This is a genomic window from Adhaeribacter sp. (genome assembly GCF_057359045.1).
Genome location: NZ_JBMQUD010000012.1, coordinates 1 through 57,671, shown reverse-complemented (window position 1 = coordinate 57,671; position 57,671 = coordinate 1). Strand labels below are relative to the sequence as shown.

50 protein-coding genes and 2 tRNA genes (1 of these 52 running past the window's edge) are annotated in these 57,671 nt (G+C 43.0%); 29 read left to right on the top strand and 23 right to left on the bottom strand.

Translation table 11 applies throughout. From position 1 onward, the window contains the following. The 4 genes from ACO1R6_RS02550 to ACO1R6_RS02535 form a co-directional block, all read left to right on the top strand. On the top strand, positions 1 to 1,476 hold the 3' portion of the coding sequence (locus ACO1R6_RS02550; protein ID WP_486261907.1) for an ABC transporter ATP-binding protein. Its footprint begins 294 nt before the window's first position; the window shows 1,476 of its 1,770 coding nt (coding positions 295–1,770); its start codon lies off the left edge, out of view; the stop codon is at positions 1,474 to 1,476. A gap of 59 nt (positions 1,477 to 1,535) precedes the next feature. Next, on the top strand, positions 1,536 to 2,057 hold the full coding sequence (locus ACO1R6_RS02545) for a GyrI-like domain-containing protein (protein ID WP_486261905.1): 522 nt from the start codon (positions 1,536 to 1,538) through the stop codon (positions 2,055 to 2,057). A gap of 211 nt (positions 2,058 to 2,268) precedes the next feature. Next, on the top strand, positions 2,269 to 2,901 hold the full coding sequence (locus ACO1R6_RS02540) for a LuxR C-terminal-related transcriptional regulator (protein ID WP_486261903.1): 633 nt from the start codon (positions 2,269 to 2,271) through the stop codon (positions 2,899 to 2,901). 178 nt (positions 2,902 to 3,079) lie between these two features. Next, positions 3,080 to 3,253 carry a hypothetical protein gene (locus ACO1R6_RS02535; protein WP_486261902.1) on the top strand — a complete coding sequence of 58 codons (174 nt, stop codon included), beginning with the start codon at positions 3,080 to 3,082 and terminating at the stop codon, positions 3,251 to 3,253. Positions 3,254 to 3,718: 465 nt separating this feature from the next. On the opposite strand, the gene ACO1R6_RS02530 is transcribed toward ACO1R6_RS02535, so the two are convergent. The 6 genes from ACO1R6_RS02530 to ACO1R6_RS02505 form a co-directional block, all read right to left on the bottom strand. Further along, positions 3,719 to 4,120, bottom strand: coding sequence for a hypothetical protein (locus tag ACO1R6_RS02530; protein WP_486261900.1), 402 nt, complete (start codon positions 4,118 to 4,120; stop codon positions 3,719 to 3,721). Between the two features lie 268 nt (positions 4,121 to 4,388). Further along, positions 4,389 to 4,559, bottom strand: a complete 171-nt coding sequence (locus ACO1R6_RS02525; protein ID WP_486261898.1) for a hypothetical protein — start codon at positions 4,557 to 4,559, stop codon at positions 4,389 to 4,391. 221 nt (positions 4,560 to 4,780) lie between these two features. Further along, entirely contained in the window at positions 4,781 to 5,311 is a 531-nt protein-coding gene (locus ACO1R6_RS02520; RefSeq protein ID WP_486261896.1) for a GNAT family N-acetyltransferase, read from the bottom strand. Between the two features lie 277 nt (positions 5,312 to 5,588). Continuing rightward, positions 5,589 to 6,011, bottom strand: a complete 423-nt coding sequence (locus tag ACO1R6_RS02515; RefSeq protein ID WP_486261894.1) for a hypothetical protein — start codon at positions 6,009 to 6,011, stop codon at positions 5,589 to 5,591. A 133-nt stretch (positions 6,012 to 6,144) separates the two neighbouring features. Continuing rightward, positions 6,145 to 6,465, bottom strand: a complete 321-nt coding sequence (locus tag ACO1R6_RS02510; RefSeq protein WP_486261893.1) for a hypothetical protein — start codon at positions 6,463 to 6,465, stop codon at positions 6,145 to 6,147. Between the two features lie 334 nt (positions 6,466 to 6,799). Then, entirely contained in the window at positions 6,800 to 6,994 is a 195-nt protein-coding gene (locus ACO1R6_RS02505) for a hypothetical protein (RefSeq protein ID WP_486261891.1), read from the bottom strand. A 703-nt stretch (positions 6,995 to 7,697) separates the two neighbouring features. Here ACO1R6_RS02505 and ACO1R6_RS02500 point away from each other — a divergent pair. The 5 genes from ACO1R6_RS02500 (at position 7,698) to ACO1R6_RS02480 (ending at position 11,326) form a co-directional block, all read left to right on the top strand. Continuing rightward, positions 7,698 to 8,576, top strand: coding sequence for an SRPBCC family protein (locus ACO1R6_RS02500; RefSeq protein ID WP_486261889.1), 879 nt, complete (start codon positions 7,698 to 7,700; stop codon positions 8,574 to 8,576). A gap of 35 nt (positions 8,577 to 8,611) precedes the next feature. Next, positions 8,612 to 9,049, top strand: coding sequence for a VOC family protein (locus tag ACO1R6_RS02495; RefSeq protein WP_486261888.1), 438 nt, complete (start codon positions 8,612 to 8,614; stop codon positions 9,047 to 9,049). After that, entirely contained in the window at positions 9,049 to 9,348 is a 300-nt protein-coding gene (locus ACO1R6_RS02490) for a DNA-directed RNA polymerase subunit alpha C-terminal domain-containing protein (RefSeq protein ID WP_486261887.1), read from the top strand. Before ACO1R6_RS02495 ends, ACO1R6_RS02490 begins: the two co-directional genes overlap by 1 nt. 6 nt (positions 9,349 to 9,354) lie before the next feature. Continuing rightward, positions 9,355 to 10,194, top strand: a complete 840-nt coding sequence (locus ACO1R6_RS02485) for a VOC family protein (RefSeq protein WP_486261886.1) — start codon at positions 9,355 to 9,357, stop codon at positions 10,192 to 10,194. Positions 10,195 to 10,519: 325 nt separating this feature from the next. Next, entirely contained in the window at positions 10,520 to 11,326 is an 807-nt protein-coding gene (locus ACO1R6_RS02480; RefSeq protein ID WP_486261885.1) for a YncE family protein, read from the top strand. A gap of 258 nt (positions 11,327 to 11,584) precedes the next feature. Here ACO1R6_RS02480 and ACO1R6_RS02475 read toward each other — a convergent pair whose 3' ends face one another. The 4 genes from ACO1R6_RS02475 to ACO1R6_RS02460 form a co-directional block, all read right to left on the bottom strand. Continuing rightward, positions 11,585 to 12,385 carry an NIPSNAP family protein gene (locus tag ACO1R6_RS02475; protein WP_486261883.1) on the bottom strand — a complete coding sequence of 267 codons (801 nt, stop codon included), beginning with the start codon at positions 12,383 to 12,385 and terminating at the stop codon, positions 11,585 to 11,587. Between the two features lie 540 nt (positions 12,386 to 12,925). Then, positions 12,926 to 14,068: a Fic family protein gene (locus tag ACO1R6_RS02470; RefSeq protein ID WP_486261882.1), complete on the bottom strand. Its 1,143-nt coding sequence runs from the start codon at positions 14,066 to 14,068 to the stop codon at positions 12,926 to 12,928. Between the two features lie 446 nt (positions 14,069 to 14,514). Further along, positions 14,515 to 14,588: transfer RNA gene (locus ACO1R6_RS02465), tRNA-Pro, on the bottom strand. A gap of 112 nt (positions 14,589 to 14,700) precedes the next feature. Beyond that, on the bottom strand, positions 14,701 to 16,485 hold the full coding sequence (locus tag ACO1R6_RS02460; RefSeq protein WP_486261880.1) for an ABC transporter ATP-binding protein: 1,785 nt from the start codon (positions 16,483 to 16,485) through the stop codon (positions 14,701 to 14,703). A gap of 285 nt (positions 16,486 to 16,770) precedes the next feature. Here ACO1R6_RS02460 and nusB point away from each other — a divergent pair, with 285 nt between their 5' ends. From nusB to coaE, 7 genes are all read left to right on the top strand, one after another. Further along, positions 16,771 to 17,946, top strand: coding sequence for a transcription antitermination factor NusB (gene nusB, locus ACO1R6_RS02455; RefSeq protein ID WP_486261879.1), 1,176 nt, complete (start codon positions 16,771 to 16,773; stop codon positions 17,944 to 17,946). 100 nt (positions 17,947 to 18,046) lie between these two features. Then, on the top strand, positions 18,047 to 18,358 hold the full coding sequence (locus tag ACO1R6_RS02450; RefSeq protein ID WP_486261878.1) for a YtxH domain-containing protein: 312 nt from the start codon (positions 18,047 to 18,049) through the stop codon (positions 18,356 to 18,358). A gap of 147 nt (positions 18,359 to 18,505) precedes the next feature. Continuing rightward, on the top strand, positions 18,506 to 19,540 hold the full coding sequence (locus ACO1R6_RS02445) for an isocitrate/isopropylmalate dehydrogenase family protein (RefSeq protein ID WP_486261877.1): 1,035 nt from the start codon (positions 18,506 to 18,508) through the stop codon (positions 19,538 to 19,540). 114 nt (positions 19,541 to 19,654) lie between these two features. After that, positions 19,655 to 20,200 carry a DUF1573 domain-containing protein gene (locus tag ACO1R6_RS02440; protein WP_486261876.1) on the top strand — a complete coding sequence of 182 codons (546 nt, stop codon included), beginning with the start codon at positions 19,655 to 19,657 and terminating at the stop codon, positions 20,198 to 20,200. A gap of 12 nt (positions 20,201 to 20,212) precedes the next feature. Further along, complete coding sequence (gene yajC, locus ACO1R6_RS02435) at positions 20,213 to 20,533, top strand: preprotein translocase subunit YajC (RefSeq protein WP_486261875.1); 321 nt, start codon at positions 20,213 to 20,215, stop codon at positions 20,531 to 20,533. Between the two features lie 48 nt (positions 20,534 to 20,581). Beyond that, the gene (locus ACO1R6_RS02430) at positions 20,582 to 21,526 is read left to right on the top strand and encodes a hypothetical protein (RefSeq protein WP_486261874.1); all 945 of its coding nucleotides are present in this window, start codon (positions 20,582 to 20,584) and stop codon (positions 21,524 to 21,526) included. Between the two features lie 2 nt (positions 21,527 to 21,528). Next, positions 21,529 to 22,146 carry a dephospho-CoA kinase gene (coaE, locus tag ACO1R6_RS02425; RefSeq protein ID WP_486261873.1) on the top strand — a complete coding sequence of 206 codons (618 nt, stop codon included), beginning with the start codon at positions 21,529 to 21,531 and terminating at the stop codon, positions 22,144 to 22,146. Positions 22,147 to 22,498: 352 nt separating this feature from the next. Here the strand turns inward: coaE and ACO1R6_RS02420 are convergent, their stop codons facing one another. The 5 genes from ACO1R6_RS02420 to ACO1R6_RS02400 all read right to left on the bottom strand — a co-directional run bounded on the left by ACO1R6_RS02420 (position 22,499) and on the right by ACO1R6_RS02400 (position 30,112). Then, a complete protein-coding gene (locus tag ACO1R6_RS02420; RefSeq protein ID WP_486261872.1) occupies positions 22,499 to 24,877 on the bottom strand; it encodes an MG2 domain-containing protein in 2,379 nt (792 codons plus the stop codon). Positions 24,878 to 24,968: 91 nt separating this feature from the next. Next, positions 24,969 to 26,108, bottom strand: coding sequence for a DUF4249 domain-containing protein (locus ACO1R6_RS02415; protein ID WP_486261871.1), 1,140 nt, complete (start codon positions 26,106 to 26,108; stop codon positions 24,969 to 24,971). A gap of 5 nt (positions 26,109 to 26,113) precedes the next feature. After that, entirely contained in the window at positions 26,114 to 28,894 is a 2,781-nt protein-coding gene (locus ACO1R6_RS02410; protein ID WP_486261870.1) for a TonB-dependent receptor, read from the bottom strand. Between the two features lie 78 nt (positions 28,895 to 28,972). Continuing rightward, a complete protein-coding gene (locus tag ACO1R6_RS02405; RefSeq protein ID WP_486261869.1) occupies positions 28,973 to 29,707 on the bottom strand; it encodes a hypothetical protein in 735 nt (244 codons plus the stop codon). Between the two features lie 330 nt (positions 29,708 to 30,037). Continuing rightward, positions 30,038 to 30,112 (bottom strand) — tRNA-Val (locus tag ACO1R6_RS02400). Between the two features lie 190 nt (positions 30,113 to 30,302). On the opposite strand from ACO1R6_RS02400, the gene ACO1R6_RS02395 reads away from it, so the two are divergent. Together ACO1R6_RS02395 and ACO1R6_RS02390 are read left to right on the top strand one after the other, a co-directional pair. Continuing rightward, the gene (locus ACO1R6_RS02395) at positions 30,303 to 32,885 is read left to right on the top strand and encodes an AsmA-like C-terminal region-containing protein (protein WP_486261868.1); all 2,583 of its coding nucleotides are present in this window, start codon (positions 30,303 to 30,305) and stop codon (positions 32,883 to 32,885) included. A gap of 215 nt (positions 32,886 to 33,100) precedes the next feature. Further along, the gene (locus ACO1R6_RS02390; protein WP_486261867.1) at positions 33,101 to 33,952 is read left to right on the top strand and encodes a TerB family tellurite resistance protein; all 852 of its coding nucleotides are present in this window, start codon (positions 33,101 to 33,103) and stop codon (positions 33,950 to 33,952) included. Positions 33,953 to 34,054: 102 nt separating this feature from the next. Here ACO1R6_RS02390 and ACO1R6_RS02385 read toward each other — a convergent pair whose 3' ends face one another. Next, the gene (locus tag ACO1R6_RS02385) at positions 34,055 to 35,143 is read right to left on the bottom strand and encodes an anhydro-N-acetylmuramic acid kinase (protein WP_486261866.1); all 1,089 of its coding nucleotides are present in this window, start codon (positions 35,141 to 35,143) and stop codon (positions 34,055 to 34,057) included. Between the two features lie 141 nt (positions 35,144 to 35,284). On the opposite strand from ACO1R6_RS02385, the gene ACO1R6_RS02380 reads away from it, so the two are divergent. Further along, positions 35,285 to 35,581, top strand: coding sequence for an ArsR/SmtB family transcription factor (locus tag ACO1R6_RS02380; RefSeq protein WP_486261865.1), 297 nt, complete (start codon positions 35,285 to 35,287; stop codon positions 35,579 to 35,581). 92 nt (positions 35,582 to 35,673) lie between these two features. Here the strand turns inward: ACO1R6_RS02380 and ACO1R6_RS02375 are convergent, their stop codons facing one another. After that, on the bottom strand, positions 35,674 to 36,135 hold the full coding sequence (locus ACO1R6_RS02375; protein ID WP_486261864.1) for a tail fiber domain-containing protein: 462 nt from the start codon (positions 36,133 to 36,135) through the stop codon (positions 35,674 to 35,676). A gap of 124 nt (positions 36,136 to 36,259) precedes the next feature. Further along, positions 36,260 to 37,534 carry a glutamyl-tRNA reductase gene (hemA, locus tag ACO1R6_RS02370; protein ID WP_486261863.1) on the bottom strand — a complete coding sequence of 425 codons (1,275 nt, stop codon included), beginning with the start codon at positions 37,532 to 37,534 and terminating at the stop codon, positions 36,260 to 36,262. Between the two features lie 279 nt (positions 37,535 to 37,813). Between hemA and ACO1R6_RS02365 the strand changes: the two genes are divergently transcribed. The 7 genes from ACO1R6_RS02365 to ACO1R6_RS02335 all read left to right on the top strand — a co-directional run bounded on the left by ACO1R6_RS02365 (position 37,814) and on the right by ACO1R6_RS02335 (position 50,292). Beyond that, positions 37,814 to 38,998, top strand: coding sequence for an ATP-binding protein (locus tag ACO1R6_RS02365; RefSeq protein ID WP_486261862.1), 1,185 nt, complete (start codon positions 37,814 to 37,816; stop codon positions 38,996 to 38,998). A 152-nt stretch (positions 38,999 to 39,150) separates the two neighbouring features. Next, positions 39,151 to 40,905 (top strand): amino acid permease, encoded by a 1,755-nt coding sequence (locus ACO1R6_RS02360; RefSeq protein WP_486261861.1) that lies wholly within the window; start codon positions 39,151 to 39,153, stop codon positions 40,903 to 40,905. 820 nt (positions 40,906 to 41,725) lie between these two features. After that, positions 41,726 to 44,962, top strand: a complete 3,237-nt coding sequence (locus ACO1R6_RS02355; RefSeq protein ID WP_486261860.1) for a SusC/RagA family TonB-linked outer membrane protein — start codon at positions 41,726 to 41,728, stop codon at positions 44,960 to 44,962. Between the two features lie 104 nt (positions 44,963 to 45,066). Then, positions 45,067 to 46,845, top strand: a complete 1,779-nt coding sequence (locus ACO1R6_RS02350; RefSeq protein ID WP_486261859.1) for a RagB/SusD family nutrient uptake outer membrane protein — start codon at positions 45,067 to 45,069, stop codon at positions 46,843 to 46,845. Between the two features lie 116 nt (positions 46,846 to 46,961). Then, the gene (locus tag ACO1R6_RS02345) at positions 46,962 to 47,816 is read left to right on the top strand and encodes an endonuclease/exonuclease/phosphatase family protein (RefSeq protein ID WP_486261858.1); all 855 of its coding nucleotides are present in this window, start codon (positions 46,962 to 46,964) and stop codon (positions 47,814 to 47,816) included. Between the two features lie 199 nt (positions 47,817 to 48,015). Next, the gene (pafA, locus tag ACO1R6_RS02340; protein WP_486261857.1) at positions 48,016 to 49,668 is read left to right on the top strand and encodes an alkaline phosphatase PafA; all 1,653 of its coding nucleotides are present in this window, start codon (positions 48,016 to 48,018) and stop codon (positions 49,666 to 49,668) included. Between the two features lie 30 nt (positions 49,669 to 49,698). Further along, positions 49,699 to 50,292, top strand: coding sequence for a hypothetical protein (locus ACO1R6_RS02335; protein ID WP_486261856.1), 594 nt, complete (start codon positions 49,699 to 49,701; stop codon positions 50,290 to 50,292). 167 nt (positions 50,293 to 50,459) lie between these two features. Here ACO1R6_RS02335 and ACO1R6_RS02330 read toward each other — a convergent pair whose 3' ends face one another. The 3 genes from ACO1R6_RS02330 to dusB all read right to left on the bottom strand — a co-directional run bounded on the left by ACO1R6_RS02330 (position 50,460) and on the right by dusB (position 53,368). Continuing rightward, positions 50,460 to 51,302, bottom strand: a complete 843-nt coding sequence (locus ACO1R6_RS02330; RefSeq protein ID WP_486261993.1) for a DMT family transporter — start codon at positions 51,300 to 51,302, stop codon at positions 50,460 to 50,462. Between the two features lie 134 nt (positions 51,303 to 51,436). After that, positions 51,437 to 52,354 carry a DMT family transporter gene (locus ACO1R6_RS02325; RefSeq protein WP_486261855.1) on the bottom strand — a complete coding sequence of 306 codons (918 nt, stop codon included), beginning with the start codon at positions 52,352 to 52,354 and terminating at the stop codon, positions 51,437 to 51,439. 27 nt (positions 52,355 to 52,381) lie between these two features. Further along, the gene (gene dusB / locus ACO1R6_RS02320) at positions 52,382 to 53,368 is read right to left on the bottom strand and encodes a tRNA dihydrouridine synthase DusB (protein WP_486261854.1); all 987 of its coding nucleotides are present in this window, start codon (positions 53,366 to 53,368) and stop codon (positions 52,382 to 52,384) included. A 58-nt stretch (positions 53,369 to 53,426) separates the two neighbouring features. On the opposite strand from dusB, the gene ACO1R6_RS02315 reads away from it, so the two are divergent. The 3 genes from ACO1R6_RS02315 (at position 53,427) to ACO1R6_RS02305 (ending at position 56,340) form a co-directional block, all read left to right on the top strand. Next, a complete protein-coding gene (locus ACO1R6_RS02315; protein ID WP_486261853.1) occupies positions 53,427 to 54,389 on the top strand; it encodes a CPBP family intramembrane glutamic endopeptidase in 963 nt (320 codons plus the stop codon). A gap of 89 nt (positions 54,390 to 54,478) precedes the next feature. After that, complete coding sequence (locus ACO1R6_RS02310) at positions 54,479 to 55,309, top strand: phosphatidate cytidylyltransferase (RefSeq protein ID WP_486261852.1); 831 nt, start codon at positions 54,479 to 54,481, stop codon at positions 55,307 to 55,309. 347 nt (positions 55,310 to 55,656) lie between these two features. Continuing rightward, complete coding sequence (locus ACO1R6_RS02305; RefSeq protein ID WP_486261851.1) at positions 55,657 to 56,340, top strand: phosphatidylserine decarboxylase family protein; 684 nt, start codon at positions 55,657 to 55,659, stop codon at positions 56,338 to 56,340. 132 nt (positions 56,341 to 56,472) lie between these two features. On the opposite strand, the gene ACO1R6_RS02300 is transcribed toward ACO1R6_RS02305, so the two are convergent. Together ACO1R6_RS02300 and ACO1R6_RS02295 are read right to left on the bottom strand one after the other, a co-directional pair. Further along, positions 56,473 to 56,955, bottom strand: a complete 483-nt coding sequence (locus tag ACO1R6_RS02300) for a GAF domain-containing protein (protein ID WP_486261850.1) — start codon at positions 56,953 to 56,955, stop codon at positions 56,473 to 56,475. A 146-nt stretch (positions 56,956 to 57,101) separates the two neighbouring features. Further along, the coding region (locus tag ACO1R6_RS02295) for a RibD family protein (protein ID WP_486261849.1) at positions 57,102 to 57,671 on the bottom strand (570 nt) is incomplete at its 5' end.

Below are 57,671 nucleotides of genomic sequence, written 5' to 3'. Positions count from 1 at the left end.
CAGCACATTGTACGGGATATCCGGGTAATGTTGTATCGGCACGTGCTCAAACTGCGCCTCAAGTTCTACGACCGTACACCCATTGGTACGTTGGTAACCCGCAACGTATCGGATGTAGAGCAGCTTTCCGATGTGTTTTCCGAAGGTTTAGCCGCCATGTTGGGCGATATTCTGCAACTGGTATTTATCTTGGGCTATATGCTCTACATCGACTGGAAACTGACTCTGGTAAGCCTGGCTACTTTCCCGTTTTTATTTATCAGTACTTATATCTTTAAAGAAAAGGTAAAAGCCTCGTTTCAGGAGGTGCGAACGGCGGTGGCCAATTTAAATGCTTTTGTGCAGGAACACCTCACCGGCATGAACATTGTGCAAATATTTAACAACGAAGCCCGCGAAGAGAAAAAGTTTCAGAAAATAAACCAGGAGCATACCCGGGCCCAGATTAAATCGGTACTGTATTACTCTATTTATTTTCCGGTGGCCGAAGTAATTGGTGCTACTGGCACTGGTTTGCTGGTGTGGTACGGAGCCCGCGGGGTTATAAACGAACAGGTAACGCTGGGTACGCTCATTGCTTTTATCATGTACATTGCCATGTTTTTCCGGCCCATCCGGCAAATTGCCGACCGCTTTAACACCTTGCAACTGGGCGTGGTAAGTACCGAGCGTATTGTGCGCCTGCTCGACAGCAACGAATTAATTTCCGATACTGGTACCTATGCTCCTGAAACCATTAAAGGCGATGTAACTTTTGAGCACGTTTGGTTTGCTTACAACAACGAAGAGTACGTGCTGCGCGATATTTCTTTTGGGGTAAAAGCCGGCCAGACTGTGGCATTTGTGGGGGCTACCGGCGCTGGTAAAACCTCCATTATTAATTTGCTTAGTCGGTTCTACGAAATAAACAAAGGCACCATTCGGATAGACGGCGTAGATTTAAAAGAGTACGACCTGGATGTGGTAAGGCGAAGAATTGGCGTGGTATTGCAGGACGTGTTTTTATTCTCCGGTTCTATTGCCGATAATATTTCGCTGGGTAATCCGGATATTACCCGGGAGCAAATCTGGCATGCCGCCGAACTGGTGGGAGCCCGTAAGTTTATCGAGCGTTTGCCCGGCGGTTTAGATTATAAAGTAATGGAGCGGGGCGCTACTTTATCAGTAGGCCAGCGACAGCTTATTTCTTTTGTACGGGCCATGGTATACAACCCCCGTATTATTATTCTGGATGAGGCCACGTCATCGGTAGATTCCGAAACCGAAGAACTGATCCGCTATGCTATTGAGCAGTTGATGCAGGGCCGCACTTCTATTGTAATTGCCCACCGGTTGTCTACTATCCAGAAAGCCGATAAAATTATTGTATTGGATAAAGGCGAAATAAAAGAAGTTGGTAACCACGAAGAATTGTTACAGCGCCAAGGCTATTATGCCCAGCTTTACCAAATGCAGTACAAAGATGTACTGAGTTAAGCTAATTATACCAGACGAAATATTTAATTTATTTAGTAAGCATTAAAGTTTAAACCTAAGTGAGTAAAAAGTTTTTAATTATAATTTTAGTATTAGTTGGCGCCGGTTTTGGTTTGTACGGGTATTTAGGCGGCTTTAGTACCCCGCAGGTGCAGGTAACAACTTCTGATAGTCATTATATTGCCGGTCGTTATTTTGCCGGACCTTTAGAAGATAAAAACTTTGGCGAGTTATTCCGGCAAGCTTCCGAAAATTTAGATAAGAAAAAACTAAATGGGGTACTGGCCAATATTTATTATAACAATCCCGAAAAGCAACGCGATAGCATTAAAGCTTTTATCGGCATAAAAATAACCGATACTACTGCCAGTTTACCGGCCGGCTACGAGTTGCGCCGGGTACCCGGCGGTAAAAAAGTGGTACAGGCTACCGTAAATGCGCATTATATGCTATCGCCTAAAAAACTATACCCAGCCTTATTTAATTACCTGGAACAACATAAGCTGCAAACCCAAACGGCTTACCTCGAAATATTTCCGGATTCGCGCCGTGCCCTGGTACAAACCGAAATTATTCCTTAAACTGTACCTAAGTATATTTAACTACAGAAATACTAACTTTTAGGTATTTCTTTTTTGTTTTTTTGCATCTAACTTTGAACTGTTTGTAAAATTTCTAGTATAAGACCTATATAGAGGGTTCATTTTAGAAAATTTATAAAGAAATAAACATCTGTGTAGCTCAAGCAAGGAGAAAAGAATAGTCTTTAGCAGGTTTATACCTGTAAAACGTATGATTAAGGTGGCTGTTATTGATGGGGTTGAAAGTAGACAACAGCTCGTAAAAAGTTATGTAAATGCCCAGCCCCAATTGCGCTGCCAATGGGTTATACCTACAGTAGCTGAGTTTTGGAAGATACCAGATTTATCGTTAGTAAATGTAATACTTATATATGTTACCGACGAAGATGCAATTGAAATATTGCTGCCGCAGACACGCAAAATAAAAAACAGTTTACCTGAATCTGAAATAATTATTCTGTCGGATGGCCGCGACACGCAAAAGGTATTGGCTTTGTTGCGCGCGGGCGTGGTGGGATATTTACCTTTAAATACACCATTAGTACAATTAAAAGAAGCAATGGTGGGAGTTAAGCAAGACGGTGCTTATATAGTGCCATACATGGTGCGGCAAATGCTTACTTATTTTCGGTCGCGTGCTGCTGTAGAAGAAGTATTAACTATTCGGGAAAAGGAAATTGTCCAATGTCTGGTAGATGGTATGAGCTACAAAATGATTGCTGTAAAAGTGAGCATCCGGCTAGATACCGTACGGTATCATTTGCGTAATATCTATAAAAAACTGAAAGTAAATAGTAAATCGCAAGTAGTAAGTAAGGTGCTATCGGGCGAAATAAACCTGTAAAAAGTTGTTCTGAGACTAAATATTAAAGAATTTGAATATTTTTTTTACCCTACCCAAAAATGTAGTTGACTTTTACTGGAAATAAATATAATTTTAGTGCCTAATGAGTAAAATAAAAAAAAGAATAATTAAAAGCTGCTCCAAATAATTGTAATTAATCCACATAAACTTTAAACGTATGAAAACAAAAGGTAATTTTTTAAGCTACATTGCTACTGAAAAAAAGCAAAGAAAAGAAGAAGTAAAATCTCCTGTAAACCCTGCTTCTGGCAACGACTATGGTCGCATGAAACAAAAAGGCTCTTCCATGCTTGAGTATAAGAATGAAATGCAGAGCTACCAAATCTCATAATTAAACACCGTAAATTATCGATTACATTTACACACAATCATTCATAAACACCTGATCATCATACCGCGGGTAACACCAAATCTGGAAGAGGTACCGGCGCCATGACCAGTAGAAGATTTAACTAACTAAAATAATCCTTCCGGCTCTACTCCTACAGGAGCCATGTAATAATGCTACTGCCGGTATAGGTGGTAGTTTCCTTACAGAGAAGCCTGCTCCGTTATTACTCTAACCGGGCAGGCTTTTTATATTTACCGCCCCAGGTTTTTGCTAAATCAGCATAATAGAAACAAACTTGATATGGTTTTTAGCGGCAATAGGCTTTATTGTACGCTCGCTTAGGTTTAAATAGCGTTTGCTGGGGATATAGGATAGTAGAATTAAGCTGGTATTTTGGTATAGCGGTAAGTATTGCCTTGGGAGGTATACGCCAGCCCAGTGGTAAATAAGGGGGCAAATGCCGGGTTAAAGCTTTTTGGTGAGTTCGGTTATGCGGGCTTTCAGGTCATCAATCTGGGAGCGGTTTTTCTTCGATTGTTCTATGGCGTCTAGGGTTTCCAGGAGCTGTTGCATTTCCTGTAGGTGTTTCAGGCGGTTTTTGCTTAAAGTTGCGGTATCGGTATCGGCAGGGGTATGCTCGTTTTTAAAAATATTGCCTTCGCCGTAAATAACCCAATGCGGGTTTAGGTTTGGGATATTATTTAGTACAGACAGGAGTTCGTCCATACAGTAGTTTTTACCCGCAATAATATTCGAAATTAAAATGGCCGAAGTATTCGTAAACTCACCCAAAGCAAATATATCCATTCCTTTGATTTTCATGTAAAACCGCAGACGCGTACCTATCTGTTCTAAATTAGCAGCCATTTTAATTAAAGTTATGTGTTATGTATGGGGTAAGTTAAACCCAACTCTTATGTTTGCCAGATTTTTGTTTCTGAGCTTCTGATTAACTACAACTTCAGGAAAAACATAGTTCAGTTAATGGGCAAGTATTATACGGAACCCAGAGGCCTGGTGGTTTAAACAGATACTTAAATTGAAGCCAGGGTTTAACCCCTAAAAATTAAAAAGCCTGGCTCCAACCAGGCTGACTAATAAATAATAATTTTGGTAAGCTGAACAACAAACCTCTTTAATTGTCGGAAAACGCATAAAGTCCAAAGTCCGGAATGATAATGTAAGCGTAGAACCGGCTAGTATCGGTTGCTTTTACTTCTTTATTATATAAAACTTTGGCCATAAAATCATTTTTTAACCGGTTGTTGTAACTCAGCTCCGATGGTAGTCTAATTCCCTTTTTCATATTCTCCCGTTTTTAAATGAAACAAATGCCTGGTACTCTTTTGGTAAGAGAACAAGCCGGTTTTAAAACCATAACGTGTAATTAGCTGCTCCAGTACCAACAATATAGTAACTGTGGGTAACCAACCGCATTTTATACGGCCACTATGCTTATATAAACAGGATAATTTTAAGAAAATGATATAACTATAAAAATATTTTTATACTGCGCACATAAGTTGACTAATGTTGGTCTGGTTTGGGTGCCAGCAAGGAGTAAATAGCCGAGTCGAGGAATTGCCCCCGGAAATAATAATTTTCTTTAAAATGCGCTTCTTTTACAAAACCATATTTTTCCAGCAACTTTATAGAAGCCAGGTTTAATGGGTTTACGTTGGCTTCTATGCTGTGCAGTTTTAAAGTTTTAAAACCGTAGTGTAAAACGGCGGTCAGTGCTTCGGCCATATAGCCCTGTTGCCAGTACGTAGGGTGTAAACCATAACCAATTTCGGCGCGGTAGTGCTCTTTTATAAACCGCCACAAACCAATGGTGCCTATTATTTTATCCTGGCCCGTTAGGCAAATACCCCAGTTTATGCCTTCATTTTGGGCCTGCGAGTCGGCTATCATCCGGATAAAAGAAGCAGCTTCGGCCAGATCCGATATTTTTTCCCGGTCTTTAAATTGCATCACCCGATCATCAGACCGTAAAAACAATATTTCGGGCGCATCGGCTTCGGTAATCTGGCGAAGGGTGCAACGGGCTGTTTGCATTATTGGGAAAGAGCTAAAGTGTATTTGCAGCACAGTTTTATTATTAAAGCAAAATAAAGATATTATAAGCTCTTAGAAATTATTATTACTACAAAATGCCGCTACGGGCAAAACAGGCATTTAAGGACGGAATAACGTAAAAAAAGATGAGGCTTTTGTAATATGCCTAGTAATTTTTTGTTTAAGGACGAACTTGTGGGTTGGCCGGAAAGATGAAGGTAGAATAGCTGTTACGCATATAAACAATCTGGTAAACAAAAAACAAAGCGGTGCTGCTTTATTGGGCCGTTTCGAAAAGCCAGAATTTGGCCGAGTCAAATTCCATAAATATTTCCATGGCCATTACCGCTTGGAGTTCAGGGTCGGTTTGTACCAGGTTGTGCACCCGGATGCTGGTCATGAGTTCTAAACCAACCGAATTTACTACATAAGCAAAGGCGTGCTTCAGTTCGGGATTAAATATTTTAAATATTTCTTGTACCAGCCAGTTCTGGTCTTTTATTTCCAGGTACAGCATGAGGCGCATATCGCAAAGCCAGCGGGTAATATTATGCGCATTGGCATAGCTTACCGCATGGGTGTGTAAATCACGGAAATCGGCGCTTTGCGGATTTTTAAACCAGGTTACCTGTATGTATTTATGCGCATTGTTAACCTCAACGCGGCCATACTCGCTTATGTAAATTTGCTTTAATTCCATTTTTAGAATTACCCGAGACAAGTTTTACCCATTTACCGGCAAGTTGCCCGCAAAATGGGTAGGCAATAGCAAACGGAAAGGGTTTACATATACTAATATTTAAGTGGTATGGATTGGGTAATTAAATATAAATTTAGCGGTAGGCCAGGAGTAAAGTATCAATGGCTTGTACCAGGGTGGTGTTTATCTGGTTAAGCGCGGTGGGTTTTATTAAATAATGTTTGTCTATCTGCAGGTAAATAACATCTAGTTGTTGCAAAGCCTGGTTTACCAGGCCCAAAGCTGCTCTTTTGCAGGCCAGTTGGGGTGTCAGGTTTTCGGTATATTCAATCAGCAATAAAATATCGCTGCAAGCCAAAATTAAAACCGAAATGGTTTGATCGTGGGGCCAGGTGGCCTGGTGCAATAGTTTTTTTATATCAAGAAGTTCCTGCTCAATTGCTGCTCTTTCCATTAATTTAAACTCCTGGTAATTACGAATAAAAGTATCGTTTTTAATATTTAAAAACTTACGCTTACATAAATATTATTAGTTGGCGCTGGTTTAAATTTAGCGATAACACCAGTACGTAAAAAAAAGACCTTTAGAGATTGGGTTAGTAAACCAAGCAAATTTTAATTAAAAATTAGGCCTGAACCAAAATAGCTTTGTAGCCAGGGTATAAAAAAGGTAAAAGAAGAAAACCGACCAGCCAATGGATGCCAATTTTCTTCTTTTACCTATTAAGTAGGACAAGGTGCGGCACATGGCCGGCAACTAACAGCGGCTTAAAATAAGAACGTAAATTTTATTTACCGGCTTTGCCTGAAAACGGCGTATTGCGGCCTCGTCTGAGCTGGCTTTGCTCATAAGATATAATGGCGCAAATATGCTTCTTTAATTCAAAAGCGGCTGGGGTTTGCGGGTCGGCATTTACCAATTCTTCAATCCGGCTGGCAATGGCATTGTAATCGCGATTAGTTTTTATGTTGTGTGTGTGCATAACGCTGTAGGTTTAAGTTTGTGTGTTATTTTAGTAATTGGCGTTACTGCGCATAGGCAATAAACCGGCCATTATTTAAATGATTGTTTCTGATGATATTTTTGCCAATAGAACCTCCTTTTTTCTAGTGTTTTATTTTTTTTTGTCTTCTTGCTATTGATCCAGAACTCATGAAACTCCCACAAACTAATGGTAACTACCAGCAAAACAAAAACGATGTAATATTGTAAGGTCGAAATTGTCTCCATAAGCATTTAATTTGGTAGCTTAAAGACAATATGTATACCCAATTCTTTTAAAAAGCTAAAATTATATGATTATGATACTATACGATAGATAATATATAAAAGTTAATATATTTAATTTTTTATTCTTAATTGTTTGTACATCAGCTGGAAAAAATTTCCGGATTTAGGAAAATAATGAGAATAGAAACCGCCTGCCTTGCGGCTTGTAATAGTAATAAAAGCGGTTAATTGTATATCAGACACATTAAGTTCTTGCGCTGGCTTATCCCAGCTGTTAATTATTTGTGCTGGAAAGCATACTCATTATTTAGGTTTGTGTAAAATACCAGCGCTTTTATTTTGTCGCAAAAGCCCCTTTATTTGGCATTTTCGCCCCCTGTCTGCTGCCCCTATTTACTTTATATTTGTCATACAAAAAGGTCGTACAGGATTTAAACATTTAACTATCAATAACTATGGAAACAACCGCCATAACCACCATCAAAGTAGAAACAACCATTCATGCGCCCGTAGAAAAAGTTTGGCGTTTCTGGACCGAACCTAAGCATATTACGCAGTGGAACCAAGCCTCTGACGATTGGCACACGCCCCGGGCCGAAAACGATTTGCGGGTAGGCGGTCAATTCCTCTCCCGCATGGAAGCAAAAGACGGAAGTTTTGGATTTGATTTTACCGGAACTTACACTTCTATACTGGAGCACCAGCAAATTGATTATACCATGGAGGACGGTAGAAAAGTGCATATATTATTTAATGGTAATAGCCAGGGAACAACGGTAACCGAAACTTTTGACGCGGAACAAACCCACTCCGTTGATATGCAGCAAGCCGGCTGGCAAGCTATTCTGGATAACTTTAAAAATTATGTAGAAGCCGCAAGTAAATTAGAAACCCTGCATTATAAAATCAGCATCCAGGCCAGCCCAGAAAAAGTTTACCGTACCATGCTGGATGCAGAACAGTATACCGCCTGGACAGCCGTTTTTAACCCAACTTCAAACTTTAAGGGTTCCTGGGAAAAAGGGGCCAAAATCTTATTCTTAGGAACAGACCAAGACGGCAATACAGGAGGTATGGTAAGCCGGATAAAAGAAAATATTCCTAATCAGTTTGTTAGCATCGAACACCTGGGCCTGGTTCAGAATAATGAAGAAATTACTAGTGGGGCAGAAGTTGCAGGCTGGGCCGGTGCTTTGGAGAATTATACTTTTAAAGAAGAGAATGGCAATACCTTACTTTTGGTAAATGTGGATGTTAATCAGGAATACAAAACTTATTTTAACCAAACCTGGCCCCAAGCTCTGGAAAAACTAAAGGCCCTTTGTGAAGCTTAAAATATTTTAATCTTAACCCATCTAAAAATACCATTATGGCACAAGTAAGCACTTACCTGAACTTTACTAACCAAACTGAAGACGCTTTTAACTTTTACAAAACTGTATTTGGTACCGAATTTATTGGCTGTATCACCCGTTTCAGCGATATTCCGCCCTCCGACGACATGGCGCCCATACCGGAAGCCGACAAGAACCTGGTAATGAACATAGCTTTGCCTATTCTGGGCGGACACGTAATTATGGGAACCGACGCGCCCGAGTCAATGGGTTTTCGGTTAACCAAAGGCAATAATGTTTATATTACCCTGCAACCCGATACCCGCGCCGAAACCGACCGGCTGTTTAAGGCTCTTGCAGAAGGTGGCCAGGTAGAACAAGAATTGCAAGACATGTTCTGGGGCGATTACTATGGCAGTTGCCAGGATAAATTTGGGGTACAGTGGATGTTTAACTGTGACCAGAAAAAATAATGCCTGGGCAGCCCAAAACAGTACGGCCTTGTAAAAACGGCCATCGGTTTACCAAAAGCAGCGACTGTCTGGTTTGCCCTACCTGTGAAAACGAGCGAAAGCAGCCGGATGGTTTTCTGTTGCTGCTGGCAGCACCGGCCCGGCGGGCCTTAGAAAATAAAGGCATTACTACCGTAGAACAACTAGCCAATTGTACCCCAAAAGAAATTCTGCAATTGCACGGCATGGGTAAAAGCTCATTGCCAAAACTAATGCAAGCCTTAGCCGCTCAAAAATTAACCTTCAGAACCGATAACTAAATAACCATGACTAACGAAATATTCCCTTGCCTTTGGTTTAACGGCAATGCCAAAGAAGCAGCCGAACTGTACTGTTCTATTTTTAAGGATTCAGGCATTACCGTTGATACGCCCATGGTGGTTAACTTTTCGTTAGCGGGCCAGAAATTTATGGGCTTAAACGGCGGGCCAGCGCATGTACCCAACCCCTCTGTTTCTTTTTATGTAGTCTGCGAAACAGGCGCAGAAATTCAAAATGCCTGGGAAAAGTTGTTGGTTGGCGGCAGCGTGTTAATGCCTTTAGACCAATACCCCTGGAGTGCGCAATACGGTTGGGTGCAGGATAAATATGGGGTTAGTTGGCAATTATCACTGGGGGAATTAGCAACGGTAGGTCAGAAAGTTACGTCCTGTCTTATGTTTACCGGCCAGCAAGCCGGCAAAGCCGAACAAGCTATTCATTTTTATACTTCGATATTCGAGAATGCATCGGTGGTAGGTATTTTTAAGTACGACGAAAAGGATAACGATGTAACCGGCACGGTAAAACATGCCCAGTTTAAATTAGGAAACCAGCTATTTATGGCTATGGATAGTTCTTTGGCGCACGCATTTGGTTTTACTGAGGGAATATCTTTCGTAATCAATTGCCAAAATCAGGAAGAAATAGATTATTACTGGAGTAGGCTTACGGCTGGCGGCCGAGAAGATAGGTGCGGTTGGCTAAAAGACCAATACGGCGTATCCTGGCAAATTGTACCGGCCATTCTGGGTAAACTCATGACCGATGCCGCAAAAGCGCCGCGCGTTATGCAGGCTTTTATGCAAATGAAAAAATTTGATATTGCTACCTTGGAAAACGCCTGAGTAAGTAAAATAGCTATTCCTGTTTAAGTAAAGCTAAAATAGCTTAGGCCTGTTTAGTATACAGCCGATATAAGAAGAGAATAGGAGCGTTTAGCCTCTGTTCTCTTCTTTTTTATTATAAGGCAATACAACGGCCGTACAAGTAGTATTTTGTTCTACTTTCCATCAGATTGTCTTGATAGTTTATCAAATAGTAAATATTATTTCCGTAGCCGCCCGGCAAGGAGTCCTTCACGAAACAGGCTTTATTTTTTAATGAAGAATATTTTTTTCATTTTAGACCTGTTCTAATACATTATTGATAAAAATATTACCAGCTACCACCATGAATAGAGTAACCAGCTATAGCGGCCTTATTATTTTCTTTTTGCTGCTTTTTCCAGGATTTGGATTTTGCCAAACCGCAAAAGAGATAAAACGGTTTAAAGTACCGGCTGCACAACAAGGGGTGGCGGTAGATAAAAATTATTTTTACGTTATTAATAACAGCACAATCAGCAAACACCGCAAAGATAACGGGCAGGAGGTTGCCAAATGGGATGGCACCGCCGAAGGTATTAAACATTTAAATAGTGGCAATATTATGAAAGGCAAACTTTATTGTGCCAATTCTAACTTTCCGGAGCAACCAATGGCGGGGTCTATCGAAATTTTTGATGCGGCCACATTAAAACATATAGGCACCCATAGTTTTGGTATCGGCAATGGTTCTGTTACCTGGATTGATGAACACGATGGCTTTTGGTGGGTAGGCTTTGCGAACTATTCCGGCAAATATGCGGCGGAAGGAAAAGATACCCGCTGGACCTCGCTGGTAAAATACACCAAAGACTGGGCACAGGTAGAAGCATGGGTATACCCGGCCAACATTATTCAGGCGTTTATGCCGATGAGCAATTCTGGCGGAAGCTGGAGCAAAGATGGGTACCTGTACTGTACCGGGCACGATAAGCAAGAACTATATGTAATGAAATTGCCCCGGAGTGGCTATATCCTGGAGCATGTAAAAACAATCCCGACCACCATTCATGGCCAGGGCATTGCTATAGACCGAACAATTAAAAACAAGGTAATCGTTTATGGATTGAGCGCTAAAAAAGAAGCAACCATAGTGGTTAATGAAATAGAGTAACGTTTATTTATTTAGTAGATATTTATTCAGGCAGGAAGTATAAATAAACAAATTTTGCCTGTACCGGTCCGCCGGCTAGGGTAAAAGTATAGAAGCTGCTTCAGATTTATGTTTCGAACAGCACCCGACGCCATGGGTGCTGTTATCACCGCCCATTCTAAAGCTTTTGCCTTTTTCTTTCCTGGGTCACTAGGGCCAAGGCTAAATTATTCTCCAATCTTGATGTACTAAACAGGTTTATCAAATAAACCTTTGCTATTAAACCTGGGAGAAAGCAGTAGGCACCAGAAAAGTTCTGGTTATTCTGGAAACAATTTTAGCGTTGGCGTAATCTGGTATGCTACTTATTTTTTTCCATTCCGGGTCGCTGCCAAATACTTTCCAGTTGCGGTCATGTTCTTCCATGTCGTCGAAGGTAAGCATGTAAGTAAGGTTGGGGCGCATTTCGCCAATAATGGTTTCGCCAAAAAATACCGGCGTAAGCCCTACTCTTTTAAAAATGGCAATTTCACCGGCCTCGTTAAACATTTCTATTTTCTTTTTCCCGGCTACTTCGCTGTGGCTTTCGTACCGACGTAACTCAAACATCCGGGGCTTTTTGGCGGGTACTTCTATTTTGGGCATGTTGGCAAAAGCCTTCATAAAAGAACTCTCAATGCGGTCGTAGGCCGGGTCGGTGGCGGGCGCGTTTAAATAAGCGGCCCCGGCTTTTATATAAGCGCTATCGGTGGCCAGCTTATCCGTTACTTTCATAAAATCTTCTACCGAATTAAACGGAATAATAGCGTATAGTTTGGTTTGTCCTTCGGGTTGCTGCTCCGTAAAAACGCCAATATTTTTACTGCCTAACCGGTTTAAAGCCGGTATAGCGGCATTCTGGAAATAATCTTCTACAATTTTTTGTTGCTTTTCGTTTTTTAAGGTATACACCCGCAACTCGTAAAACTCCTGGTTAGCTTTTTTTTGTTTCGTATCGGCCGCCGCCAGGCTTACCTGCGCGGAGAGGGTGGTTAAAGAACCAACCAGCAATGATGTTTTTACAAAATTCCGTCTTTTCATAAGGCGTAAAACTATGGTGGATATATAAAAGTTCTCTTTGCCCGAATAACCTGCAAATATTTACTTTTAAAGCTTAAATTTTAAGGGCTGAAACTAAAGTTAAACTTCTGTACAAAGTAGAAAAAGCCTTTAAACCATCCAAATTATATCTAAACAATTGGTTAAACTGTGGCTGGAAATGGCGTAGGTACATTTGGCGTTGGGCACTCTTCAGGAAGACCAGATAATGAATGCACTGAGTCCACAATTAAGTTGGACGCACCTGTAACGTAATTACCCACTAAGGAAGTATTTGCCAGCAGATTGAAAAAAGCTATTGAATTAGTCTAGAGAAAGAATAAAACAATAAGATAAATCTATTAAAATAAATGTTTTTAAGAATAACGATTTATTTCAAAAGTTCCCTGCAATGATGTTTTCTAGCGACCTCTGATCTTTAGTTATGACCAAGCACAAACGGATGCTTACGCTAGAGGGAGAAATGTCCGGCTATATTAAGTTAGCCGGGCTTTATTATCATTTTACCGAAAGTAATGTCTATCAATCCTTAAATAGGTCTAAATAAGGAGCGAAAATATACATACGATTACGGCTCTGTCCGGTCATCTCTTTTAAAGTACCTACCTTCTCAAAATTATCTATTAGTTCTCCCGCGGCTTTTTTGCTTAATTGGCAAATCCTTTGTACCTCTTTTACATTTGCTACTGGGTGTACAAACAGCTCAAGTAATAGTTTCAATGCAGATTGGGTGCGTCTTCCCCAATTTTGGTGTATTTCATTTTCCAAATCTTGTTTTAATTTAATAATTTTTGAAAGTGTATCTACTGCATCTTGAGCCGTTTTTTCTACTCCAATTAAAAAATATTTAAGCCAATGGAGCATGTCGTTTTTATCTCTGACACGAGTAAGATTATCATAATAATTTGATTTATTTTTCTCAAGATATGAAGATAGGTATAAAAGCGGCTGATGAAGTATTTTCTGATCTACCAAAAATAAAGTTATTAGTAGCCGTCCTATACGTCCATTCCCATCTAAGAATGGGTGAATAGTTTCGAACTGGTAGTGTGCTATTCCAATACGTATAAGTGCAGGCACGTTAATTTGATCATTGTGCAGAAAATTTTCTAAATCACCTATTAACTCGTCTACATACATATGAGCCGGAGGTACAAAGATTGCATCTGCGGGACCGCTACCTCCTATCCAGTTCTGACTACTACGAAATTCACCAGGTAATTTATGTTCTCCTCTTACCCCACTTAGCAATTTTTGATGGGCTTGTTTTAATAAACGGGAGGACAATGGCAATTTACTTAAGCTTATTATAGCATCGTTTAAAGCGGAAGTATAATTGTTAACTTCCTTCCAATCGTTTCGTCTTTCAGGATTGATTTCTTCTTCAGGTAATATTGCTTCATCAAGATTTGTTTGGGTACCTTCTATCCGGCTTGAGATAACAGCTTCTTTCGTAACGTGTAGAGAAATGAATAAATCTATATTAGGTACAAGTCTAGCATAAGAGTTCAGTTCTCCTAACCTGATAGAAGCCTTTTCTAATAAAGTATTAAGTTGCGAATCTGACCATTGCCATTGCTCATTAACTTTTGTAGGGACAAAAAACTTGTATCCCGTCCCTGGTTGCCAATATCCAGCCTTATATTTTTCTAATTGAATTGCCATTTTTTGCTCCTAAAAGTAAACTATAAATATCGTTAGTTTACTTTTAGGTTCAAAAGTAAACTAACGATATTTATAGTTTACTTTTATTACATTTTGTTGTAAACTAAAATAATCGAAATAATGATTATAAAATATCATTACTAAATAACCTAATGAAGAAATATTTTAAGCTGTTTGTCAATAGTCCCTATAGGTTTAAACTGCTGGTGTTACTATTTTAGTCTGTTTTGCTAAAGGCAACTCTAGCTGTCTGAGTTTTAACTTTTGCTTCAATTCAGCTAATTCTTGATTTTACATGCTACGATTGCTGAGTTTTTCCCTGCATGGTTAGTATCACATGCAATAAAACTATAGCATCTTAAAAATACGGGTACTATTAAGTCGATGCGTAGTATTCACCAAACAAAAAAGCCTCCCGAACTTATGTTCAGAAGGCTTTTTATTCGTCGGGATGGCAGGATTTGAACCTACGACCTCCAGCACCCCATGCTGGCGCGATACCGGGCTACGCTACATCCCGCGGTGTTGTGGATAGCAAAATTAAATAAAAAATCTAAATCTAAAAGGCCTCCGGCAAAAAAATCTGCTTAAATAAATTAATCCTAAACAGAACCTCTGGCAAAGGCAAATATTTATTCCTGGTCTTCGGTTTGGAGTTGCTTTTCGTAAAGAGCTTTGTACAAACCTTCTTCGGCCAGTAAGTCGGTGTGGGTACCATGCTGCACCACTTCGCCGTCGTCGAGTACCAATATGTGGTCGGCGAGTTTCGCCGACGATACCCGGTGCGATATAATAATGGTGGTGCGGTTTTCCATAATGCGCTGCAGGTTGTTCAGAATAGCATTTTCGGTTTTGGTATCTACCGCCGAGAGCGAATCGTCGAGGATTAAAATACGGGGTTCTTTTACCAGCGCCCGGGCAATGGAAACCCGTTGCTTTTGCCCGCCCGATAAGGTAATGCCCCGCTCGCCCAGCTTGGTTTCAAACTTTTCGGGAAAGCGCATAATATTTTCGTACACGTCGGCATCTTTGGCGGCCTGCACCATCCGGGCTTCAGAAAGCTCGTCCATGCCAAAGCCAATATTGTTTTTAATGGTATCGGAAAACAAAAATACATCTTGCGGTACGTAGCCAATCTGGCTGCGCAATGTGGGTATGTCGTAATCGCGTACATCGGTGTCATCGATGGTAATAATGCCGCTGGAGGCATCGTAGAGGCGGCACAGCAAGGCCGCAATGGTGCTTTTGCCGGAGCCGGTATTGCCAATTACCGCCAGCGCTTCGCCGTGTTTAATCCGGAAGTTCAGGTTTTTAAGGGCATGAATCTGGGTATCGGGGTAAATAAAGTTTACATCCTGGAACACCACATCGCCGGTAATTTCTTTTTGGATGTGCTTTTGCGATACAATATCGGTTTGGGTGTGCAAAAACTCATTAATGCGTTGCTGGGAGGCCGCTGCCCGCTGCACTAAACTGGTGGTCCAGCCCAGCGACGTTACCGGCCAGGTAAGCATGTTTACGTAAATTAAAAACTCGGCCACGTTGCCGGTAGTAATGCTGCCGTTTATTACTTCTTTGCCGCCAATGTACACGGTAATAATGGTGCTCATGCCAATTAAAAACAAGATGAGCGGGAAAAATAAGGCGTTTACAAAATTCAGTTCCAGCGATTTATCTTTGTAATGGTTGCTGGCTACGGCAAAGTTTTGCTGTGAGTCTTCTTCGCGCACAAAAGATTTAATTACCCTAATACCCGAAAACGCTTCCTGCACAAAGGTGGTAATACCCGACAGGCTTTTCTGGATTTCGTCGGATTTGCGCTCGATAATGCTGTTTACATAATAAATACTTACCGATAAAATGGGCAGCGGCAGTAAGGTATACAGGGTAAGCCGCGCGTTTACCGAAAACATATACGGTACCACCATTAAAAACAGAGCCACCAGGTTTATGCCGTACATAATGGCCGGCCCCAGGTACATGCGCACCCGGCTCACATCTTCCGAAATACGGGCCATTAAGTCGCCGGTCCGGTTTTGGCGATAAAAGCTTAGGGGCAGGGTTTGGTAGTGGTGGTAAATTTCGTTCTTCAGGTCATTTTCTATCAGCCGCGACATTACAATAATGGTTTGGCGCATGTAAAACGTAAATATACCTTTTAGTAAAGCCATGAGTAAAATAATGCCGGCGTACAGGCTTACGTTGCGGGCAAATACATCGTAAATATCCTGTTGCTTATCCAGGCCGGTATACAACTGGTGCAGGGTAATGCCTTCTTTTACCAAATCGAAGGCGTGGCGTACTATCTGGGCCGGAATAATGGCAAAAATGTTAGAAAGCACCACAAACAAAATACCCAGCAGAAACCGGTAACGATATTTGTATAAATATTTATTTAAATGGCCTAAAGATTTCACAAACGCAGTTTTAAGTAGAAAACGGTTAAACGCAATTTTTTGGCATTGGGCTAATCAAAATAAAAAGTTAATTTTGCACCCGCATTTAAGGCCTTCGCGTTTAAACGTGCGCACAAAGATAACAACCAAAGCTTTAAATAAAGGGTTTAATAACCGATTAGGAAAATAGCAACCGCCAGGCAGGTACCAGAGAAAAGAACGCATATTTACAAAAATCGGCTAACTTCTGGTAATAAACGGCGGTATTCTTTCAGATAATAAAACGTTCTTTAACATACTTACTTTATGCTTAACCGCAGAACCTTACGAATAAAAGCCATGCAAGCCATTTACGCCTATCAACAGGCCGAAGGCTCGGATTACCTGATGGCCCTCGACGGCATTGACGAAACCTTTGCCCCTGATTTAATGTCGATGGAGCCCCAGGACCGGAAAAAACTGCAGGGCCAGAAAGAATTAGCGACCATCTTGTTTAAAGAGTGGTACGATACGCGCCGTTTCGACAACGACGAAGAAGATCCCGGAATAAAAGCTGCGGTTAACCGGGCCATCTTATTTTATCAGAACCAGATTAAAAAAGATTTTAAATTTTTTGGTCAGCAAATGCTGCAGGCCGTCGAAAAAATTTACGACCATTACCTCAATACCCTGCAAATCATGAATGTGTTTGTCCGGCTGATTGAAGAAGATCAGCAGCGGCGCACCAACCGGTATACCGAGGCTACTGAAAAAAGCGCCCAGCCTTTTCTGCAAAACCAGGTACTGCAAAAATTACTGGCTAATAAATCGTACCAGGATTATTTGGTGCGGCGCAATATTAAATGGGCCGAAGAAGATTTAGACGTAATCCGGCAGCTTTACAAAACCGTTTTGCGCAAAGACGAAGAATTTATAAACTACATTTCGTGGGGCACCCATACCTACGAAGAAGACCACCAGCTCATTAAACATATTTTCAAGAACATTATTTTTAAAGACAAAAACTTACAATCTTTGTTTGAAGAGCGGGACCTGAACTGGGAAGAAAACCGGGTAATTGTAAAAAACCTGGTAAATAAAACCGTTAAGCTCCTCGATGAAGAAAGTAACGAAAACTTAGCGTTGCTGGATTTATCGTCGAACTGGGAAGACGACCGGGCCTTTTTTGAAGAGCTGTATAACAAAACGCTGGAAGAAGATACCCACTACGAAACCTTGATTATGAGCCATATTCAGAACTGGGATGTAGAACGGGTAGCCCTGATTGATAAAATAATCCTGAAAATGGCCCTCTGCGAGATGCATATTTTCCGGAGTATTCCCGTAAAAGTAACGATAAACGAATATATAGAAATTTCTAAGCTTTACAGTACTCCCAAAAGCAAGCAGTTTATAAATGGTGTACTCGATAAGCTGGCCCAGGAATTAACCGAAAACGGCACAATCCGTAAATCCGGAAGAGGCCTGATAGACAATAAATAGGGCTGGGCTAAAGTTAGGTTGATGTTGGCAGGCAGTTTTTGCCGGGCGCCAGGCTTTTAGAGTATAGGCTTAAATAGATAAATACCTATAAATTAACCGTATGAGTAAGAAAATAACCAATGCCTTAATCGCATTTGTATCCGGAGCAGCCACCGGCGCAGCGTTTGGCGTGTTGTACGCCCCCGATAAAGGCCGCGAAACCCGCGACCGGCTCACGTATCAGCTTTACCGTTACCGCGATATGTTGATAGATTTAACCGATAGTTTGCGTGAAGGCAAAGAAGAAGCCCCCTCGCAAACTGCTAAATCTGAAGGTCAGCGGGTAATAAAAGATGCGAAAGACAAAGCCGAAAAATTATTAGGCGATGTAGATACCCTGATTAACCAAATTAATAAACAAAGAGAAGTTTAATTTATTGTTAATTGTTTTATTGTTGATTGCTACTTGTTGATTTTTAGTTGTTTCTGTTAATTATTAAAAGATTAAAAAAGAATCAGAACAACCAACCGGCAAGGAGCAGAAACAAACAACAAACAACTAACAACTAACAACTAATTTATGAAACACGTAACGCTGATTCCCGGCGATGGTATAGGCCCAGAAATTACTGAAGCAGTAAAAACTATTTTTGCCGCCGCTCAGGTGCCGGTAGTTTGGGATGTTCATAATGCTGGTTTGGCCAGCCTCGAAGCCGGCGACGAACTAATTCCGGCTTCGCTGATTCAGTCGCTTACCAAAAACCGGGTAGCCCTAAAAGCCCCCATTACTACGCCCGTAGGCAAAGGCTTTAAAAGCATAAATGTGCAGTTACGCCAAAAATTTGATTTGTACCAGAATATCCGGCCGGCCAAATCTACCGAAGGTATTAAAACCCGGTACGGCAACGTAGATCTGGTATTGTTCCGCGAAAACACCGAAGGCCTGTACTCCGGTCTGGAAATGTACGACGAACGGCTGGGTATATCAGATTCGGTAGCCCGCGTAACCCACGTAGGTTGCCAGAAAATTTGCGATGCTGCCTTTGAATACGCGCATAAGCATAACCGCAAAAAAATTACCATTGTACATAAAGCCAATATTTTAAAAACAGCCGGCCGTATTTTATTAGATGCCGCGCAAAACTCGGCCCAACGCTTTCCGCACATTAAACTCGAAGATAAAATTATCGATAACATGTGTATGCAACTTGTAGACCGGCCCGAGCAGTTTGATGTGCTGGTAACCACAAACCTTTTCGGCGATATTCTGTCGGATTTATGCTCTGGTTTAGTAGGCGGTTTAGGTGTAGTGGCCGGGGCCAATATTGGTAAAGATATGGCTGTTTTCGAAGCGGTACACGGCTCGGCTCCTGATATTGCCGGTAAAGGCATTGCCAACCCAACAGCTATTCTGCGCTCGGCGCTTATGTTGTTGCACCACATTGATGAGCATGGGCAGGCTTTCCGGATAGAAGCCGCCCTGGAAAAAACCTTGCAAAACAAAGAGCAGTGCACCGGCGATTTAGGCGGACAAGCTTCTACCATGGAGTTTGCCCAACACGTAATAGATAATTTGGCGGCTTATGCGCCGGGCGGAATAGCCGTAGAAAAATAAATATTATTTTTCTTTACCCTGAATCAGAATACTTTTAGGGGTAATTTGCCCGTTTCTGGAAAGATTAAGTAGTATTAATTTAAAAAGTATAACGCAGGTATAACACCTTACAAAATGAAAAAGCATATTTTAATAGCGGCCGGGTTAGCTTTGTTCTGGGGCACTAGCTGCGATAACATGAATAAAAATACCGAAGGCGAAACAACAAACCAGGAGGCGGTTGCCGAAACCAATGCGGCTTCTGGTATGGCCCAAAACACGGTTAATAACCCCAATACAACTAACCCGCAGGAAATTGCCAGTACGGCCGATGCCCCGGTTATGACTTTTAAAGAAACCGAGCACGACTTTGGCAGCATTAAAGACGGCGAGGTTGTAAACCACACTTTTGAATTTACCAATACCGGTAAAACGCCTTTGGTAATAGAAAGTGCTACATCTACCTGTGGCTGTACCGTGCCCGAAGTACCAAAAGAACCAATTGCGCCTGGTGCTACCGGCAAAATACAAGTGCAGTTTAACAGCGCGGGTAAAGGCGGGCAGCAAACCATGAAAGTTATTAGCGTAAAAGCGAATACCCAGCCCGAAATAACCCAGGTAAATATTAAAGCCAACGTACTGGCCAATGAGGGGGCTAATGGCCCTTATCGTGCAAAATAAATTAAAGAAATAATGCTTCTTCAGATTTTATTACAGGCGGCTCCGGCCGCCAACGGCATCTCTAATTTTGTTTTTATTGGTGCTATTATTATTGTATTTTACTTTTTTATGGTACGGCCACAGCAAAAGAAGGTCCGCGATCAGAAAAAGTTTCGGGAATCTTTAACCAAAGGCGCGCAGGTGGTAACCATTGGTGGTTTGCACGGCCGGGTAGTGTCTGTAGAAGATACTACCGTTATTCTGGAAGTAGATAAAGGCTTGCGCTTAACTTTCGAAAAATCAGCTATTGCATCAGAGAAAGCGGCGGCTGCCACCGAGGTAGCAGCTAAGTAAACATACATTAATTTGCCTGCCCAGGGAGCGAAAAATTTAATACTGTGGTTGCTAAAACCATTTTATTCTAACGACCGGCAATACTGGAAAGTAGTGCTGCTATGTTTTATGGCGGCTTCTATTTTCTGGTTGCTGAATGCCCTGAACAAAAATTACAACAATATCCGGACTACTTACCCCTTACGTTTTGTTTATAACGAAGACAAGTATATTCCGCTCAGGCCCTTACCCGAACAAATAGATATAAATGTAAGCGGCAAAGGCTGGAAACTCCTCCGCAAGTATTTGCTCCTGGATGTGCGACCGGCCGAAATTGTATTGCTCTCTTTGCCCCGCCAGCCTTACTTGCCCGGCTCGGCGCTCCGCCAGAATGTGTCGTCGGTGCTGGACGGTTTGCAGCTAAATTTTATTTTTACCGATACCATCCATTTTAGCATAGATAGGCGGCTCCGGCGCAAAATTCCGTTAACCGTAGATTCCAGCAGCTTTAAAACTGCCGAAAACATGGTTATTGCTTCGCCCATTGCCATTAATCCGGATTCGGTACTTTTTGATGGGCCGGCTTCCATTGTAGGTAAGTTCCCTTCGCCTTATCCGGTTAAGTTGCCGGTTACCGATGTAGACCGTAGCTTTAAACGATACGTGCCCTTAAACTATAGCCACCAGGCGCTGGTAAAAGCCAGCGTGCCCGAAGTAGAAGTTTCTTTTGCGGTAAGTCCGCTTATCTGGGACGAAAAGGAATTAAGCCCGGTGCTGTACAATGTGCCGGAAGGTTTACATGTAAGTTTGCAGCCCGCTACGGTTAAGGTGCGGTATGCTTACCGGCAAAGCAATGCGGCCGCCATTACCCCCGATCAGTTTGAAGCCAGCGTCAATTACGTAAGTTTTAATCCGGCTGATTCTACGGCTACAGTAGAAATATTGCGCAAGCCGGTGCAAGTGCATCGCTTGCAAATACAACCCGCCAGAATTAAATTTAATATTACGCGCTAACCATGTTAAAAATAGGCATTACCGGCGGTATAGGGTCGGGCAAAACGGTTATTTGCCGGCTTTTTGCCTTGCTGGGTATACCGGTTTACGATTCTGATTTTCGGGCTAAATGGGTAATGCAACATGATACCTGGTTACGCGAGGCACTAATAAACGCTTTCGGCGAAAAAGCCTACGATGCTTCCGGCAACCTGGACCGGCCTTATCTGGCTAGCCTGGTCTTTAATCAACCCGATAAACTGGCCTTGTTAAACAGCCTGGTACATCCGCGGGTTAGAGCCGATTTTACCAATTGGCTGGCCGCGCAGGGGCCGGTACCGTACATTTTAAAAGAAGCGGCATTGATGTTCGAGAGCCAGGCCTACAAACAGGTAAATAAGGTTATAACCGTAAGTGCACCGCTAGACGTACGTTTAGGCCGGGTGCTCCAGCGCGACCCGCACCGCAATACCGCCGATGTGCAAGCCATTATAGACAAGCAACTCCCGGAAGAAGAGCGCCAGCAACGCGCCGATTATATTATTTTTAACGACGACCAGCAATTGGTTATTCCGCAGGTACTGGCTTTACACGAAGAGTTTCTGCAATTAAACCCGCAAATTTCTTCTGTTCTGGCTTAAGTAGTTGCCAAAGAATATCCCGGCTAAAATAACTTTTAAATGATAGTTGTTGCTGTAGCGTACTTCTTTAAAGTAAACTACAGGCACAGGTTTATACCAAATTTGTGTTTCGGTTTAAAATACTACGGTTCCTGGAATAAGATTCAAAGTAAGGCCTACTTGCCCGGCTACCCGTCCGAATTGGTATTTCACACCCACTCCGTAAAGTACACGGTTAAAAATGCCGGTCTTGGGCTGCACTTTAAACTGGGTCAAGCGTTCTTCGCCCTGGCAATAACTCCGGAGCACCACCAATTGGTAAGTATTGGTTATTTCTCCGGTAACAAAGCCACTATTATTTATTTCTGAAATTTTATAAAGAACCTTTTACACGGAGTTGTAAGCGTGCGCTGCCCGCTTGCCCATCAGTACGCAGACCTTGTAGCACCACCAAATAATCACCTTCCTGGTCGGATGTATAAAACTGCACCTCTTTTTTCTGATTTTGGCTGATGCTAACTTCCGGTGACCAATAAAGCAGGTTTCTTAAATCAGGGAGGCGGCTTTGCTGTTGCTGGGGTGTTTCGTAAAGGGGCGCATAAAATTCCCGGGATATTTGCAAGCCCTCGTATTCCTGTAACAAGGCGCGGGCATCTATCGGAAAACCACTTAAATCGCCGTTGTAAGTGGTGTAACTTACCAAACCTTTGTAAACCTGCGGCCCCTGGAAATACCGGCTGGTAATTACTTCCAGCTTCTGAATTTTAAGCGGATCAAAAGCCATTAATTTATTAGTATTAAATACTGGCACGCCATCGAGTAATACCATTGGGTTCTCCTGGAAAAAAGCTTTATTCAGGCGGTCGAGTGTTAAGAAATGAAACCCATCTTTCCGGATCCGAACCATTACCCCCGGAACATACTCCCGCATTACTTCTTCCATTACTTTAAAGCGGGAAAAATCATCGAGTAAATATTTCTCGTCGGGTTTGCCATAAAAGGCCAGGCTATCTACAGCGGGCAGTTGCACCAGCCGCTCGTATTTATCGTAATAGGTATTCTGCACCTGCATTTGGAGGTGGCGCAATTTTATCTCGGAACGCTGGCTTGGGGTTACCTTAAAAGGTGCCAACGGCTGGGCAGCATATTTAGCTGAGAACGGACTAAAAATTTCGAAGTGATACAGGCTGTCTTTGGCAAAATTACTTTGCACCACAATTTCCTTGGGACCATAAAAGTCTTTAAGCTCAAACTGAATATAACCGCTGGCGTTACTGGTAGCATTATACAACCGAATGTGCTTGCTGGGAGCCGCCAGGTAGGTGGTAATATTGGGTGCCGGGGTGCCGGTAATCTGGTGGGTAACTTTGCCCCGGACAAGCAGGCCGTTTACTTCCGGTATAAATTCAGGGGCAGGCAAATTATTCCGAAAAACTTCCGGCCACCGAAACCGTCGCCAACCTTGGGTGAGCAGCAGGTTATCGAGCGCCACACGGACTTCAGGATTTGTATCTTCAAAATAATAATCGGGTTGCTCAATGCTGCCTACTAAATCTGAGGTAAGCCACAAGTAACTCTGAATGTTAGTGGCCGGCAGCGTTTGCAAAGAATCGAGGCGGTAAACGGCCAGCGATAAATTAGTTAATGCGTCGGTGTTAGCGGCTAAAGCGGTGTTTAGGTCTAAGGTAACTTTTTGGCGGGTGTTATACTGGGCTTTATCGCTTTGGACCTGGATTTTTAAACCTTGTGTGGGTGGCTTAAAATAGAGGCGTTCGCATACGGGTATTTTTTGGCTATTAAAAATAGTTAAATGCGAAATGCCCTCGGCTAAAGCATTTTGGGAAAGAATGAAATTAGCTTGCCCCTGTACCAAAGAAGTTGTTTGGGCTACTGCAGGTAGGCCGCGGGTATGCGCCAGCAGGTAAAGCGGGCCTGTGGCGGTAGACCCGTTTACATTTGCCCGAATGGTAATTTGCAAATCTTCTGTCGGGCTGCTGTTGGCAAGGTGCATAACATAACCGCTGGCCAGGGCATCGGGCAGGTTTTGGGTTAGGGTTTGTCCATTCGGTAGCCGAACCACAGCTTTGTATAAGGTTTGGGCGGCCGGGGTAAAGCTAAAATGGCCCATCCCAAATTTCAGGGTTTGGAAACTGGCTACTACGTTACCGGCCGGGTCGGTTACTTCTCCGGTTGCGGCGGCGCCTTTGCCAGCCTTATCGGTAATTTTAAAAGCCACTTTGCTCATCAGGCCCTGAACCAAATTGCCGCCTTCCGGGAAAAACTGTACCGCATAAACCGCCGAATCTTTAGCGGGTTTAGCATCTAAGGGACGTAGGGTATTTATAATGGTAATCGATTGCTGGAAATAAAATTCCGGGCTTTTATTTTTCATCCAATTGGTATAGGCCCGTACCCGGTAATTACCGGCATTTAAAGTAACCGGCACCACCAGTGAGCCATGTCCGGTACTTTGCTGCAAAGCTATTTTGGCTTGTAACACGGGTTGTTGGTCGGCGTTTATTACCTCTACGTAAGCTACTTTGCTTAAATTTAAAGGCTGGTTTGTAGCACCGTTTACCACGTACAGCTTAAACCACATGGTTTCGCCGGCCACATACAAGGGGCGGTCCAGGTGCATAAACAGCTTTTCCGATAAGTTTTGCTCCTGGTACAAAGCAAATTGCCGGGAAATACGGGCTAAGCTGTCGGTTTGGCCAAATGCATACCCGCTGGGCAATACTGTTATAAGCAAAAGCAGCAACTGCCAGTATTTGATGCCGGCTATTAAATAATTTGTGGGCCTGTTACTTTGCAAATGGATTAAATAATATTGGTTAAACATATTACTCCCAGAAAGTTGGTCTAACGTTGGTACCTCTTATCCGGCAATCTGTACAATCATAAGAACCAGTGGTGTAGCCAATCAGGGAGCCTTGTTCAGAATAAGCTTCGCCTAAGGGTAAAATAGTTTTGGCACTTAAAGTGGGGACTATATCTTTCAGGAGTACTGTATCCATTGTACAACCAGCATATTCCTCTCCCGGCCGCCAGTTATTGGGTACTTGGCTCCGGGAAATAAATATTCTTTTTTCCTGCTGGGAGCTTACACTTACAAACCCTATTACGGGTTCAGTTGGGGTGGTCAGGCACTGTATATTGCCGGTTAGTTGCGAGGGTAACGGATCGAAAAGTGTCCCAATATTTTCGGTGTTTTTCTTTAGCAGTTCGGCATATTCATAAGCATCTTTGCTAAGCGCGTATTGTTTTACCAGAATGCTGTATTTGTATTTGATTTTAAGAGAATTAGACGGTAGCTTGATTAAAGGAAATTCGCTGATTACATCCTGGCTGAGTTTAGCCGACGAACCAATTAAAATAGCGGAAGAAATATTTTGTCGCCAGCAATGATAAATTCCTTCCTGCCGGAGTTCTACCCGATTGTTTCTATACTCGTACGCGCTTTCAAAGGCCGAATAAAATTCCCAGGTTTCTTCGTAGGTCCAGCGGTAATACCGGCTGTTTTGCGCCGGGTCATGGGTGCCTACGTATACCTGCAGGCCATCGGCATCGGTTTTCCAGGATATACTGTCGATGGGGGGCGTTACTTTGGTTTCTACTAATGCCGAAGCATATTCCTGGCCATTGGCCGTATGGATGCGGAGCCGATAACGCCGGGTACGGTCTAGCTGCAACGGATTACTGGTATAACTGCCGGATTGCTCTTCTTTGAGCATAAATGTCCGGCCGCCTTCTTCTTCTATGCTAACGCGGGCATGGGCTTCACCGGGCGGAATATTGCTTCCAGCCAGATTAGCAAGGCGCGAAAGCCGTATATGGGTAATGCCGGTATAATTAATAAAGCCATCTACTACCAGGTAATTACTAGGGGTTTGCAACACTTCGGGCTGGTACGGCTCGATACAACTGCCCAGTAGAAGCCATAAACATCCAACCAACAATCTTTTAAAATAACGCGTCGGCATGTTCTTTAGAATTTGAAATTATAAGTAAGATTGGGTATGGGGCGGCCGAAGATGGATAGTTTATACCCGTTGATGCGCCCGTTTTCGGTTTTAAAATATATAGAATAAGGGTTTTTACGGCCGGTTAAGTTATAGATACCCAAAGTCCAGGAGCTGTGGGCCAGCTTTTTTACCTTGTGGTTTCCTTCTATGTTTAAGGAAAAATCTACGCGGTAGTAATCGGGTACCCGGTAAGCGTTGCGATCAGAATAATATACCCGCATGGCGTTGTCGGCGTAATAGCGGGCCAGTGGCAAAGTAATGGGGCGGCCGGTGCTGTAATTAAAATTTAGGGAAGTACTAAAACGGCGGCTAAACCGGTAATTGCCGATTAAGCTAACATCATGGGGTTTATCAAAATTACTGGGGTAATATTCGCCGTTGTTTATTACATCTGAAGTAGCCGGCTGGTTTACCTGTACCAACGATCTTGAGTAGGTATAACTAATCCAGCCGTTTAATTTGCCGGTTAGTTTCTTTACCATTACTTCTACCCCGTGGGCTTTGCCTTTGGCATTAATTACATCTGTTTCGAGGTGATGGTTTAGCAACAGGGTAGCGCCGTTTTTATAATCTACAATGTCGTTCATGGTTTTGTAATAAGCTTCCACGGAGGTTTCAATGGTATTGGCTTTAAAATTCCGGTAATACCCAATGGCCATTTGTTCGCCTACCTGGGGCCGCAGGTGGCCATCGCTTAATTTCCAGGTATCGGTCGGCGACATAGAAGCCGTATTAGAAAGCATATGAATATACTGGCGCATGCGGTTAAAACTTACCTTAACCGAGGAGTTTTCGGTAAGGGTATATTTAGCCGAAAGCCGGTACTCGGGGCCGTGGTAATTTGCTACCACATCGCCTTTGTTATAATAAGCGGTATCGGTAATGCTGCCGGTTGTTTTAGATAGTGATGAGGCGTATTGGTACATTTCTCGGGGCCCTAGGGCTTGGTAAAAGGAGTAGCGTAGCCCCAAGCTAATGGCCAGGCGCGGCGATAATTCAATTTTATCAGAAAGGTAAACCGCACTTTCCCGCGCTTTTTCCCGGTCCAGTACATCCGGGGCTATCAGTGATTCTGACCCTACGGGTTGTAAACTGCCCGGAGCCACATTGTAATGGATTGTACTCAAGCCAAAATCAAAGGTATGCCTGGCACTCCGGAAATAACTGAAATCGGCTTGGGCTTGTAACTGATCAATGCCATAGGTTAAATCAGAGGCGTTTACCGGATTGCGTTCGCTGGTGGCCGTATAGTTATAGTGGCTGTAACTGCCGGTGAGTACCCCGTAGAGCTGGTTGTTAAAAATATGTTTCCACTTGGTGCTGGCAGTCCGGTTGGTGTAATTAAACAAGGTATCGCCACCCAGTTTAAACTTATCGCGACTTAAATAACCGGTGGCGTAAAGCGTATTGCGGTCGTTTATTTCGTGGGTGAGGTGGGCATTGAGATCGTAAAAAGAAGCCTTGCTTTGGTTTAAAACAGAATTAGGTAATTTGGTTAAAATCCAATCGGAGTAAGTGGTGCGGCCACCCAGCAAAAAAGAAGTTTTATCTTTTACAATGGGACCCTCCAGGGAAAGGCGGCTGGTTAACAGACCAATACCCCCGGAGCCCGCCAGTTGTTTTTTGTTGCCGTCGCGGGTGGCTATCTCCAGCACCGACGATAAGCGCCCGCCGTATTTGGCCGGAACCGCACTTTTATACAGCTCAACGGTTTTTAAAATATCGGGATTAAACGCCGAAAAGAAACCAAATAAATGCGATGGGTTGTAAATAGTGGCATCGTTAAATAAAATTAAATTCTGGTCGGTGGCCCCGCCCCGCACATTCAGGCCGGTACTGCCTTCGCCCACCGATTTTACCCCCGGTAGGGTAAGCACCACCCGCAAAATATCGGTCTCGCCAAAAACGGTGGGTACTTGTCGCATGGTTTTAATGTCTAGTTTTTCCAAACCCATTTGCATGCCGGCCACATTTTTATCTTTTTCGGCTTCAATCATAACCTCTTTCAGGGGGGTAATATCTTCTTCTAGTTCAATATCCAGGGTGCCGTTGCCGTGCAACTGAATCTGGCGGCGGGTATTTTTAAGGCCTAATCTTTTGGTTTTAATTTCATGCCGACCTACCGGCAAGGTTAAAGAATAATAGCCAAACTGGTCGGTGGTGGTGCCAATCAGTGGCGATTCTATATAAACGGCGGCCCCAATTACCGGCTCACCGGATTTGCTTTCGCGAATGTGACCAGCCAGATTGGCTTTGTCGCTGGTAGTAGCGGCACCCAGGCCAATCTGGTATAGTTTCAGCTCAGAATTATTTTCAGAACGGGGTTTTCCGGAGTTGGTCCGGACGGATGGTGGCGCATTGTTGGCAACTGGGGTACCAGTACCTTTCCCTTCAAAAAAGCCTTCTGGTAAATCAGGGTTTATTGCCCGCCCATGCGTTATAAAAACCCGGTGCTGCCCGGCATCTAAGGCAAAACGATAATCGGTATTCTGGAAAACTTGTTCCAGTAACTGGGGTAAATATTTTTCCTGCACCAGCAGGTTTATTTTCAGGGTGTCAACCTGGGCGGGGTCAAAATAAAAGCGATAGCCGGTTTTATTTTCCAGCACCCGCACAAAATTCTCAAAAGATAAATTTTTAAAATCGCCGCTAATGCGTACAGCTTCCGTTGCCTGGCCATAAGCTACTGTTCCATAAACACAGAACCCAATTAAGAATAATATTAGGCGGTAATAATAGGGCATAAGTATTGGTTCGGAGAGGTGATAATATCAGGAGCTGAGGCGGACATAGTTAATTTTAGCGTGGTATAGAGGCAAATATTAAGCATTGGGCTGGTCGTAGAACATAATTAACTGTAGAATAGCTTTTTCGTGGTTTTGCCGGAAATGTATTTTCTGCTCGCGGGCATAGCGTTGGAGTTGTTTTTTTTTGTCGGGCAGCGCTTTTAAAACCGATTTTTTGCTTTTTACCGGGATGTAAGTGTTTTCTTTTTGCAGGTAATATTTGTTTACCTGTTTAAATTCGCCGGTCATGCCCCTGCTGGTGGCCTCTTCCTGTAACTGTTTGGTTCGTTTTACCAGCATTTTCAGGTGGCCGTCGTACAGCAAATCGTAAAAGCCGGTTTTCAGGGCCGCGTTGGCTGTACTATCTTTTTCTAACCGGATAAAAGTATGGTTAAAGCAGGTAAAATATTTTACTTTTTCATTCACCAACGCTAAAGAAAATTCGGAAGCGGGGTGTTCCAGCACAATTTTATCCAGCATAATATCGTAACGGATGGGCACCTGCTGGTACCATACGCCATCGTAATAAATATTTGCCGGCTCTTCTTCATTTTTGCGGAAAAACTGGTGTCCGGTTACGTAATATTTAATGGTGTTAACGTATTGTGGGCCGTTGTACAAATGCGATTCTTCTCCGATAGCGGTGGCGTACCAGGCTAAAGCATTTTGCAACGGTTTTTGCCGAACCGAATCTGTTGTCTGGCAAAAAACTGTTTCGGGAATAATAAACCACCACAAAAAACTAAGTGTAAGCTGTAGAGCAACTTTCATTAGGGTAAAGGGCCTGCCTCAGAAAATGTTAGGTAAGATTTCTACTAAATATAAGAATAAAATATGTTCATTTTAGAATTTAAAAAATGACGAGTGCCAGAGTTTCTTTTAAAGAGATAAATCAGGACAGATTTTATTCTATTGTACAAAGAAATCTGGCTTTAGGTACCAATGGGGTTGTTGCCAGAAGCAAGGCTAAGGATACTAGAATGCGGTTACGGTAAGGATTTTAAAATATCCTGCGTATTTGCTACCAGGCAGAAAGGGCAAATTGTGTGCAAATAAAAAAGCACTTACCGAATTGCTTCCTGTAAGTGCTTTTTATTAGTGTGGGGCGTACTGGATTCGAACCAGTGACCCCCTGCTTGTAAGGCAGGTGCTCTGAACCAGCTGAGCTAACACCCCTTTTTGTGCTTTTAACAACCTGTTGTTGTCGTTTGGTGGTGCAAATATGTAGCCTTTTTTTTTAACTGCAAACTGTTTTGTAAAATTTTTTAAAAAATATTTTTGGGTCCAGAAATCAGAAAAAGCTTGGGTAGTTTAAGCGGCTGGTGTATCTTTATCTTTAAACTCGGAAGCCCGTATTGATATATTCTTGAAAGCTAAATTAATAGGTAAGTTTTTTTTGTGGGCAGTGGCGGTGTTTTTGGTGCTTACCACTTTGGCCACCGGGTTGGTTTACCTGTATCAGGATAAAATTATTGGGCTTTTTGTGACGGAAGGCAATAAACACCTTAAAACCCAGGTGCAGGTTGCTAAAATGTCGCTTTCCCTTTTCGATAAATTTCCGCAGGTATCGGTTACGCTCGATCAGGTACAGGTTTTAGAATCCTTAAAAGGGAGTAAGGTGCCACTGGCTACGGCCGGTAAAATATATTGTACCTTTAGTATTCTGGATATTCTGCTGAAAAAATACCAGGTGCGCGAAGTGTTTGTCGAAAACGGCGAGGTGCACGTAAAGGTATTGCCTACCGGCGAAGTAAATTACCAGGTTTTCAGCCACGATAGTACCACTACAAACAAAGCATTTGGGTTTAACCTGCAGCGGATTTATTTAAAAAACGTACTGGTAACCTACGCCGATGCGCCATTAAAGCAATTTCATAAAATAAGAGCCGGTAAACTAAAGGCGGCCCTGGCGGTGCAAGGCGATCTGCTAAACATTAAAGCCGACGGCAATACCTATGTGTATACCGTAAAACTAGCCGACCATGAATATTTTAAAAACAAAGCTACTGCTGTTAAAACCGCTCTGCAGATAGATTTAAAAAACCGCCATATTAATTTAGCGCCTTCGTTGGTGCAGGTGGGGCCGGCTAGCTACGAGGTAAACGGTACCATCGACTATCCGCAGCATTTGGTGTTAGATTTAGCTTTTACAGGTAAAAACACCAGTATTCAGTCGGTACTGGCTTTACTTTCCAGTAAGCAAAGCCGCGAGTTGGGGCAGTACCAGACCAGTGGCGGGGTATATTTTTCCGGGAAGGTAAAAGGTATTTTGTCGCCGCAGGTTTACCCGTTGGTGACCGCCTCTTTTGGTTTCCGCAAAGCTTCGTTTTATCACCCCCAATACCAGGAAAAAATCGAGGATATTTACCTCGACGGCAGTTTTACCAATGGTGCCCAACACAGTAGCCATACCTCGGTGCTGGCCCTGAAAAATTTTAGAGGTACTTTGGCTGGCCGCCCGGTTTCCGGCAATTTAATTTACCGCAACTTTCGCGACCCTTATTTAAATTTTAATTTAAAAGCCGATGTAGAAGTAGGGCACGTACTGGGTATATTTCCGGTGCCGGAAATACAAAAAGGCAGCGGCCGTGCTAAAATTGATCTGGCGTTTACCGGCCCCTTAAAATTATTCCGGTCGGCGGCCGGACGAGCGGCGGTAGGTGCTTCCGGCGAGATTAAGCTGCAAAATGTATCGCTGCAGTTAAAAAATTACCGGCAACCTTTCCGGGAGGTAAACGGCGATTTCCTGGTGCGTAAAAATGACCTGGCAGTTACCAACTTTAAAGGTTGGCTGGGCAATTCCGACTTTTTATTGAACGGATATTTTAAAAACGCGCTTAGCTGGTTGTTTTTAAACGAACAAGATTTACGCATTGAAGCCGATTTAGAATCTAAATTCCTGAATTTCGACCAACTATTTAGCAGCAACTTGGCGGGCACCGGTAAAGGCAAAGCAAATACCGGCGCAACCGGAGGGTATCGTCTGGTTATCTCGCCGCATTTTTCTTTTGATATAAATGCCAAGGTGGGGCATGTGCAGTTCAGGCGGTTTCGGGGTAAAGATATCAGAGGCACTATTCAGTTAAAAAATCGGGTTGTATCGTCGCCCCAGATTGCTTTGCGGGTGGCCGGCGGTATTTTTAACGTTCAAGGCAGTATGGATGCCCGGCAAACCGAAAATATTAAAATAACTACTTTGGCTAACCTCAACAATATTCGGGTAGATAGTTTGTTTTACGTGTTTGGTAATTTTGGTCAGAATTTTATTGTGCAGCGCCACCTGCGCGGCGAGCTTACGGCCGTAATAAATTCAGATTTGTATTTTGATAGCCATTTGCGCACCAAAACCGATAAAATAGAAGCCGAAATCAATGCAATGGTGCGTAACGGCCAGCTCATTGATTTTGAGCCGCTACAAAAGTTATCAACCTTTTTAAAGCGCCGCGAATTAGCTAATATTCACTTTTCGGAGTTGCGTAATAATTTCTGGATTCAGCAGCGCACCGTATATATTCCCGAAATGGAAATCCGCTCAGATGTGTCGCGGGCGTCGGTTATTGGTGTGCAGGGTACCCACACCTTCGACCAGCAAATGGATTATCGGTTCCGGATTCCGCTGGTGTTTTCGGCAAAACGCCCGCGCACCGCTTTAAACAACCCGGTAAGTAACGTGGCTCTGAGTGGTCCTAACCTTTTCCTGACTTTAAAAGGAAACGAAAAAGATTACCGGGTGGCTTACGGAAAAGACCGCGCCAAAAACAAAGTAGCCATGAATTTTAAGCGGGAGCACAGCAGCCCTTTACCCGGGCAAGCCGCAGGCACAAAAGAACCAGGAGAGCCTAAACCTGTAATTAAAGAAAAAGCTACGTTAAAAGAAGTATTTAAAGATAAGGTGCCGCAAAAGAAAAAAGAAGTACAGCCGCAAGCCGGCGAATATTTCGATTTTTAAGCTGTCTTATTCGCTAAATACGTGCGCTTTACAAACTTTTAAAGCCGGCTTTAGTCTATTCCTTTCAGGTAATATTCCCCAGAATAAATTATAAGAAAGCTCTAATCAAACAGGGCTACCAGTAGCCAAGTAAGTGACAGAAAATATTTGTCACTTTTACCTGCGTGTGCCGTTTAGTATACTTCTGATTTAGTATTGAATAAAAAGAAATAACTATGGAAGTGCACGAAACACAACTCTTAAAAGATTATTCTGAAAACGAGAAAGCGGCCTATTTAGGAGCCATTGCCAGTATTGCTTCTGCTGATCGGGTTGCTTCTCCAGAAGAAATCCAGTTTTTAACCTTATTGTCGCAATCGGCGGGTTTAACGGGTACTGCCCAGCAGGAAGTGGTGGCGGCGGCCCAGGATTCTTCCAATATTAGCATTAAGCAATGTTTGGATGTGCTTAAAACCAGTGATTTACGCTTTTCTTTTATAACCGATATCATGAGCTTTGCCAAGGCCGATGGTAAACTTGATGCCCAGGAACAAAGCCGGATTCAGGAAATGGCGCAGTACCTGGGTATAAATCAGCAGCAGTTTGGCACCTTGCAGCAATTTGTAACCAAAGCCGAAGAAGCGCAGCAACACGGACAGGACCCCACCGATCCGGCATTTCTGCAGCAAAGCGGCCTGGCCAATTCTTTTGGGCAAGCCGGTATTCCGTCGGGTGGTATGATGAAAGGCCTGATTGGTATTTTAGCCCCCATTTTAATTTCCAAGGTTTTATCGGGCCGGCAAGCTGGCAACGTGGCTGGTGCCGGCGGTGGTATGGGTAGCATGGGCGGTTTAGGCGGACTGTTAGGCAGTGTAATGGGCGGTAATATGGGTAACACAGGGGGCATGGGCAATATGGGTGGCCTTGGCTCTATTTTAGGCGGTGGTACTAGCCAGGGCCGAAGCTCGTCGGGTGGTGGTTTAGGTTCTCTGATGAGTGTATTGGGTGGTTTAGGTGGCCAGCAAGGTTATAGCGGTGGAGGCTTGGGATCTATCTTGGGATCGGTATTAGGCGGTGGCCGCCGGTAAAATACTGTCTATCTAAGTTAAACCAATTAAGCGCCCGGTAAAGATTTATCGCTTTATCGGGCGCGGGTAAACTTAAATATAAATAGATAAAATATAAAGCGGCTAACTGCCTATATAAATAGCACCACCAATATTATCGGTTTTAGCGCCGGTTACACTTTGTAAACAATTTACCTCCTGGCGCCAACGCAAAACGCCTAAAAAGGCAAAAATTAAAGCTTCTTTAAAATTAATTAGCTGGGTGTCGGGCACTACTATTTCATAGTCAGGGCCTAATGTTTGTTTAATTACCGAAACCAGAAAATTATTTAAGGCACCACCACCTGTAAGCAATATTTTTAATTTTGTTGCGTTTTCAGGATAATTTTTTACTTTTACGGCAGTGAATATTTGGTTTGCTATATGTTTGCAGGCAGTATGTAATTTATCGGCTACCGAAATATCAGCGGCGAGTAAATCTTCTAAGGTGTTGGCATCAACCCACTCTTTACCCAGCGATTTGGGGTAGGGGGCCGAAAAGAAAGCAGGGGTATTTAATTTGTTTAACAAAGCAATATCTGTTTTCCCGGTGCGGGCCACATCGCCGTTATGATCGTAAGGCAGGCCTAATTGGTTAGCCAAGGTGTTAAGGAGCATATTGCAGGCACAAACGTCGTAAGCAACCCGGCCAGTAGCTGCCGTTTCGAAAGAAATATTGGCAATACCGCCTAGGTTCAGACAGAAGTCATATTGGGGAAACAAATATTTATCGCCGATGGGTACCAATGGTGCTCCTTGGCCGCCCAAAGCAATATCCAGTGTGCGAAAATCGCATACTACGGGTAGCTTGGCGGCGGCAGCCAGGTAAGCCCCATTGCCCAACTGAAACGAAATATGATTTTCGGGTTGGTGAAAAATAGTATGGCCGTGCGAGGAAATAAAATCTGTTGTTAAATTATTTTGAATAACAAAATTTTTTACTAACTCGCCCAGGAATTGCCCGTAAGCATGGTCAGTAGCAATTAGTTGCGGAGCGGAAACGCTCATTAAACCCGCTAATTTCTGCTCCCAAGCCGTTGAATATGGAAATGTAGCAGTATTTAGTATTTTATATATCCAATTTTCTTTTTCATACGTAAACAGGCAGTATGCTAAGTCGACTCCATCCAGTGAGGTGCCGGACATTAGCCCGATAACATGATAAGTATTCATATTGCTAAGGAAACGAAAAATTAGGAGTACGACAAAAATTGTGTTTGGGGCCGTGGCGCTTGTTTCATTTGACGTGTAAGTAGTGAGTGTTGTAAGTTATGATGTGTTAAATTGTTTTGAATTATGAGTATGCGAAATTTATTGTCCAGGGTTGAATCTAAAAAGATAGACAAGGCCGCCTCAATGCTGAAAGTATTGGCGCACCCCAAGCGGTTGGCTATTGTAGATCTTTTGGGCAAAGAAGAGAAAATGACCGTGACGGAGATTTACCAGTACCTGGACCTGCCTCAAGCAATTGCCTCACAGCATTTAATTACACTCAAAGATAAAGGGGTGCTCTCATCTTTTAAGGTGGGTACAAAGATTTATTATTCTTTGTCCATCCCAAAACTCATTGATGTAATTGATTGCCTGGAAGAATGTTGTACCGACATGTAATCTTGACCTTATTTACTTTATTATAAAAAGGGCTGTAATGTATTTACAGCCCTTTTTCTTTAATACTTGCCGCTATTACACCCGTACATGCGTTAATCCTGGCCCGCAGGCTGTATTTGCCCTTTTAAAGCCATTACCTCTTCCTGTAATTGTTGGATCATGGTTTGTTGTTCTTTTATGGCACCTACCAGTACCGGAATAAGCTTTTCCATATCAATGGTAGAAATAACGGCCGAGCGCTGGCTGTTTTTGCCGGTAGTATAATACTTAACTTCTTGCGATACCAAATGCGGCATTACCCGGCCAAAATCTTCGGACAGAAAACCGTAAAACTTGCCTTTGGGTAAGCTCAGGTGTTTAAACCCGTGGGTATTGTACTCAAAACGCTTGGGCTCTAGCTGGCTTATATATTCCAGCGAGTTGCTTATGGTAGAAATATTGGTTTTAATTTTATGGTCCGGAATTACTTCCTGGGCATGTGCGGCATAATTAAACAGGATAATAATGGCACCAAAAATTAAATAAAAGGTGAGGTATTTTTTCTGAAACGACATAGCAATAACCAGTTAAAGGTGATAAGTATGGATAAGTTACGCTAAAAAAGTATAATGCTGTAATAATAAGGACGCAAAAAAAACGGCTAAGTTTTATTTTAGCCGTTCCTTTTAAAATTTTAAATTATTTGGTATTGGGTTCTGGCTGATTTTCCAGGTTAAATAAATCGTTTAATACGTCAATCAAGGTTTCAGCTTCGCCGCGTTTACAGGCCGCTTTTAGTTGCAACACCGGCAGCTTAATTATTTTCTGCATAATATTGCGGGTTACATCATCTATTAGCTTGGTTTCCTGCGGGCTTAACTTTTTCAGGTGCCGCGCCATTTCTTCCTGCCGGATATTTTCCAGGGCATTTTTAAGCTTATGAATGGTAGGCGATACCAGCATCTCTTTCGACCAATCGTTAAACTGCTCTATCGATTCGGTGATAATTTCTTTTACCTTCGGGATAGAAGCAATGCGCTGTTCTAACGCAGCCGTAGCTTTGTTCTGGATGGTATCAATATTATATACCAATACGCCCGGAATATTTTCTACTTCGGGCTCAATGCTGCGGGGTACCGATAAGTCGATAAAAAACTTATACGACAGTACTTCCAGGCGCTTTATCATTTCGGTGGTAAAGAACGGGGTGCTCCGGCCAATCGAAGAGATAACCACATCGGCTTCTTTTAAGCCTTGTACCAGATTCTGGAAGGGTAGTACCTCAAAACCGCATTCCTGGGCCAGCAATTCGGCTTTGGCTTGGGTGCGGTTGGTGATAACTACATTTTTAAGCGAAGAGTCTTTCAGGTTGCGGCAAACATCAGCACCAATTTCGCCCATACCTACTACTAAAATCCGGGGGTTAACTAAATCGGCGGTTAGTTCTTCTACCAGTTCTACGGTAGCGTAAGAAGTAGAGGCGGCCCCATCGCGGAAAGAGGTTTCCTGTACCACGCGCTTGTTGGTAAAGAAAATGGTGTGCAGCAAACGGTGCAAAAACGGACCAGCCGTTTCGTTGTCGGCGGCCCACTGGTAAGCCATTTTAACCTGGTTCGATATCTGAATATCGCCGATTACCTGCGCCTCTAAACCCATTGCCACCGAGAATAAATGTTCTACGGCATCGGTGTGGGTATTTACAATGGTAAAATAATCTATATACTGGGTAATATTGCCAATGCCTTTTTGTAAACCCAGGAGTTTAATTATTTCCTGGCTATAGTCGGTATCGGCGGTATAGTAAACTTCGGTGCGGTTACAGGTAGATAAAACAAGAATATCACTGCTGGGAATAAAGTCTTTCAGCGTGCTCAAAAATTGCTTACACGCAACTTCATCCAGCGAAATGAGCTCACGGATATCTAGTGGCGCTTTTTTATACGATAAGGTTACTGCCTTAAAATTATTAAGCATAGGATAATCTCAAAACTAAGCCTGCAAAATTAACAGTTAGATGTGGTAAAGTAAAACTATATTTCCTTTAATTTTTTATTTAATAAGCCCGGCGCCCGTATCGGGTATTTAAATGCCGGAAAATAAACCTTAAGTTAAAAACGATATAATTGCTAATTTTATACCAGATATATACTTTTAAACAGAGAATACGTTTATTTAGTGCTTCAGCCATTTATAATTTTTTGTTTTTGCCCGATAACAAAAGCACACGGCCTGCGGCTATTTACCTAACACAAAATGCTCCCGATTTATTCGCAAAAGTCAAGAATAAAATTGCTGTTGCTCATGGTAGCCCTCATTATTGGGGCGGCTACGGTTATTTACACCAATATTCTGGTTACCAAACTGGCCGAGCGTGAACAGCAACTGATTGATTTATATGCTCAAGGCCAGGAATTTATCATCCAGAATACCGGTAAAGAAGATAACCTGGTATTTATTCTCGAAGAAGTTATTACGGCCAATAAATCGGTACCGGTTATTTTAACCGATGTAAACGAAAAGGTTATTAGTACCCTTAATCTTACTTTTCCGGCCAATATTACCCAACAACGCAAAGATGTTTTGCTGCGCCGCGAAATAGAAATTATGAAAGCCCAGCACGAGCCCATTGTGGTAAGTTTTGGCAATAACCAGAACGATAAAAACTTTATTTTTTATAAAGATTCGGATTTGCTGGTGCAGCTCCGGTACTACCCGTACGTACAGTTGGCCGTTATGGGTTGCTTCTTCCTGATGGCTTATTTTACATTTAGTTACTCGCGCAAAGCCGAGCAAAACCGGGTGTGGGTAGGTTTAGCCAAAGAAACGGCGCACCAGTTGGGCACGCCTTTATCGTCGTTAATGGCTTGGTACGAGTACATGAAAGCCAGTGATAAATTTAAACACGAATCTATTGTAGAAGAATTTGGCAAAGATGTAAAACGCCTCGAAATTATTACCGAACGTTTCTCCAATATTGGTTCGGTGCCGGCTTTAAAAGACGAAAATATATTGCGGGTAACCCAAAATGCCATTGCTTATTTGCAAAACCGGGTTTCTAAAAAAGTAGCCTTTAGCATTAAAGCCGACTTTCCGGCCGATACGCCCGCCAAAGTAAATATTCCGCTGTTTGAGTGGGTAATCGAAAATATTTGTAAAAACGCCATCGACGCTATGGATGGTAAAGGCAGCATTGATTTAACTTTGTCTTACGCCGGTAAAAACAATATTGCCATTGATATTAAAGATACCGGTAAAGGCATACCCAAAAGCAAAGTAAACGATGTTTTTTTACCCGGTTATACTACCAAAAAGCGCGGTTGGGGTTTAGGTTTGGCTTTGGCCAAACGCATCATCGAAAATTACCACCAGGGGCGCTTGTTTGTAAAGTGGTCGGAGGTAGGCAAAGGCACCACTTTCCGGTTGCTGCTTAACCGGTAAAATACACAGTGCTGTGCTGTATTCCGGAAAATTAACGCCAGCAATAATCTTAGCCCTTTAGGTATTTAACCGGTGCAAATTAAACTGCCTGGGTTTACAAATGGTCGGTTTTTGTAATTTATTGCGTAACTTTTGCCCCTAATTTAATTTGCATGGGTTTTCATAATCTCTTCCGGAAGAAAGATACAAATGTAATGCTGGCCGATTTGCAGGCCGCAGGTGAAGATGGGCACGGCATAAGCTTAGTTAAAAACCTGACTTTGCGCGACCTGACAGCGTTGGGTATAGCGGCCGTAATTGGAGCGGGAATTTTTAGTACCATTGGTAATGCCAGCGCCGCCGGTGGGCCCGGTGTTTCTTTATTATTTGTTTTTACGGCCATTGCTTGCGCTTTTTCGGCGCTTTGTTACGCCCAGTTTGCCTCTACTTTACCGGTTGCCGGTAGCGCTTATACGTACGCCTACACTTCTTTTGGGGAGCTTATTGCCTGGATTATTGGTTGGGATTTATTAATGGAGTATGCTATTGGCAATATTGCGGTGGCTATTTCGTGGTCAGATTATTTTACCAGTTTGCTCCAGGGCATCGGGATACATATACCGGCTTACCTAACCATGGATTTCTTGAGCGCTGCCCGCGGGTTTGACGAAGCCGAAGCTTTGGTTGCTGCCGGTACTCCTTTGTCTGAGATACCCCAAAATTTGCAGTTGGCCTACGAGGCCTGGAACAACGCTCCTCGTTTGGGCAACCTGCATTTGGTAGCCGATTTACCCGCTTTACTGATTGTGGTAGCCATTACGTACCTGGTGTATATTGGTATTAAAGAATCTAAACGAACCGCCAACCTGCTGGTACTGCTTAAACTGCTGGTAATTGTAATGGTAATTCTGGTAGGTATATTTTACGTTACGCCCGCTAACTGGAGCCCTTTTGCGCCCAATGGCATATCGGGTATATTAAAAGGGGTTTCGGCAGTATTTTTCGCTTACATTGGTTTTGATGCTATTTCTACCACGGCCGAAGAATGTCAGAATCCGCAGCGCGATTTACCTCGGGCCATGATTTATTCGTTGGTAATTTGTACGGTGTTGTACGTACTGGTGGCTTTGGTTTTAACCGGTATGGTGCCTTTTCAGGAACTGGCTGTCGGCGACCCACTGGCTTACGTATTCGACCGCGTGAATTTAAATTTTGTTTCGGGCATAGTGGCGGTAAGTGCCGTGGTGGCTATGGCCAGTGTTTTACTGGTGTTTCAGTTGGGCCAGCCCCGTATCTGGATGACCATGAGCCGTGATGGTTTATTGCCTAAAGTATTTTCTCGCTTGCACCCGCGCTACAAAACCCCTTCTTTTTCTACCATTGTTACAGGTTTTGTGGTGGCCGTACCGGCTTTGTTTATGAATTTAACCGAGGTAACTGATTTAACCAGCATAGGCACTTTGTTTGCTTTTGTGCTGGTATGCGGTGGTATTTTGGTAATGGATAGTAATGGGCAGCACCGCGGTAAGGCCGGTTTTAAAGTACCTTATTACAACGGCAAATATATTGTACCTTTACTCATGCTGGTACTGCTGGCGCTGCTTTATATTTTCAACCAGAACGGTCTGCAAAGTTTCTTTAGTTTATCCAATGGTACCGAAAGCGGTTGGGAAGTTTTCCAGCACAAAATTCCCATGATTGGGTTTATTATTTTTTGCTTTGTCATCAGCTTTTTAAGCTTTACCAAAAACCTGTCTTTGATTCCGGTTTTGGGCCTGATTACCAATTTATACCTCATGACCGAATTAGGCATTACCAACTGGAGCCGCTTTTTAATCTGGCTGGGGTTGGGTTTAGTGGTGTATTTTGTTTACGGTTATCGCAACAGCAAACTCAATCAGCCTTCTTCTGAAAATACCAGGCTTTAAATTAAAAGTCAGGAATATTAGCTAAATAATGCATAAGCATTAACTTTTGCCTTTTGGTGGGTTGCCTGAATAAATTTATTGGCAAATAAATGTAGCAGCGTTTAGCTCCGGTGCGGCTCTTTGGGGTAGTGCCAGTTTACTTTTAATTTTTATTTAAATCAGGTGAGGCCAATCGGCATGCACCCGAACCGCTATTTAGAACCTTCCATATAGATAGTGTTTCTGCTTCTTAAAATATATCTCAATTCCTTCGTGTAATTAGCTGCTGGTATTATGTAGCGCTGGGTGTATAATATTAAAGTTTATCTATTTTTTATAATAAGTTGCGTAGCATTATTGAAAAAATTTGAAATTCTTAGATTATTCTATACTTTAAGCGTATTAAAGGTATTAGCCTTTTTCTCTCTGTAGTATGGTTTGTTTAGGTTTTATAAGCCAGGTTTATTTACACGAGGAGGAGGCACTCGGCGTATGGAGCCGGCATTGTTCTGTTCAGAATTTCCTAGCTGAGAAAAGACAATATTAAGCAGTCATTATTTAAATATTATTAAATAATCATTCTAAAGTTAAGGTTATATGAAATCTGATTTTGTAAGATAAAATTGTAAAGGCCACCCGGTACTTTTGCGCTGTATTAACTCCTATTGATTATAAAATACTGTATATCAATTATTTAAATAAGTAGTGTTTTGAAATGCCAAAATATTCCGCTATGCTAATTCACGGACCTCCTCACTGTACTAGTTCTAACCTGTACACCCATGCGGTGTTGTTTGCTGATTTTTATCAATAAATAAAGTATAATTAAAGATGTTGTTCTATGAAAAGATTTACGCAGTTACTTTTAAAGTGGAAACCTGCCTTGTTGGTAATCATGGTGTTAGCCTGCGGGGCAACCGCTTATGCGCAGCAAGGCCAAAATCTGAGCGGTAAGGTTACCGGCGATATGGGTGAAGGCCTGCCAGGGGTAACCGTATTGGTAAAAGGTACCAATACCGGTACTACTACCGACCCCAATGGTAGTTTTTCGTTACAAGTGCCCAGCGGCTCTAACACCCTGGTAATTTCTTTTGTGGGTTTTACTACCCAGGAAGTGCCCATTAATAACCGTACGACTATAAACATTAAACTACTGCCCGATGCCAAATCGCTGGAAGAAGTGATAGTGGTAGGGTACGGTACCCAGAAAAAAGTAAACTTAACCGGGGCCGTTGATCAGGTAACTTCGGAGGTATTCGAGAATCGTTCCATACCTAATCTGGCGCAGGGGTTGCAAGGGGCCATTCCTAACCTCAACCTAATTCCAACCGATGGCAAGCCTATTCAATCGCCGTCTTTTAACATTCGGGGTACTACCTCTATAGGGCAGGGTGGTAGCGCCTTAATTCTGATAGATGGGGTAGAAGGTAACCCCAGCATGCTCAACCCCAATGATATTGCAAGTGTTTCGGTTTTAAAAGATGCTTCTGCTGCCGCCATTTACGGAGCCCGGGGGGCCTTTGGGGTAGTGCTTATTACAACCAAAAATCCTTCTAAAGACAAAACCAGCGTTACCTATACGGTTAACCACGCCATTAAAAAACCAACCTCCGTTCCGGATTTTGTAAATGACGGCTATACGTATGCCAAGATGTTTAACGAGAGTTGGACTGCCTGGAATGATTATTCCCAGACACCGCAAAACGTAAATAAAACTCTGCGGTTTTCGCCGGAATATTTGGCAGAACTGAAACGCCGGTCGGAAGACCCTAGCTTGCCGCAGGTAGAAGTAGGGCCAAACGGCGAATACGTGTACTATAGCAGTACCGACTGGTACAAAGAATTATATAAAAATAACCTTAGTTCTACCGACCACAATTTAGCGGTTTCGGGTAGCAGTGGCAAAGCCAGTTTTTACGTAACCGGTCGTTATTACGGCCAGGAAGGTTTGTTCCGGTACAACTCCGATGATTACAAGATGTATAACTTCCGGGCAAAAGGAGCAATTGATTTGTTTCCGTGGTTACAGATTAACAACAACACCGATTATTCTAACATGAGCTACCACAATCCGCTAAATGTAGGCGAGGGCGGTAGTATCTGGCGCAATATCTCGGATGAGGGACATCCATTGGCACCTATGTTTAACCCCGATGGCACTTTAACTTATTCGGCAGCTTATACCGTCGGCGATTTTTGGTACGGCAAAAATGGTATTGATTTCAGCGAACGCGTTATCCGGAACACAACTGGTTTTACGGCCAAATTTCTGGAAGATAAGTTTAGAGTAAACGGCAATTTTACTTTCCGCAACAGCGATGACGATGAAAAACAAATTCGGGTACCGGTGCCTTACAGCCGCAAACCAGGCGTAATTGAATACGTGGGTACCAATACCAACGATATTCAGAATATTTACCGCGAAACCCAATACCTGGCTACCAACCTATACGGCGAATACGAAACAACCTTTGCCAAAGACCATTATTTTAAAGCCATGGCCGGTTATAACTACGAACAATCTACCTTTGAAGCCCTCCGGACTTTACGGAATGGATTGATTTACGAAGATGCAAAAGATATAAATCTGGCTTTGGGCCAATCTATTACTACCAGCGGTGGCTGGGAAAAATGGAATATTTTGGGTGGTTTTTACCGGTTAAATTATTCTTTTAAAGATCGTTACCTGCTAGAGGCCAGTGGCCGCTACGATGGTTCGTCTAAGTTTCCGGAGAATGAACGGTTTGCTTTTTTCCCTTCTTTCTCAGCGGGCTGGCGTATTTCCGGCGAGCCTTTCTGGAAGGTTTCGCCCAATCTGGTATCTGATTTAAAAATAAGAGCTTCTTATGGCTCTTTGGGTAACGGTAATATAAATTCTTATGCTTTTCAGGAACAATTTGGTATTTCGCAGTCGGGCCGGGTGTTAAACGGCGTAAGGCCACAACGTACCAGTCAGCCAGGCGTTATTCCGGATGGCCTAACCTGGGAAACCTCTACTACCCAAAATATAGGTTTGGATTTAAATATGCTTTCGAACCGGTTAACTTTCTCCGGTGATGCTTATATCCGGAATACAACCGATATGTTTACCGTTGGTATGACCTTGCCGGCTGTTTTTGGCACGGCCGTGCCAAAAGGCAATTATGCCGATTTGAAAACCAAAGGTTGGGAATTATCGGTAAACTGGCGCGATGGCCTGGAAGTAGGCACCAAACCGCTTAACTACAGCATCCGGTTTACCATGGCCGATTACCAAGCCGAAATTACCAAGTATAACAACCCCGAGCAGAAACTGAGCGATTATTACGTAGGGCAGAAAGTTGGTGATATTTGGGGTTACGTAACGGATGGTTTTTTTGTATCTGCCGATGATATTGCCAATTCGCCCAAACAAACCCTAATCAGAGCTTCTAATACCGGCCAATTATTGCCTGGCGATATAAAGTTTAAAGATTTAAACGGCGATGGCGAAATAAATAATGGTTTAAATACTGTAGCTAACCCTGGCGATATGACCATTATTGGTAATGCCAACCCCCGCTATACTTATAGCATAAACCTGGATCTGGATTGGAATAACTTCTTCTTTTCTACTTTTTTCCAGGGCATAGGTCAGCAAGACTGGTTTCCCGGCCCCGAAGCCGGTACATTCTGGGGACAATATAACCGGCCATACAACAAACTGCCGCAATTTCACATGGATAATATCTGGTCCGAAGAGAACCCTAATGCTTATTTCCCGCGGTACCGGGGCTACACTGCCCAAAATGGCGCTGGCGAATTAAGACAAGCGCAAACCAAATACCTGCAGAATATTGCTTACCTCCGCATGAAAAATATTCAGATCGGGTATAACCTGCCGCAATCCTTACTGGGCAAAATTAGAATGAGTTCGGCCAGAATTTACCTGTCCGGCGAGAATTTATGGGCTTGGTCGCCGCTTTATAAACTTACCCGCGATTTGGATGTGGAAAGCGTGCGGGGCTCCGATAGGGTAGTAACAAACGGCTCCAGCGGAAACGGCCACAATTACCCAATATTAAAAAGTACCAACCTGGGGCTTTCTATTACTTTTTAATTTATTTATAAAGTAGAAAACCAATGAAGCAGAAGTACCTGCTGATTTAGAAGTATGCAATATTTAAAGAATATAACTATTTAAGAAGTTACAAGATTACGATTATGATAAAGAAACCATTATTGTGGCTTGTTTTATTAACCTGCCTCTTTACCGGGTGTGATGATTTAGATCAGGCACCGGAAGCCACGGCTACCAAAGCGGCTGTTTTTGGTAGCGAGAAAGGCCTGGAATTATACGCCAATTCGTTTTATGATATCTTACCTTCGGCAAACAGCATTCACCAGGGCGATGCCATGGCCGACTATGCTGCCCGGACCCAGGTACCCGATTTTTTAAGAGCCGGCGCTTTTGGACCCCGGCAAAGCTCTGGTTGGAGCTGGACCGAATTGCGCAATATCAATTATTTTCTGGCTAACCTGAATAATCCGGCTATTTCGCCTACTGTACGCAATCATTACCGGGGCATAGCCCGTTTTTTCCGGGCCTGGTTTTATTATGAGAAAGTAAAACGCTTTGGCGATGTACCCTGGATAAATAAACCCATGGACGTAGCCGACCCGGATTTATTTAAGGGGCGCGATCCGCGTACACTGGTCATGGATTCGGTTTTGGCCGATTTAAATTATGCCTGTGCAAATATTACCACCACCAACGATAACAGCCGCAGCCTGATAACCAAGTACGTAGCTTATGCTTTCAAATCAAGGGTTTGTTTGTTCGAAGGCACTTTCCGGAAATATCATCAGGAATATAAATTAGAAGGCACTGCCGAGGCCTGGCTGAACGAAGCGGTTTCGGCGGCTGATAAGGTAATGAAAGAAGGTGGCTTTAACCTGAATACTGCCGGCGGTTCAGAAAGATCTTATCGGCAATTATTTACTACCCAAACCCCTGTAGCTAACGAAGTAATTCTTTCGGCGGTAGTAGACCCGGCTTTAAGTGTATTTAACGACGCCAATTGGTGGTGGACCAGCGCTACTTATGGTGCCCGGGTAAGTCTTATCCGAACTTTTATAAATACTTATTTAAACCTGGACGGTACGCCTTTTACGAGTAAATCCGGTTACGAAACCATGACCTTTGCCCAGGAAGTAAAAGGCCGCGATAAAAGACTGCAGCAAACCATCCGGATGGGCGATTACAAAAGAATTAATGGGGGCGTAGCCGAAGCGGCGCCACCCGTGTTTTCTTATACCTACACCGGTTACCAGCCTATTAAATGGACCCTGGACGATACCTTTTACGATGGCGGCAGCCGGAATAATAATTCGATACCAACTATCCGGTACGCCGAAGTTTTATTAAACTACGCCGAAGCCAAAGCAGAATTAGGAACACTTACCAGCTCAGATTGGGTAAAAACAATTGGCGCATTACGCCAGCGGGCCGGTATTACGGGTACTATAAATAATTTGCCTACCCAAGCCGACCCGTATTTGCAAGCAAAATATTTTCCGGGAATTTCTGACCCAATATTGCTGGAAGTACGGCGCGAAAGAGGCATTGAGCTGGTGCTGGAAGGACTGCGCTTCGAAGATATTTTGCGGTGGAATAAAGGCGAGCTGATGGAAATGACCTGGAACGGCTTTTACGTGCCGGCGCTTAACCAGCCTCTCGATTTAAATGAAGATGGAAAACTAGACGTTGCCTTTTACAAAGTGTTGCCCGCTAACCGGGTGGCAGGGGTTACTTACGTAAACGTAGCCGAAACCATTAGTGGCGGTAACCCCAATCCACAACGGCTGTCGCAAGATACCTTCGGAGAATTAACCTGGCTGAGTAATATTCCCCGTAAATGGGAAGCCAAACATTATCTCTATCCTATTCCGGAATCTGACCGATTAATGAATCCCGAACTGGGCCAGAACCCCGGCTGGTAACTTTGGCGCCAGGTATATTTCGCCGGGAAATTTATGGTTAGTTAAATCAGCCATAAATCTCCCGGCGAAATATTTAAATATTTTACTTAGTTTTAAAGCCAACTAAACGCTTTCTGATGAAAATTAAAAATATCTTTCTCTTTCTTTTTTTTACCATTACCCTGGCTAATGGTGCCTGGGCGCAGGAGCTTACGGTAGCTTCGTACAATATTCGTTTTGCCAGTCCGGGCGATGCCGGTAATTTGTGGGTCGACCGCGCGCCCATAGTAGCTAATTTAATCCGTTTCCACGACTTTGATATTTTTGGCACCCAGGAAGGCCTGAAAAACCAGTTAGACGACATCACTAATGCTTTGCCGGCTTACGCCCGGTCTGGCGCCGGCCGCGACGACGGGAAAGAAAAAGGCGAACACTCAGCTATTTTCTATAAAAAAGATAAATTTAAACTGCTCAAAAACGGCGATTTCTGGTTATCCGAAACACCGGATAAACCTTCGCTGGGTTGGGATGCCACTTGCTGCAACCGCATCGCTTCGTGGGTGTATTTACAAGACTTAACCACTAAAAAAAAGTTTTATTTCTTTAATGTGCATTTCGACCACCAAGGTAAAATAGCCCGCGTGGAAAGTAGTAAACTGCTGTTGCAGAAAATGAAAGAAATAGCCGGCAAAGAACCGGTAATATTAACCGGCGACTTAAACGGCAACCATAGCAGCGAGTGGTACCAGACGCTGGCCAATTCGGGGGTGTTAAAAGATACGTACCGCGAGGTGCCCAATCCTTACGCCAACAATGGATCTTTTAATAGTTTCGGAAAGCAACTGGGTAGCAAAGATATTATCGATCATATATTTGTTACCAGCCATTTTAAAGTGAGTAAATGGGGTATTTTAACCGATTCTTATCACGGCAAATATCCCTCCGACCATTATCCTATTGTAGTAAAGCTTACTTACGCCGGCAAGAAATAGTTATACCGGAACAAAGCCTCTGCTGGTTGGCAGGGGCTTTGTTGTTTTAAAAGAATAGTTAATGCTTTATCCGAATTAAAATTTTATCTTTTAAATAAGTTAAGGTTTATGTTTTTTTACTTTTAAGATTGATTACTTTTATTTTTTAAATTAGACCGGATAATCTTTTACCATTTTGCTAATAGTTTAACCTTGCCTCATGCGATTAAGACTGCTGATTCTCCTTTACTTTACCCTGATTATTTCTGCTGCGGCTCAAAAGAAAACCAAAAAAAATGTTAATGCTTTAACCCGTCCCAAACTGGTAGTTGGCCTAATGGTAGACCAGATGCGTTGGGATTACCTTTACCGCTTTTACGACCGTTACGGCGAAAACGGCTTTAAACGCATGTTAAACGAAGGGTTTACCTGCGAAAATACCAATATTGATTATTTGCCTACGGTTACGGCTATTGGTCATAGCAGCGTGTATACCGGGTCGGTACCGGCTTTGCACGGCATTGCCGGCAACGACTTTATTATTCAGGCAACCGGTAAAAACATGTATTGCACCGAAGACAACACGGTAACGCCTGTTGGTACCACTTCGGCTGCCGGCAAAATGTCGCCGCGTAACCTGCTAGCCAGCACCGTTACCGATGAGTTACGCTTGGCTACTAATTTCCGGTCTAAAGTAATTGGTATTGCGCTAAAAGATCGGGGTTCTATCTTGCCGGCCGGGCATACTGCCAATGCTGCTTACTGGTTCGACGATGCCAGCGGCAATTGGGTAACCAGCACCTGGTACATGAAAGAATTACCCGCCTGGGTGCAGCAGTTTAACGCTCAGAAATTAGCCGAGAAATATTTACAACAAGACTGGACTACGCTGTATCCTATAACCACTTACGTGCAGAGTACCGCCGATAATACCCGCTACGAAGGTGCCTTCCGGAAAGCCGATGGTCCTGTTTTTCCGGTTAAAACGTCTGAATTATTTAAAACTAGTGGGGTAGGTATTGTCCGGTCTACACCTTACGGCAATACGTTTACTTTCGACTTAGCCAAAGCGGCTCTCCAAAACGAGCAACTAGGCCAACGCGATATAACCGATTTTCTGGCGGTTAGCTTATCGGCTCCCGATTATATTGGGCATCGGTTTGGCCCCAATGCCATTGAGGTAGAAGATACGTACCTGCGCCTGGACCGCGATTTAGCCGATTTCTTCGGTACCTTAGATAAAACCCTGGGCAAAGGCAATTATACCGTGTTCCTGACCGCCGACCACGGCGCTTCGCACAACCCTAATTTTTTAATTGATAACAAATTGCCCGGCGGTTTCTGGCCATCGGGCGCGCAGTTAAAAGAGTTAAATAACCAGTTAGAAGCCAAATACAAGGTTAAAGGTATTATTTTAAGTTTTAGCAATTACCAGATAACCCTAAACTACGGCGTAATTGCCGCGAATAAACTTGATGAACTGGCTATACGGCGGGATTGCGTGCTGTTTATGGAAAAACAGGATGGCATTGCTTATGCCATAGATGTGCGGGATGTGCAGCGCATCAGCGTGCCAGAAGAACTCCGTATGCGCATGCTCAACGGCAACCACCCGGAACGCAGTGGGGTAATTCAGTTATTTCTAAAGCCAGGCTGGTACAGCGGCTCACCTAATGCTACCGGTACATCGCACGGCACCTGGAGCCCCGTAGATACCCACATTCCGCTGGTGTGGATGGGTTGGGGCGTTAACCAAGGCAAACTAAACCGGCCTACGCACATGTCGGATATTGCACCTACCTTGGCGGCTTTGCTACGTATTCAGGCGCCCAGCGGCAGTATTGGTCAGCCCATTCCGGAAGTAATTAAATAATGCTGATATTAGTGGTGAGTTTAAATTAAGATGAATAACAAAAGCATAGTATTTTTTCTGCTTGTCTTGCTCTCACCTTTTATTGCTGGAACTTATGGCGCTATTCTTAACCAAATAACTTACTCCATTTCCTCTGAATTCTTTACAAAATTTATGTTTTACCGGTTTGGGATTGATGGATATTTTAATGAATCCCAAAGATTAGGTGCCTCTGTTGTAGGTTTTTTATCCAGTTGGTGGGTCGGACTCCCAATAGGCATAATTTTAGGTTTAGTTGGTTGGATTTTCGAAAATGGTAAAGTAATGTTTAAAGAAACATTTAAAGCAATTGCTATAACCATTTTTGTTACTTTCCTGACTCCATTTATAATTATAACCTATGAGTTTTTACCGGATTGGTTAGATAGTGTTTCTTATGAACAATACTATTTTAAACCACCGAGCTATATTCCGGAAAATGTTGTGATTCAAGACAAATTCTTCTTCTATTTAGTTGGGATAGTTCATAACTTTAGCTATTTAGGAGGGTTTATAGGTCTATTAATAGGAATAACTTTTTTAATTTGGAAATCCAAGAAAGCAAAATCTGCTACTAACACTACCTATATAGTAGCTGGGTTGTAATCTGAAGGCAAATTTCTTGATTTTCTAAGGCCACTATTAACTATTATTGGCAGAAAAAGAACAAGCAAATCTCATGGCTGTTGCATAACCGTTTACTGTTAGTTCTATAAAGCAAAAAGGCCATTCTACTTATAGAAGGGCCTTTTTGCTTTATAGGAAAGAAAGTATTAGCGACTGCGGTTTACCAGTAATACCCCGGCCAGAATAACCAGCATACCCATGTAATGGATAAACAATATTTGTTCGCCATCTAGTACGCCCCAGAGCAGCGCCACAATGGGCATTAAATAAGTAGATGAACTGGCAAACAAGGTATTGGTTAAATGAATCAGGCGATTATAAAGCACCAGGCCAATAGCAGTACTAAAAACTGCCAGCAATGCAATATACAACAAGGCTTCGTAGGCGCCGGGCACATGGGCCAGTTTGTAAAAGAAGTTGGTGGTACACAAATAACCAAAAGCCAGTGGCCCCACCGAAAACAAAGCTAAGCTGGCCATGGTTAAGGCGGGTATGCCGTGTAAACGGTGTTTTATTAAGTTAAGGCTGAGGCCGTACATAACCGTAGCCAGTACTACATAAACGCCGTAAAAAGTATTGGCCGCACCAGCCTCGCGCGAGCCCCCACCAAATATTAAAATAGCCGTGCCCAAAATACCAATTAAAATACCGGCCACACGCAAGCCCGCAATTTTCTGCTGAAAAAATATTGCCCCAATAATTAAGGTAAATAAAGCGGTAAGGGAATTTAATACCCCCGCCAATCCGCTGGCTAATTTGGTTTCGGCGTAGGCAAATAAAAAGGCCGGAAATAAATTGCCAAAAAAACCGCTGCCGATGATATATTTCCACTTTTGGGCCGGCACCTGTTTAATATTTTTAAGGGCAAAGGGTAGTAAACTCAGGCAGGCAATGGTAATGCGCACACTCCCCAATTCATCCGAAGAAAATACGGCCAGGCCTTTTTTTATGAGAATAAAAGAAGTGCCCCAAACCAACGAAATAAATATTAAAATAATCCAGGCCAGTACCTCATTGGATACCCGCCCGGCAGTTGGTGTAGTATTAATAATTAAATAAATTTAAAGTACCCGAAATGATTATTTATAGTTTATGGCTTAGGTATTGTAAAGTTTAAGTGCTCTTATTCCGCTTTATTTACAATAAACACCCCCGCCAAAATAGTAGCCATGCCCAGGTAATGGAAGGTTGTTATCTGCTCGCCATCTTGTATGCCCCACATAAGCGCCACTACCGGAATTAAATAAGTAATTACACTCACAAACAGCGGCGACGAAATTTGAATAAGTTTATTGTAAAAAATAAATCCTAAACTAGTACTTACCAAAGCCAGAATACTCACGTACCCCAAGCCTTGCCAGCCGGCCGTGGTGTACAATATTTTGGCCGGCACGTTGGTGGTACACAAATAAATAAAAGCCAACGGGCCTACCGTAAACAAACCCAAAGCCGACATTTTTAAAGGATTGAGGTGCTGGAGGTATTTCTTTACAATATTGGCATTAAGCGCATTGCAAATTGTAGCCAGCACCACAAATATACCGTAAACGGCGTTGCTCGTAATCTGGTCCTGACGGCCCGACAGAATAAGCATGGCTGTACCGGCCATACCCAAAACTATACCGCCAATTTTTAAAAAAGTAATTTTTTGCCGGAAAAACAGTACCCCCACGAGTAAAGTAAACAAACCCGTTAACGAATTTATAATACCGGTTAGGGCGCTGGCCAGGTGGGTTTGCGCCAACGGAAAAAGAAAAGCCGGAAACAGAATGGCCAAACACCCCATGGTAGCCAGGTATTTCCACTCGGTACGGTTTACCTTTTTTAAGTTAGCCAGCGCTGTAGGCATAAATACTAACGATGCCAGCGTGGTACGTAGGGCCGCTAATTCAAAAGGTGTAAAAACCGTAAGGCTGCGTTTAATTAAAATATAAGAGGTGCCCCACATAAAAGAAAGCAGCCCTACCAAGAGCCAGGTGAGCAGTCCGGTATGCAGGCGTAAATACCGGACTACCCGCGTGGGGTATAATATATGAAGCAAACTCAAGCTAAAAAACTAAGAAATAAATTAATCGGCGTAAACCAGCGTGCCAGCTACTTCGTCCAAGATGTTATACACTTCTTCCGGCGATTCGGTCTGGACCAGGCGCATGCGATATGGTTTAAAATTGGCCAGCCCCCGGAAATAATTGGTGTAATGCCGGCGCATTTCAAATATACCCAGGCGCTCACCTTTCCACTCCAAAGATTTGGTAAAGTGCATTTTGCAGACTTCCATGCGCTCCTGTAAAGTTGGGGGCGGCAATATTTCGCCGGTCTGGAAATAATGTTTTATCTCCCGGAAAATCCAGGGGTAGCCAATACTGGCGCGGCCAATCATAATGCCGTCTACGCCGTAGCGGCGGCGGTATTCCAGCGCTTTTTGGGGTGTTTCAATATCGCCGTTCCCAAATATCGGGATTTTAATGCGCGGGTTTTCTTTTACTTTGGCAATTAAGGTCCAGTCAGCATCGCCTTTGTACATTTGTACCCGGGTGCGGCCATGTATGGTTAAAGCCTGAATGCCAATATCCTGCAGCCGTTCAGCCACTTCGGTAATATTTTTAGTGGCATCGTCCCAGCCCAGGCGGGTTTTAACAGTTACCGGCAGGTGGGTGGCTTTTACTACTGCCGAGGTCATTTCTACCATTTTGGGAATATCCCGCAATAAAGCCGCCCCCGCGCCTTTGCAGGCCACATTTTTAACGGGGCAGCCGTAATTAATATCAATCAAATCTGGTCCGGCCAGGGTCGATATTTCGGCGGATTCGCGCATCGATTCTACATCGGAGCCAAACAACTGAATGCCGATGGGCCGTTCGTAATCAAATACATCTAGTTTTTGCCGGCTTTTAGCCGCATCCCGGATCAGTCCCTCCGACGAAATAAATTCCGTATACATCAAATCGGCCCCATTGGCTTTGCAAACCGCCCGGAATGGCGGGTCGCTTACATCCTCCATGGGGGCTAATAAAAGCGGAAATTCCGGTAAAGTAATATTTCCTATTTGTGCCACGCGTAGCGATATTTAAAAATTAGGGTAAATTTACGTTTTTATTAACTTAAACCCACCTATGAAAGGTTTCATTCCGCAAAATCTGCATCCTGTTTATTATATTATGCTGCTGCTGGTGTTTATGCTGGGCGGTTTTTTCGTAGGTAATTTTTTTTCGGTGGTGGCGCTGTATGGCTTGTACGATGTTGGTTTACAGGAATTGGCCAGTCTGGTGCAACGCCCTGACGCTTACCCCAACGGCCGGACCGCGGTAAATTTATTTCAGGGTATATCGCATTTTTGTGCTTTTACGTTGGCGCCGATAGCTTTGGTTTTAAGCTTTGGGTTTAGCCTGCGCCGCTATTTTTCGGATAACTGGCAGATACCGGCCCTCTTGTTTTTGCTTTCGGCTTTGCTAATTGTGGTTATTATGCCGCTTAACTCGTGGTTTATTGATATTAACAGCAAAATGAAGCTGCCGGGCTTTTTGTCGGGGTTTGAACAGTGGGCCAAAGACAAAGAAGATACCTTAAAAGAGCTAACGCAATACTTAACTAAATTTGATTCGGTAGGAGAATTTATTTTTGGGGTAGTGGTATTTGCTTTAATTCCGGCCATTGGCGAAGAACTGGTCTTTAGAGGCATAGTGCAAAAACAATGTATCCGGTGGGTGCAAAACCCGCACGTAGGTATCTGGATTACCGCTATTATTTTTGGGGCAATTCACATGCAGTTTTACGGCATGTTGCCCCGCACTTTGCTAGGTGCTTTGCTCGGGTATTTGTACTGGTGGTCGGGCAATATTTGGGTGCCAATTGTAGGGCATTTTATTAACAATGGGTTTACCGTACTGCTTATGTATTTACTGCATCGGAAAGTCATAAATTTCCAGATCGAAACTGAGGAAGCCATGCCGTTGCAAAGTATTTTGTTTTCGGTGGTAGCTACCATTGCCTTACTGTATTATTTACGCCAGCAGTTTCTGGCTAACAGGCTTCAAAAAGCCAGCGATGCCCCAAATAATACCAAGCAAATATGGTAAATAAGGGCGTCGTAAAGCAGACAAAGAATAATTTCCGGAAATTTATTAAACATTATTTCGTTTATTCACGCATTCACCAATCACACAATATGGATTCCAAGCCGGCGGCTTTATCTAACCTGCAACAAAGAATTTTAACCGGTATTTTGGGCGGTGCTGTTTTTATCGGCGCCATCTGGTTTAATGAGTATACGTTTGGGGCGTTATTTCTGGGGCTTACCGTATTGGGCATGCTGGAGTTTTACCGCTTATTAACTGATAAAGGCTTTGCGCCGAACCATAATGTAGGGGTGGTGTTGGGAGCAGGTTTATTTATCCTGGTTTTTTTAATCAGCAAAGGTTGGGTAAGTACCAGTATTTTATTCTCTTTGCCGCCCATTTTATTTTTATGTTTTGTAGCCGAGCTGTACCGGAAAAAACAGCAGCCTTTTATTAATATTGCGCTTACGTTGCTGGCGGTATTGTACGTGGCGGCACCCTTTAGCTTACTTATTTTACTGGGTTTCCCTACAGCACAATATAGCTGGCATATTATTCTGGGTACTATTTTTTTAATCTGGGCGGCCGATATTGGTGGTTATGCGTTTGGCCGTACTTTTGGCCGGACCAAATTATTCGAGCGGATTTCGCCGGGAAAAACCTGGGAAGGCTGGCTGGGCGGCACGTTGCTTTGTTTAGGCGTAGCGTACGTACTGTCGTTGTTTTTGGTAGATTTAAGTTTAACCGGTTGGTTAGGCATCGGCATTATTGTAGCCGTGTTTGGCGTAATTGGCGATTTAATAGAATCTATGCTGAAGCGGAGTTTGCAGGTTAAAGACTCGGGCAACTTGTTGCCCGGCCACGGCGGTATTCTGGACCGGTTTGATAGTTTGCTAATGGTAACGCCTTTTATTGTTGCTTTTTTAAAAGTTTTACCCTGATAGGTATTTTACCCGTTTAAAGCCAATCAAATTTATTCTTTTATAATTAAGTAAACGCAGGCGGTAAAGCTTAAAAGAAATTCCTGTTTAAATAAAGGAGGGCGTTAAGCTATTTAATAAACAGGAATTTACCTTTAACTGGTAACGTTTTACAGGTTTAAGCAGTACTTTTGTAAACGGGTTACCGGGGTTCAGAATAAAGCCATACCAACTTTTATTAACCCCAACCCACAACAAACGTATTTTTATAATTCGTATTTTAGACTTTAATTTGCCTCTCGGACCGCTTAGTCCTAACTTTTTAGGTAGGATACCACGTTTATAAGAAGCGGTTTAACCATAGCTACATGAAAATTCACAAAGAAGGACGCAGGATATTACTTTTTACCTTGCTCGGACTCTTAGTCGTAAATTTGTTGTTGTATCAGTTTAATAGTGCACACGTTACCTTCAACAAGATTTTCTCTGCTATTTCGGCAATTGTATTTTTGCTTTTATTGCAGTTTTTCCGGAGCCCTTACCGTAACCTGATTCTGCACGAAGATTTAATTATTGCGCCGGCCGATGGTAAAGTAGTGGTAATTGAAGATGTGCACGAGCCGGAGTTTTTTAACGATATGCGTAAGCAAATATCCATCTTTATGTCGCCGATAAATGTGCACATTACGCGTAACCCGGTAGCAGGTGTGGTTAAATATTTTAAATACCACCCGGGCAATTATTTTGTAGCCTGGCACCCCAAATCGAGCACCAAAAATGAACGCACTACGGTAGTAGTAACGTCTACGGCCGGCCCCGATATTTTATTCCGGCAAATTGCCGGCGCCATGGCTCGCCGCATTGTGTGGTACGTAAAAGAAGGCGATGAAGTAGCCCAAGGCGACGAATTCGGTTTTATTAAATTTGGCTCGCGGGTAGATATTTTTGTGCCCACCGATACCGAAATTAAAGTGAGCATCGGCCAGAAAACCAAAGGCGGCCAAACCGTTATTGCCCAGCTAAAAACTGAAACTGGATCTTTCTTTGGGTAGAATAATTGAAGAAGGATAAAGGTAAAAGAATAAAAGATTAAGTAAATATTTTTACTGGTAACGTTAAGCTGCTTTTATTCTTTTGTCATTTTGCTTTGGCTTTCGACCTTCTTCTTTTATCCTTTATCCAACTTAAAACCAGGTAGCCATTAAATTGGCAAGTTGCTCCAGGTAAACACGGTCGGTTTCGTCGAAGTCGTTTAGTTTGTCGCTGTCCACGTCCAGCACCATTTTTACTTCGCCATCTTTAAGCACCGGCACCACAATCTCTGATTTAGAATCACTGCTGCAGGCAATATGCCCCGGAAAAGCTTCTACATCGGGTACCAATATTGTTTTCTTGCGGGTATAACTGGCGCCGCAAACCCCTTTGCTAAAAGCAATGCGGGTGCAGGCTACCGGTCCCTGAAAAGGACCCAATACCAATTCGCCTTCTTTTGCCAGGTAAGCGCCTACCCAGAAAAAACCTAAGCCATACTTTAATGCGGCCATAACGTTGGCCAAGTTGGCCGTTAAGTCGGTTTCGCCGGTTACCAGTGCTTCAATTTGGGGTAACAAAGCCTCGTACTTTTCGGTTTTGGTTAAGGTGTTATCTATTACAAGTGATTCTGCCATAATTTTTTGATCTCAATTTTTATAAAAGTTAGCTGGGCTTAAAAGTTCAAAAGCAAAGCCCGTTTATAGCTGTTTAAGTTTATGCTTGGTGTTTTATTTAATGAATAAAGCTTGTAGGTTTTTAATGCCGGCTACTTAAAATTCATTTAAGGCGTATTTTTATAAACCAATAATTTATCGGTGGCAACGTGGCTAATAGCTTTTAAATTGGCTAAAGGCAAGGTGGGTGCCGCAATACCGCTGCTTTCTAATTTAACCTCGCACTTAAAAACGTAGGCTTCGTCCCAAATATTGGCCCGGATAAAACTGTTAAGCAAGGCGGTCCCGCCTTCTACCAATACTGCCTGAATATTACGTTTATATAAATCTTGTAATAGCTGGGGCAATAAATTGGTATGTGCTTCTAACTTAACCCAATGGGTAGTACCTACGGTTTCTTGTTTCTGGTAATTGTAAATAAGGGTGGGCTGACTTTGATCAAATATAGCCAGGTGATCCGGTAAAGTCAGGTTTTTATCTATTACAATGCGGGTTGGGTGGGGGCCGGTCCAGGCCCGGGTATTTAGCTGGGGGTTATCAATTAGCGCGGTGCGGGTGCCTACCATAATAGCCGGTACCGCCGCCCGCCATTTATGCACTAATTTTTTCGACAGCGGATTACTCAGCCAAACTTGCTGGTTGTCTTGCCGACCAATAAAGCCATCGGCCGATTCGGC

Coding starts and splice junctions, on each gene's coding strand:
- ACO1R6_RS02540 (WP_486261903.1), top strand. CDS start 2,269: ATGATTAAGGTGGCTGTTATTGATGGGGTTGAAAGTAGACAACAGCTC.
- ACO1R6_RS02535 (WP_486261902.1), top strand. CDS start 3,080: ATGAAAACAAAAGGTAATTTTTTAAGCTACATTGCTACTGAAAAAAAG.
- ACO1R6_RS02530 (WP_486261900.1), bottom strand. CDS start 4,120: ATGGCTGCTAATTTAGAACAGATAGGTACGCGTCTGCGGTTTTACATG.
- ACO1R6_RS02525 (WP_486261898.1), bottom strand. CDS start 4,559: ATGAAAAAGGGAATTAGACTACCATCGGAGCTGAGTTACAACAACCGG.
- ACO1R6_RS02520 (WP_486261896.1), bottom strand. CDS start 5,311: ATGCAAACAGCCCGTTGCACCCTTCGCCAGATTACCGAAGCCGATGCG.
- ACO1R6_RS02515 (WP_486261894.1), bottom strand. CDS start 6,011: ATGGAATTAAAGCAAATTTACATAAGCGAGTATGGCCGCGTTGAGGTT.
- ACO1R6_RS02510 (WP_486261893.1), bottom strand. CDS start 6,465: ATGGAAAGAGCAGCAATTGAGCAGGAACTTCTTGATATAAAAAAACTA.
- ACO1R6_RS02505 (WP_486261891.1), bottom strand. CDS start 6,994: ATGCACACACACAACATAAAAACTAATCGCGATTACAATGCCATTGCC.
- ACO1R6_RS02500 (WP_486261889.1), top strand. CDS start 7,698: ATGGAAACAACCGCCATAACCACCATCAAAGTAGAAACAACCATTCAT.
- ACO1R6_RS02495 (WP_486261888.1), top strand. CDS start 8,612: ATGGCACAAGTAAGCACTTACCTGAACTTTACTAACCAAACTGAAGAC.
- ACO1R6_RS02490 (WP_486261887.1), top strand. CDS start 9,049: ATGCCTGGGCAGCCCAAAACAGTACGGCCTTGTAAAAACGGCCATCGG.
- ACO1R6_RS02485 (WP_486261886.1), top strand. CDS start 9,355: ATGACTAACGAAATATTCCCTTGCCTTTGGTTTAACGGCAATGCCAAA.
- ACO1R6_RS02480 (WP_486261885.1), top strand. CDS start 10,520: ATGAATAGAGTAACCAGCTATAGCGGCCTTATTATTTTCTTTTTGCTG.
- ACO1R6_RS02475 (WP_486261883.1), bottom strand. CDS start 12,385: ATGAAAAGACGGAATTTTGTAAAAACATCATTGCTGGTTGGTTCTTTA.
- ACO1R6_RS02470 (WP_486261882.1), bottom strand. CDS start 14,068: ATGGCAATTCAATTAGAAAAATATAAGGCTGGATATTGGCAACCAGGG.
- nusB (WP_486261879.1), top strand. CDS start 16,771: ATGCTTAACCGCAGAACCTTACGAATAAAAGCCATGCAAGCCATTTAC.
- ACO1R6_RS02450 (WP_486261878.1), top strand. CDS start 18,047: ATGAGTAAGAAAATAACCAATGCCTTAATCGCATTTGTATCCGGAGCA.
- ACO1R6_RS02445 (WP_486261877.1), top strand. CDS start 18,506: ATGAAACACGTAACGCTGATTCCCGGCGATGGTATAGGCCCAGAAATT.
- ACO1R6_RS02440 (WP_486261876.1), top strand. CDS start 19,655: ATGAAAAAGCATATTTTAATAGCGGCCGGGTTAGCTTTGTTCTGGGGC.
- yajC (WP_486261875.1), top strand. CDS start 20,213: ATGCTTCTTCAGATTTTATTACAGGCGGCTCCGGCCGCCAACGGCATC.
- coaE (WP_486261873.1), top strand. CDS start 21,529: ATGTTAAAAATAGGCATTACCGGCGGTATAGGGTCGGGCAAAACGGTT.
- ACO1R6_RS02415 (WP_486261871.1), bottom strand. CDS start 26,108: ATGCCGACGCGTTATTTTAAAAGATTGTTGGTTGGATGTTTATGGCTT.
- ACO1R6_RS02410 (WP_486261870.1), bottom strand. CDS start 28,894: ATGCCCTATTATTACCGCCTAATATTATTCTTAATTGGGTTCTGTGTT.
- ACO1R6_RS02405 (WP_486261869.1), bottom strand. CDS start 29,707: ATGAAAGTTGCTCTACAGCTTACACTTAGTTTTTTGTGGTGGTTTATT.
- ACO1R6_RS02390 (WP_486261867.1), top strand. CDS start 33,101: ATGGAAGTGCACGAAACACAACTCTTAAAAGATTATTCTGAAAACGAG.
- ACO1R6_RS02385 (WP_486261866.1), bottom strand. CDS start 35,143: ATGAATACTTATCATGTTATCGGGCTAATGTCCGGCACCTCACTGGAT.
- ACO1R6_RS02375 (WP_486261864.1), bottom strand. CDS start 36,135: ATGTCGTTTCAGAAAAAATACCTCACCTTTTATTTAATTTTTGGTGCC.
- hemA (WP_486261863.1), bottom strand. CDS start 37,534: ATGCTTAATAATTTTAAGGCAGTAACCTTATCGTATAAAAAAGCGCCA.
- ACO1R6_RS02365 (WP_486261862.1), top strand. CDS start 37,814: ATGCTCCCGATTTATTCGCAAAAGTCAAGAATAAAATTGCTGTTGCTC.
- ACO1R6_RS02360 (WP_486261861.1), top strand. CDS start 39,151: ATGGGTTTTCATAATCTCTTCCGGAAGAAAGATACAAATGTAATGCTG.
- ACO1R6_RS02355 (WP_486261860.1), top strand. CDS start 41,726: ATGAAAAGATTTACGCAGTTACTTTTAAAGTGGAAACCTGCCTTGTTG.
- ACO1R6_RS02350 (WP_486261859.1), top strand. CDS start 45,067: ATGATAAAGAAACCATTATTGTGGCTTGTTTTATTAACCTGCCTCTTT.
- ACO1R6_RS02345 (WP_486261858.1), top strand. CDS start 46,962: ATGAAAATTAAAAATATCTTTCTCTTTCTTTTTTTTACCATTACCCTG.
- pafA (WP_486261857.1), top strand. CDS start 48,016: ATGCGATTAAGACTGCTGATTCTCCTTTACTTTACCCTGATTATTTCT.
- ACO1R6_RS02335 (WP_486261856.1), top strand. CDS start 49,699: ATGAATAACAAAAGCATAGTATTTTTTCTGCTTGTCTTGCTCTCACCT.
- ACO1R6_RS02315 (WP_486261853.1), top strand. CDS start 53,427: ATGAAAGGTTTCATTCCGCAAAATCTGCATCCTGTTTATTATATTATG.
- ACO1R6_RS02310 (WP_486261852.1), top strand. CDS start 54,479: ATGGATTCCAAGCCGGCGGCTTTATCTAACCTGCAACAAAGAATTTTA.
- ACO1R6_RS02305 (WP_486261851.1), top strand. CDS start 55,657: ATGAAAATTCACAAAGAAGGACGCAGGATATTACTTTTTACCTTGCTC.
- ACO1R6_RS02300 (WP_486261850.1), bottom strand. CDS start 56,955: ATGGCAGAATCACTTGTAATAGATAACACCTTAACCAAAACCGAAAAG.